Origin of the sequence: Streptomyces sp. NPDC005438 (assembly GCF_040606315.1) — a bacterium.
Lineage (GTDB): Bacteria > Actinomycetota > Actinomycetes > Streptomycetales > Streptomycetaceae > Streptomyces.
In genome coordinates, this window is record NZ_JBEXEP010000016.1 from 1 (window position 1) to 57,671 (window position 57,671).

Annotated in this window: 45 protein-coding genes (1 of these 45 running past the window's edge); 30 read left to right on the forward strand and 15 right to left on the reverse strand. The window is 70.7% G+C overall.

What is annotated here, in order from left to right:
- Window positions 1-104 precede the first annotated feature (104 nt).
- Window positions 105-2,729 carry a SpoIIE family protein phosphatase gene (locus tag ABZT14_RS24555; RefSeq protein WP_356306387.1) on the reverse strand — a complete coding sequence of 875 codons (2,625 nt, stop codon included), beginning with the start codon at window positions 2,727-2,729 and terminating at the stop codon, window positions 105-107.
- 444 nt (window positions 2,730-3,173) lie between these two features.
- Between ABZT14_RS24555 and ABZT14_RS24560 the strand changes: the two genes are divergently transcribed.
- The 9 genes from ABZT14_RS24560 (at window position 3,174) to ABZT14_RS24600 (ending at window position 17,179) form a co-directional block, all read left to right on the forward strand.
- A complete protein-coding gene (locus tag ABZT14_RS24560; RefSeq protein ID WP_356306389.1) occupies window positions 3,174-8,741 on the forward strand; it encodes a HAMP domain-containing protein in 5,568 nt (1,855 codons plus the stop codon).
- Window positions 8,742-8,982: 241 nt separating this feature from the next.
- Entirely contained in the window at window positions 8,983-9,663 is a 681-nt protein-coding gene (locus ABZT14_RS24565) for a response regulator (protein WP_356306391.1), read from the forward strand.
- A gap of 114 nt (window positions 9,664-9,777) precedes the next feature.
- Entirely contained in the window at window positions 9,778-12,420 is a 2,643-nt protein-coding gene (locus tag ABZT14_RS24570; RefSeq protein WP_356306393.1) for a DNA translocase FtsK, read from the forward strand.
- Window positions 12,421-12,609: 189 nt separating this feature from the next.
- Window positions 12,610-13,422 (forward strand): RodZ domain-containing protein, encoded by an 813-nt coding sequence (locus tag ABZT14_RS24575; protein ID WP_356306395.1) that lies wholly within the window; start codon window positions 12,610-12,612, stop codon window positions 13,420-13,422.
- A 76-nt stretch (window positions 13,423-13,498) separates the two neighbouring features.
- Window positions 13,499-14,995: a 30S ribosomal protein S12 methylthiotransferase RimO gene (gene rimO / locus ABZT14_RS24580; protein WP_356306397.1), complete on the forward strand. Its 1,497-nt coding sequence runs from the start codon at window positions 13,499-13,501 to the stop codon at window positions 14,993-14,995.
- A complete protein-coding gene (gene pgsA, locus ABZT14_RS24585; RefSeq protein WP_356306399.1) occupies window positions 14,992-15,771 on the forward strand; it encodes a CDP-diacylglycerol--glycerol-3-phosphate 3-phosphatidyltransferase in 780 nt (259 codons plus the stop codon). The genes rimO and pgsA overlap by 4 nt, the downstream gene beginning before the upstream one ends.
- Window positions 15,761-16,312 carry a CinA family protein gene (locus ABZT14_RS24590; protein WP_356306401.1) on the forward strand — a complete coding sequence of 184 codons (552 nt, stop codon included), beginning with the start codon at window positions 15,761-15,763 and terminating at the stop codon, window positions 16,310-16,312. Before pgsA ends, ABZT14_RS24590 begins: the two co-directional genes overlap by 11 nt.
- Window positions 16,313-16,402: 90 nt before the next feature.
- Window positions 16,403-16,783, forward strand: a complete 381-nt coding sequence (locus ABZT14_RS24595; RefSeq protein ID WP_356306403.1) for a helix-turn-helix transcriptional regulator — start codon at window positions 16,403-16,405, stop codon at window positions 16,781-16,783.
- 156 nt (window positions 16,784-16,939) lie between these two features.
- Window positions 16,940-17,179, forward strand: coding sequence for a hypothetical protein (locus ABZT14_RS24600; RefSeq protein ID WP_356306405.1), 240 nt, complete (start codon window positions 16,940-16,942; stop codon window positions 17,177-17,179).
- Here the strand turns inward: ABZT14_RS24600 and ABZT14_RS24605 are convergent.
- Together ABZT14_RS24605 and ABZT14_RS24610 are read right to left on the reverse strand one after the other, a co-directional pair.
- Window positions 17,152-17,955 carry a DNA-formamidopyrimidine glycosylase family protein gene (locus ABZT14_RS24605; protein ID WP_356306407.1) on the reverse strand — a complete coding sequence of 268 codons (804 nt, stop codon included), beginning with the start codon at window positions 17,953-17,955 and terminating at the stop codon, window positions 17,152-17,154. The two genes, ABZT14_RS24600 and ABZT14_RS24605, sit on opposite strands and share 28 nt — an antisense overlap.
- Before the next feature lie 53 nt (window positions 17,956-18,008).
- Complete coding sequence (locus ABZT14_RS24610) at window positions 18,009-22,748, reverse strand: ATP-dependent helicase (protein ID WP_356306409.1); 4,740 nt, start codon at window positions 22,746-22,748, stop codon at window positions 18,009-18,011.
- Window positions 22,749-22,897: 149 nt separating this feature from the next.
- On the opposite strand from ABZT14_RS24610, the gene ABZT14_RS24615 reads away from it, so the two are divergent.
- The 6 genes from ABZT14_RS24615 to ABZT14_RS24640 all read left to right on the forward strand — a co-directional run bounded on the left by ABZT14_RS24615 (window position 22,898) and on the right by ABZT14_RS24640 (window position 27,306).
- Entirely contained in the window at window positions 22,898-23,743 is an 846-nt protein-coding gene (locus ABZT14_RS24615) for an AraC family transcriptional regulator (RefSeq protein WP_356306411.1), read from the forward strand.
- Between the two features lie 151 nt (window positions 23,744-23,894).
- Window positions 23,895-24,614, forward strand: coding sequence for an AzlC family ABC transporter permease (locus ABZT14_RS24620; RefSeq protein ID WP_356306538.1), 720 nt, complete (start codon window positions 23,895-23,897; stop codon window positions 24,612-24,614).
- Entirely contained in the window at window positions 24,611-24,928 is a 318-nt protein-coding gene (locus tag ABZT14_RS24625; RefSeq protein WP_356306413.1) for an AzlD domain-containing protein, read from the forward strand. The genes ABZT14_RS24620 and ABZT14_RS24625 overlap by 4 nt, the downstream gene beginning before the upstream one ends.
- A 24-nt stretch (window positions 24,929-24,952) precedes the next feature.
- On the forward strand, window positions 24,953-25,147 hold the full coding sequence (locus tag ABZT14_RS24630) for a DUF3046 domain-containing protein (protein ID WP_356306415.1): 195 nt from the start codon (window positions 24,953-24,955) through the stop codon (window positions 25,145-25,147).
- Window positions 25,148-25,467: 320 nt separating this feature from the next.
- Entirely contained in the window at window positions 25,468-26,586 is a 1,119-nt protein-coding gene (gene recA / locus ABZT14_RS24635; RefSeq protein WP_356306417.1) for a recombinase RecA, read from the forward strand.
- Window positions 26,587-26,589: 3 nt separating this feature from the next.
- Complete coding sequence (locus ABZT14_RS24640; RefSeq protein WP_356306419.1) at window positions 26,590-27,306, forward strand: regulatory protein RecX; 717 nt, start codon at window positions 26,590-26,592, stop codon at window positions 27,304-27,306.
- On the opposite strand, the gene ABZT14_RS24645 is transcribed toward ABZT14_RS24640, so the two are convergent.
- The 8 genes from ABZT14_RS24645 to ABZT14_RS24680 form a co-directional block, all read right to left on the reverse strand.
- Window positions 27,303-27,719 carry a rhodanese-like domain-containing protein gene (locus ABZT14_RS24645; protein ID WP_356306421.1) on the reverse strand — a complete coding sequence of 139 codons (417 nt, stop codon included), beginning with the start codon at window positions 27,717-27,719 and terminating at the stop codon, window positions 27,303-27,305. The two genes, ABZT14_RS24640 and ABZT14_RS24645, sit on opposite strands and share 4 nt — an antisense overlap.
- A complete protein-coding gene (locus tag ABZT14_RS24650; RefSeq protein ID WP_356306541.1) occupies window positions 27,716-28,249 on the reverse strand; it encodes a cysteine dioxygenase in 534 nt (177 codons plus the stop codon). The genes ABZT14_RS24645 and ABZT14_RS24650 overlap by 4 nt, the downstream gene beginning before the upstream one ends.
- A gap of 256 nt (window positions 28,250-28,505) precedes the next feature.
- The gene (locus ABZT14_RS24655; RefSeq protein ID WP_356306544.1) at window positions 28,506-28,592 is read right to left on the reverse strand and encodes a putative leader peptide; all 87 of its coding nucleotides are present in this window, start codon (window positions 28,590-28,592) and stop codon (window positions 28,506-28,508) included.
- Between the two features lie 1,130 nt (window positions 28,593-29,722).
- Window positions 29,723-31,348: an FAD-dependent monooxygenase gene (locus tag ABZT14_RS24660; RefSeq protein ID WP_356306423.1), complete on the reverse strand. Its 1,626-nt coding sequence runs from the start codon at window positions 31,346-31,348 to the stop codon at window positions 29,723-29,725.
- Between the two features lie 225 nt (window positions 31,349-31,573).
- On the reverse strand, window positions 31,574-32,449 hold the full coding sequence (locus ABZT14_RS24665) for an amino acid ABC transporter permease (protein WP_356306425.1): 876 nt from the start codon (window positions 32,447-32,449) through the stop codon (window positions 31,574-31,576).
- The gene (locus ABZT14_RS24670; RefSeq protein WP_356306427.1) at window positions 32,446-33,093 is read right to left on the reverse strand and encodes an amino acid ABC transporter permease; all 648 of its coding nucleotides are present in this window, start codon (window positions 33,091-33,093) and stop codon (window positions 32,446-32,448) included. The genes ABZT14_RS24665 and ABZT14_RS24670 overlap by 4 nt, the downstream gene beginning before the upstream one ends.
- A gap of 197 nt (window positions 33,094-33,290) precedes the next feature.
- Entirely contained in the window at window positions 33,291-34,199 is a 909-nt protein-coding gene (locus ABZT14_RS24675) for a glutamate ABC transporter substrate-binding protein (protein ID WP_356306429.1), read from the reverse strand.
- Window positions 34,200-34,314: 115 nt separating this feature from the next.
- Window positions 34,315-35,091 (reverse strand): amino acid ABC transporter ATP-binding protein, encoded by a 777-nt coding sequence (locus tag ABZT14_RS24680; protein ID WP_356306431.1) that lies wholly within the window; start codon window positions 35,089-35,091, stop codon window positions 34,315-34,317.
- A gap of 273 nt (window positions 35,092-35,364) precedes the next feature.
- Here ABZT14_RS24680 and ABZT14_RS24685 point away from each other — a divergent pair, with 273 nt between their 5' ends.
- Together ABZT14_RS24685 and ABZT14_RS24690 are read left to right on the forward strand one after the other, a co-directional pair.
- Window positions 35,365-36,069 (forward strand): response regulator transcription factor, encoded by a 705-nt coding sequence (locus tag ABZT14_RS24685; RefSeq protein WP_356306433.1) that lies wholly within the window; start codon window positions 35,365-35,367, stop codon window positions 36,067-36,069.
- A gap of 18 nt (window positions 36,070-36,087) precedes the next feature.
- Complete coding sequence (locus ABZT14_RS24690; RefSeq protein ID WP_356306435.1) at window positions 36,088-37,536, forward strand: HAMP domain-containing sensor histidine kinase; 1,449 nt, start codon at window positions 36,088-36,090, stop codon at window positions 37,534-37,536.
- 333 nt (window positions 37,537-37,869) lie between these two features.
- On the opposite strand, the gene ABZT14_RS24695 is transcribed toward ABZT14_RS24690, so the two are convergent.
- A complete protein-coding gene (locus ABZT14_RS24695) occupies window positions 37,870-38,868 on the reverse strand; it encodes a TAXI family TRAP transporter solute-binding subunit (protein ID WP_356306437.1) in 999 nt (332 codons plus the stop codon).
- Between the two features lie 260 nt (window positions 38,869-39,128).
- Here ABZT14_RS24695 and ABZT14_RS24700 point away from each other — a divergent pair, with 260 nt between their 5' ends.
- From ABZT14_RS24700 to ABZT14_RS24730, 7 genes are all read left to right on the forward strand, one after another.
- Entirely contained in the window at window positions 39,129-40,772 is a 1,644-nt protein-coding gene (locus ABZT14_RS24700) for a GAF domain-containing SpoIIE family protein phosphatase (RefSeq protein ID WP_356306439.1), read from the forward strand.
- A gap of 5 nt (window positions 40,773-40,777) precedes the next feature.
- A complete protein-coding gene (locus ABZT14_RS24705; RefSeq protein WP_356306547.1) occupies window positions 40,778-41,833 on the forward strand; it encodes a cobalamin-dependent protein in 1,056 nt (351 codons plus the stop codon).
- Between the two features lie 297 nt (window positions 41,834-42,130).
- Entirely contained in the window at window positions 42,131-42,505 is a 375-nt protein-coding gene (locus ABZT14_RS24710; protein WP_356306442.1) for an STAS domain-containing protein, read from the forward strand.
- Between the two features lie 38 nt (window positions 42,506-42,543).
- On the forward strand, window positions 42,544-42,984 hold the full coding sequence (locus tag ABZT14_RS24715) for an ATP-binding protein (protein WP_356306444.1): 441 nt from the start codon (window positions 42,544-42,546) through the stop codon (window positions 42,982-42,984).
- Between the two features lie 181 nt (window positions 42,985-43,165).
- Entirely contained in the window at window positions 43,166-43,714 is a 549-nt protein-coding gene (locus tag ABZT14_RS24720; protein WP_356306446.1) for a DUF892 family protein, read from the forward strand.
- Window positions 43,715-43,971: 257 nt separating this feature from the next.
- Window positions 43,972-45,489, forward strand: a complete 1,518-nt coding sequence (miaB, locus tag ABZT14_RS24725; protein WP_356306448.1) for a tRNA (N6-isopentenyl adenosine(37)-C2)-methylthiotransferase MiaB — start codon at window positions 43,972-43,974, stop codon at window positions 45,487-45,489.
- A 214-nt stretch (window positions 45,490-45,703) separates the two neighbouring features.
- Window positions 45,704-46,438 (forward strand): class III extradiol dioxygenase subunit B-like domain-containing protein, encoded by a 735-nt coding sequence (locus ABZT14_RS24730; protein WP_356306450.1) that lies wholly within the window; start codon window positions 45,704-45,706, stop codon window positions 46,436-46,438.
- 48 nt (window positions 46,439-46,486) lie between these two features.
- Here ABZT14_RS24730 and ABZT14_RS24735 read toward each other — a convergent pair whose 3' ends face one another.
- The gene (locus tag ABZT14_RS24735; protein WP_356306452.1) at window positions 46,487-46,693 is read right to left on the reverse strand and encodes an antitoxin; all 207 of its coding nucleotides are present in this window, start codon (window positions 46,691-46,693) and stop codon (window positions 46,487-46,489) included.
- A gap of 256 nt (window positions 46,694-46,949) precedes the next feature.
- On the opposite strand from ABZT14_RS24735, the gene miaA reads away from it, so the two are divergent.
- The 5 genes from miaA (at window position 46,950) to hflX (ending at window position 53,486) form a co-directional block, all read left to right on the forward strand.
- Window positions 46,950-47,888: a tRNA (adenosine(37)-N6)-dimethylallyltransferase MiaA gene (gene miaA, locus ABZT14_RS24740; RefSeq protein ID WP_356306454.1), complete on the forward strand. Its 939-nt coding sequence runs from the start codon at window positions 46,950-46,952 to the stop codon at window positions 47,886-47,888.
- 108 nt (window positions 47,889-47,996) lie between these two features.
- Complete coding sequence (locus ABZT14_RS24745; protein ID WP_356306456.1) at window positions 47,997-48,509, forward strand: hypothetical protein; 513 nt, start codon at window positions 47,997-47,999, stop codon at window positions 48,507-48,509.
- Window positions 48,510-48,569: 60 nt separating this feature from the next.
- On the forward strand, window positions 48,570-49,457 hold the full coding sequence (dapF, locus tag ABZT14_RS24750) for a diaminopimelate epimerase (RefSeq protein ID WP_356306458.1): 888 nt from the start codon (window positions 48,570-48,572) through the stop codon (window positions 49,455-49,457).
- A gap of 227 nt (window positions 49,458-49,684) precedes the next feature.
- Complete coding sequence (locus tag ABZT14_RS24755) at window positions 49,685-51,784, forward strand: HD domain-containing protein (protein WP_356306460.1); 2,100 nt, start codon at window positions 49,685-49,687, stop codon at window positions 51,782-51,784.
- 205 nt (window positions 51,785-51,989) lie between these two features.
- Window positions 51,990-53,486 (forward strand): GTPase HflX, encoded by a 1,497-nt coding sequence (gene hflX, locus ABZT14_RS24760; RefSeq protein ID WP_356306462.1) that lies wholly within the window; start codon window positions 51,990-51,992, stop codon window positions 53,484-53,486.
- Between the two features lie 84 nt (window positions 53,487-53,570).
- On the opposite strand, the gene ABZT14_RS24765 is transcribed toward hflX, so the two are convergent.
- Both ABZT14_RS24765 and ABZT14_RS24770 read right to left on the reverse strand, forming a co-directional pair.
- Window positions 53,571-54,749, reverse strand: a complete 1,179-nt coding sequence (locus tag ABZT14_RS24765; protein ID WP_356306464.1) for a hypothetical protein — start codon at window positions 54,747-54,749, stop codon at window positions 53,571-53,573.
- Between the two features lie 145 nt (window positions 54,750-54,894).
- The gene (locus ABZT14_RS24770) at window positions 54,895-56,109 is read right to left on the reverse strand and encodes a hypothetical protein (protein ID WP_356306466.1); all 1,215 of its coding nucleotides are present in this window, start codon (window positions 56,107-56,109) and stop codon (window positions 54,895-54,897) included.
- Between the two features lie 428 nt (window positions 56,110-56,537).
- On the opposite strand from ABZT14_RS24770, the gene ABZT14_RS24775 reads away from it, so the two are divergent.
- Window positions 56,538-57,671: the 5' portion of an IucA/IucC family siderophore biosynthesis protein gene (locus tag ABZT14_RS24775; protein WP_356306468.1), read on the forward strand. Its footprint extends 660 nt past the window's final position; the window shows 1,134 of its 1,794 coding nt (coding positions 1-1,134); its start codon is at window positions 56,538-56,540; the stop codon falls past the right edge of the window.

Sequence of the window (57,671 nt, forward strand, 5' to 3'; positions counted from 1 at the left end):
AGAGCGTCTCCATGGTAAGGAGAAGGTCAACGGTTCGATTCCGTTTTGGGGCTCTTACAAGTGGGGCGGTAGCAACGTAAGTTGCTACCGCCCCACTTCTGTTGTTACGCCGCCTGTTCCTCTTCGGGGATGCGCATGGTCAGAATGGCCATGTCGTCCGAGGGGGCCGCGCTGGCGAAGCGCTCTACCGCACGCAGAATGCGTGAGGCGACCGCTCCCGCGTTGAGACCGGTACAGCTGGTGAGCACCTCGGCCAAGCCGTCGTCGCCCAACATGCGCATACCTTCGCGGCGTTCGGTGACCCCGTCGGTGACACAGAGCAGAACATCACCGGGATCGAGCTGGATGTGCTGCTGGTGCAGTTCCAGGTCGTCGATGACACCCAGCAGAGGCTGGGGTTCGGCCGCCGGCTCCACCCTGCCGTCCTGGCGGAGTCGCAACGGAAGCGGGTGGCCCGCGCAGACCACCTGGAGATCGGCCCCTCCGTCCGAACGGGGTCGCAGTTCACCGTAGAGAAGGGTGAGGAAGCGACTTCGTGTTCCCTCGTCCAGGATGGCCGCGTTGAGGCGTTCCAGGACGGCGGGTCCACCGAGCCCCTCGCGCGCGAGGAGGCGTAGCGCGTGGCGGGCCAGCCCGGTGACGGCGGCGGCCTCCGGTCCCGTACCGCACACATCCCCGATGGCGAACCCGTAGGTGTGGTCGTTGATGCGGAACAGGTCGTAGAAGTCGCCCCCGACCTCGTTGCCCTCGCCGGCGGCACGGTAGATGACCTCTACCTCCACGTTCTCCACCTCGGGCAACTCCGGTGGCAGCAGGCTCTTCTGGAGGGACTGGCTGATGGCCGTCCGCTCGCTGTAGAGGCGGGAGTTGTCCAGGGCGAGCGCGGCTCGGCGGGACAGGTCCTCGGCCAGTTCGAGGATCTCCTGCCGGAACCGCTCGTCGGTCGGTTTGCCCAGGGTGAGCATCCCGATCACCCGGTTCCGGGCGACAAGGGGCAGTACGACGGTCTCCCCGCCGACGGCGGCGGCGGTCGCCAGCGTGGCGCCGGGGCTTGAGGCGCGACCGTAGTCGCCGAGCACCACGTCCCGGAGCGAGGCCCGGAGGGCCGCCGAGTGGGCCGCCTCGTTGGGTGCCGTCCAGAGCCTGGCGCCCGGGGTGGGCACCGGGTCCGGGGGGTCCACCCGGGAGAGGAGGGCCTTGAGCCCGTCGATGCGGTCCTCGTCCTCGTGGAGCACGTACGACAGCGCGGGGTCGGAGCCTTGGTCGGCGATGGTGTAGACGGCGCACCAGGTGGCCAGGGTGGGCACCGTCATCTGGGCCATCAGGGCCAGCGTCTGGTCACGGTCGAGGGTGCCGGCCAGCAGGTCGGAGGCCTCGACCAGGAACGACAGCGAGCCCCTGCGCAGGCGTTCCATCTCGCCGAGGCGCGCGGACTCCACGGCCAGGGCGATGCGGTCGGCGGCGAACTGGAGCCGTAGCGCTTCTTCGTTGGTGTACCGCCCAGGGGTTTCCGCAGCGACACCGAGCGAGCCGGTGAGCCTGCCCTCGACCTTGAGGGGGACGGTCACCACGGACCGCATACCGGTACCGGACAGCAGGGGGACCGCTCCGGGGACGGCGGTGAGGTCCTCGTGGACGGAGGGCATCCGGGCGGAGCCGTACCGTCCGCTGCCGGTTTCCACCGGCACGCGTGCGAACCGTTGCCGGGCCGAGGGGAGGCCGGCTGACGCCCTGACTTCCAGTTCGGTTTCGTCGTCGGTGGCCAGGAGGAGGTAGGCGGCGTCGCCGTCGAGCATGTCGCGTGCCCGCTCCACGGTGCGCTGGAGGAGCCCGTCTAGGTCGTCGGGGCGCGGTGAGCCGATGAACGCCTCGAACTGGTCGCTGTTGGAGGTGCCCTCCGACGCGTTCTGGTCGGAGTTGTTGGTGGAGCGCTGTGGTGTCTGGAGCACGGCGCGTTCCTGGTCGCGGACGAGCAGGCAGACGGTGGACGGTTCGCCGTCGCTGCCGCGCACCCGCAGGTGCGCCGCGTAGACCGGTACGGTGCGGCCGTGGGCGTCGCGTACTCCGTAGGAGCCCTCCCAGCGGGAGAGTTGCAGGGCCTCGGCGATGCCGGTGCCGGTGCCGGGGGTGTGCGGCCAGGCGGCGAGGTCGTTGAGGGGCTTTCCGATGACCTGGTCGGCGGGGAAGCCGAACAGGGCCCGGGCGTCGTCGTTCCACGAGGAGATGGCGCCCTCGCGGTCCACCTGGACGACGGCGACGTGTACGCGGGACTCGGTGACCGGCAACTGGTCGTCGGGGAGCCGGGGGCCGGCGCTGCGGGTGCCGACGGGGCGGTCGGGGGCGTCCAGGCGGAACCAGACGCGCTTGTCGGCAGCCGTGTAGTCGACGCCCCAGCGGGTCGCCAGGGCCGCGCATAGCAGGAGTCCCCGGCCTCCCTCGCGGTCGGGGTTGCTCATGGTGAACGAGGTGTCGCGGACGGGGAGTTCGCGTTCTGGATAGCGGTCGACGACCTCGACCCGGACACCGTTGTCGTCTCGTAGGCAGAGGACCTCGGTGGAGGTGCCGGCGTGGACGACGGCGTTGGTGACCAGTTCGCTGGTGAGGACCACGGCGTCGTCGATGATCTCGGTGAGCCCCCAGCCCTGGAGGGCGTCACGCACGAAGCCGCGTGCGGTCGCTACCGATCTGCCGACCGGTTCGAAGGTGGCCGCAGCCCGCGCGGTGATCACTGATCTCCCCAAGAATTCGTCGTCGTCCAGCGGGGTGCTCCACGGGTGCGCGCCGCGTTGCGAGCCGATCGTGGAGGATCGACCGCTGCCGCGAGCCGGTGTGGCGTCCCGCCCCCTGTCCCGTGCGGAGGGCTTCCCCAATTCGGAGCCCTGCTCTCGCGTCACCGCCGCGCCCCTCCGTAAAACATCGTGCTCACACTGCCACCCCCCACCTCGTCCGGTGAATCCGCCCACGAGATCGGGCGCGGATGGACAGCCGGATGCCAGGTTACTTACGTTCGCTGTGTGCGCGGGCGCCGGATGCGGGTGATTTCCGACCGGTTGGACCGTGAGCGCTTGTGCCATGCTGCCGAACTGTTATCGCCTGGTTCGGGCAGGGTGAAACACTGGGAAGGCTCGTAGGCGATGCCTGGGCGTGACGGTCGAACTGACGGGAGGAACACGGTGGAGTCTGGCGCGGCAGCGCGTGGCACCCGCACACGCGCGAAGGGCGGACGCTCCCGGAAGAGCGGCACGGTCGAGGTCGAGGCGGCTGAGCTGAACAAGCTGCTGACAGCCTTGGAGTCGATGCGCGACGGGAACTTCCGCAAGCGACTGACGGTCACCGGTGACGGCCCGATGGCGGAGATCTCCGCGGTGTTCAACGACGTCGCGGAGCGCAACCTGCACCTGACCAACGAGCTGACCCGGGTACGTCGGGTGGTGGGCCGTGACGGCAAGCTCACCGAGCGCTTGGAGTCCGGCGCCAGTGAGGGATCCTGGGCCACGGCGATCCAGGCCTCGAACGAGTTGGTGGACGACCTGGTGCGCCCGGTCTCGGAGGTCGGGCGGGTGCTGTCGGCGGTCGCGGATGGTGACCTGGAACAGCGGATGGACCTGCGTTCCCAGGGGAACAACGGAGCGGGTCAGCCCCTGAGGGGGGAATTCCTGAAGGTCGGCCGTACGGTCAACGGCCTGGTGGACCAGCTCTCGGCGTTCACCGACGAGGTGACCCGGGTGGCCAGCGAGGTGGGCACCGAGGGGAAGCTCGGCGGTCAGGCCCGGGTGCGGGGGATGTCGGGGTCCTGGAAGGACCTCACCGACTCGGTCAACACCATGGCTTCCCGGCTCACCGCGCAGGTGCGGGACATCGCCCTGGTGACCACGGCGGTCGCCAAGGGCGACCTGTCACGCAAGGTGACCGTGCATGTCGCCGGTGAGATGTTGGAGCTGAAGAACACCGTCAACACGATGGTGGACCAGCTCTCCTCCTTCCAGTCGGAGGTGACGCGGGTAGCGCGGGAGGTGGGCACCGAGGGGCAGCTGGGTGGCCAGGCCCAGGTCGAGGGTGTCGCCGGGGTGTGGAAGGACCTCACCGACTCGGTCAATCTGATGGCCGGAAACCTCACTTCACAGGTCCGTGAGATCGCCCAGGTGACGACGGCCGTGGCCCACGGTGACCTGTCCCAGAAGATCACCGTGAGCGCGCACGGTGAGGTGGCGCAGCTCGCGGAGACCATCAACGCGATGACCGAGACGTTGCGTACCTTCGCGGACGAGGTGACGCGGGCGGCCAGCGAGGTCGGTACCGAGGGTGTTCTGGGCGGTCAGGCGCAGGTGCCGGGAGCGGCGGGCATCTGGAAGGACCTCACGGACTCGGTGAACAGCGCCTTCCGCAACCTCACGGCCCAGGTGCGGGACATCGCTCAGGTGACGACGGCGGTGGCGAACGGTGACTTGTCGCAGAAGGTCACCGTGGACGTGTCCGGTGAGATGTTGGAGTTGAAGAACACCGTCAACACGATGGTGGACCAGCTCTCCTCCTTCGGGGCCGAGGTCACCCGGGTCGCCCGGGAGATCGGTGTGGAGGGTGAACTCGGCGGTCAGGCACAGGTGCCCGGGGCCGCCGGTACCTGGAAGGACCTCACGGACTCGGTGAACACCGCCTTCCGTAACCTCACCGGGCAGGTGCGGAACATCGCTCAGGTGACGACGGCGGTGGCGAACGGTGACTTGTCGCAGAAGGTCACCGTGGACGTGTCCGGTGAGATGTTGGAGTTGAAGAACACCGTCAACACGATGGTGGACCAGCTCTCCTCCTTCGCCGACCAGGTCACCAGGATGGCGCGGGACGTGGGCACCGAGGGCCGGCTGGGCGGTCAGGCCCGGGTGGACGGGGTGTCGGGTACGTGGAAGGACCTCACCGACTCCGTCAACTTCATGGCGAACAACCTGACTTCGCAGGTGCGGAACATCGCGGAGGTCACCACTGCGGTGGCGCGGGGTGATCTGTCGCAGAAGATCGAGGTCGACGCTCGGGGGGAGATTCTTGAGCTGAAGAACACGATCAACACGATGGTGGACCAGCTGTCTTCGTTCGCGGAGCAGGTGACCAGGGTCGCGCGTGAGGTGGGTACGGACGGCCGGCTGGGCGGTCAGGCCCAGGTTCCCGGAGTGGCGGGCGTCTGGCGTGACCTCACCGACTCGGTGAACGGCATGGCCGGCAACCTCACGGCCCAGGTGCGGAACATCGCCCAGGTCGCGACTGCAGTGGCGCGGGGTGATCTGTCGCAGAAGATCGACGTGGACGCTCGGGGGGAGATCCTTGAGCTGAAGAACACGATCAACACGATGGTGGATCAGCTGTCTTCGTTCGCGGAGCAGGTGACCAGGGTCGCGCGTGAGGTGGGTACGGAGGGCATCCTCGGCGGTCAGGCCGAAGTGCAGGGGGTGTCGGGTACGTGGAAGGACCTGACCCAGTCCGTCAACTTCATGGCGAACAACCTGACTTCGCAGGTGCGGAACATCGCCGAGGTCACCACCGCGGTGGCGCAGGGCGACCTGTCCAAGAAGATCACCGTGGACGCCAAGGGCGAGATCCTGGCCCTGGTCACCACCGTGAACACGATGGTGGACCAGTTGTCTTCGTTCGCGGAGCAGGTGACCAGGGTCGCGCGTGAGGTGGGTACGGAGGGCATCCTCGGCGGTCAGGCCCGGGTGCGCGACGTGTCGGGGATCTGGAAGGACCTCACGGACAACGTCAACCTGATGGCGAACAACCTGACCTCGCAGGTGCGGAACATCTCCCAGGTGGCCGGCGCGGTCGCCAACGGCGACCTCACCAAGAAGGTCACGGTCGAGGCCAGCGGTGAGGTGGCTCAGCTGGCCGACACGGTGAACACCATGGTCACGACGCTCTCCTCGTTCGCGGAGCAGGTGACCAGGGTGGCCCGTGAGGTGGGTACGGACGGTGTGCTGGGGGGTCAGGCCAGGGTGCCGGGGGTGGCGGGCACCTGGAAGGACCTCACCGAGTCGGTGAACTCCATGGCGTCCAACCTGACCTCGCAGGTGCGGAACATCGCGCAGGTGACCACGGCGATCGCCAAGGGTGACCTGTCCAAGAAGATCGACATCGAGGCCAGCGGCGAGATCCTCGAACTGAAGACCACCATCAACACGATGGTGGACCAGTTGTCGTCGTTCGCGGAGCAGGTGACCAGGGTGGCCCGCGAAGTGGGTACCGAGGGCATCCTCGGCGGCCAGGCCCGGGTCCGGGACGTCGCCGGCACGTGGAAGGACCTCACCGAGTCGGTGAACGAGATGGCCGGCAACCTGACCCGGCAGGTACGGGCGATCGCGGAGGTCGCCACCGCGGTGACCCGGGGCGACCTCAACCTCAAGATCGACGTGGACGCGGCGGGCGAGATCCTGGAGCTCCAGGACAACATCAACACCATGATCAGCAACCTCCGTGAGACCACGCTGGCCAACAAGGAGCAGGACTGGCTCAAGGGCAACCTGGCCCGTATCTCCGCTCTGATGCAGGGCCGGCGTGACCTGCAGGACGTGGCCGGGCTGATCATGAGCGAGCTGACCCCGGTGGTCTCCGCCCAGCACGGCGCGTTCTTCCTGGTGGTGCCGCCCGGGGACGGCAAGGAGGGCGTCGGGGTCGGATCGGGCGAGGACAGCCTGTACGAGCTGCGGCTGATGGGCAGCTACGGCTACTCCAGCGGTTCCATGCCCACGGTGTTCGCCCCCGGGGAGTCACTGATCGGTACGGCGGCCGAGGAGAGGCGCACGATACTGGTGGAGAACGCCCCACCGGGCTACCTCAAGATCTCCTCGGGCCTCGGCGAGGCCCCGCCGGCCAACGTGATCGTGCTGCCTGTGGTGTTCGAGGACACCGTGCTCGGGGTGGTGGAGCTGGCGTCCTTCCAGCCGTTCACGCAGATCCAGAAGGACTTCCTCAACCAGATAGCGGAGATGATCGCGACCAGCGTCAACACCATCAGCGTCAACACGCGCACCGAGGTGTTGCTGGCGCAGTCGCAGGAGTTGACCGAGCAGTTGCAGGAGCGGTCCGGCGAGTTGGAGAGCCGCCAGAAGGCGTTGCAGGAGTCCAACGCGCAGTTGGAGGACAAGGCGGCCCAACTGGCGCGTACCAACAGTGACATCGAAATCAAGAACCGGGAGATCGAGGAGGCGCGCCAGGTCCTGGAGGAGCGGGCCGAGCAGCTGTCGCTGTCCATGCGGTACAAGTCCGAGTTCCTCGCCAACATGTCGCACGAGCTGCGGACCCCGCTCAACTCGTTGCTGATCCTGGCGAAGCTGCTGGCGGACAACGCGGAGGGCAACCTGTCGCCGAAGCAGGTGGAGTTCGCCGAGACCATCCACGGCGCTGGGTCCGACCTGCTGCAGCTGATCAACGACATCCTGGACTTGTCCAAGGTCGAGGCCGGCAAGATGGACGTCAGCCCCACCAGGATCGCCCTGGTCCAGCTGGTGGACTACGTCGAGGCCACTTTCCGTCCGCTCACGGCCGAGAAGGGGCTGGACTTCTCCGTACGGGTCTCGCCGGAACTGCCGGCGACCCTGCACACCGACGAGCAGCGCCTGCTCCAGGTGCTGCGGAACCTGTTGTCCAACGCGGTGAAGTTCACCGACAGCGGGGCCGTGGAGCTGGTGATCCGCTCCGCGGGGGCCGACGTGCCGAACGCGATCCGGGAGCAGATGCTGGAGTACGGTTCGCTGCGCGCGGCCGACGCCGACCTGATCGCCTTCTCGGTGACCGACACCGGCATCGGGATCGCCGCGAGCAAGATGCTGGTGATCTTCGAGGCCTTCAAGCAGGCCGACGGTACGACCAGCCGCAAGTACGGCGGTACCGGGCTGGGGTTGTCCATCAGCCGTGAGATCGCCCGGCTCCTCGGGGGCGAGATCCACGCGGTGAGCGAGCCCGGACGCGGCTCCACCTTCACCCTCTATTTGCCCCTGCACCCCACCGAGCTGCCGCCGCAGGGCTTCTCCGAGCTGGCTTCGGACGCGCCCCTGGCTCTTCCCGCGCCGCAGAGCACGGGCGGGAACGCGAAGGGGCGGAGCGCGCCGGCGGAGGGAGAGGCCGCGTCGGAGGAGCAGCGCGACGCCGTTCGGACGTCGACCCCGGTCGTCGAACCCCCTGAGACGCGGGAGCCGGAGGCGCCGGTCGAGGAGTTGTCCTCGGCCGAGCTGGAGCCGGCGCCCCGGCCGCGTGACGGTCGGGGGCGCGGCGGGAGGCGCCAGGAGGCCGGCCGAACCTCCGCCAACGGAGCCGAGGGCTCCGACGAGCGGTGGCTCCACAACGGGCAGGACCTGGTTCCCGTGCCGCCGCCAGGGCGGTTCGCTGGTGAGAAGGTGCTGATCGTGGATGACGACATCCGTAACGTCTTCGCGTTGACCAGCGTGCTGGAGCAGCACGGCCTGCAGGTGCTCTACGCGGAGAACGGCCGCGAGGGCATCGAACTGCTGGAACAGCACGAGGACGCGGCCGTGGTGCTGATGGACATCATGATGCCGGAGATGGACGGCTACGCCACGACGGCGGCGATCCGGCGGATGCCGCAGTTCGCGGGGCTGCCGATCATCGCGCTGACCGCCAAGGCGATGCAGGGGGACCGGGAGAAGAGCATCGAGGCGGGAGCCTCGGACTACGTGACCAAGCCGGTGGACACCGATCACCTGTTGTCCGTCATGCAGGAGTGGATGCGTGCGCGCTGATGTGACACCGTGCTCTAGACGGACGATTGTTGACTGAGTGTCGCAGGGCCCATCTGTGGGCAAGTGAGGGGAACCTTCCCGGTTCTCCCCGCGTTTCCGATGTGTGCGCGGTGACATCTCGGTGACAGGATGTGGCGGGCCGCAGGGTGCGGCTACGATGACCGGCACCGGAGTGGGCGACGCGGCCACGTCGCCTCCAGGGGCGATGTCCGGTAGGCAAGCGGTGCGAGGAGGACGGGCCATGGTGCAGAAGGCCAAGATCCTCCTGGTCGATGACCGGCCGGAGAATCTGCTGGCGCTGGAAGCGATCCTTTCGGCGCTCGATCAGACCCTGGTCCGGGCATCGTCAGGGGAGGAAGCGCTCAAGGCGCTGTTGACGGACGACTTCGCGGTCATTCTGCTGGACGTGCAGATGCCGGGGATGGACGGTTTCGAGACGGCGGCGCACATCAAGCGGCGGGAGCGCACCCGGGACATCCCGATCATCTTCCTCACCGCGATCAACCACGGCCCGCACCACACCTTCCGTGGGTACGCGGCCGGAGCCGTCGACTACATCTCCAAGCCCTTCGACCCGTGGGTGCTGCGCGCCAAGGTCTCGGTCTTCGTGGATCTCTACATGAAGAACGTCCAACTCCAGGACCAGGCGGCCCTGTTGAGGTTGCAGCTGGAGGGCGGTCAGGAGCTCGCCGAGGCGACGCCCTCGGGCCGGGAGTCCTCCGGCCTGTTGGCGGAGCTGTCGGCCCGGCTGGCGGCCGTGGAGGAGCAGGCGGAGACGCTCTCCAAGCAGCTGGGCGACTCGGCGGACACCGCCGCGGTGGCCACCGCGGCCCACCTGGAGCGTCGACTCACCGGGTTGCGGAAGGCGCTGGACGCACTGGACCCGGGAGCCGGTACGGACAAGGCCGAGGAATCCTCCTGAGCCGCTGCGCGTCGGCCCGGGATCGTCCCTTTCCGGGAACTGACGGAAGGTCATCTCCCGCCATCCGCTGAGCCGTCCGTGCCGTGATCCGAGGACTTGGGTAATCTCGTGCGCATGGCCTCACGTACGCCCGGCAAGGCCGCCAAGAAGGCGCCCGCGAAGAAGGCCGCTGCCAGGAAGGCTCCGGCGAAGAAGGCCACGCCCGCGAAGAAGACCGCGGCCAAGAGGGCGCCGGCCAAGCCCGCACCCTCACCCACCGGCGGCATCTACCGTCTGATCCGGGGGTGTTGGGTGGGTACCGCGCGCCTGGTGGGCGCCGGATTCCGTGGAATGGGCCGTGGCGCCAAGGGACTTGACCCCGCACATCGGAAGGACGGCTTGGCACTCCTCCTACTGGGCATCGCCCTGGTCGTCGCGGCCGGCACCTGGTCCAACCTCCAGGGGCCGGTGGGCGGCCTCGTCGAGATACTGGTCACCGGCGCCTTCGGCCGCCTCGACCTGGTGGTGCCGCTGCTGCTGGGCGCGATCTCCGTACGACTGATGCGGCACCCCGAGAAGCCGGAGGCCAACGGGCGCATCGTGGTGGGGCTTTCGGCCCTCACCCTGGGCGTTCTCGGACTGGTGCACCTCGCCTGTGGGGCACCCGGCCGTGGTGAGGGCACCACGGCGATCCGCGAGGCCGGGGGACTGATCGGCTGGGCCGTGTCCCGGCCGCTGATCTTCACCGTGGGCGACGTGCTGGCGGTGCCCCTGCTGGTGCTGGTCACCGTCTTCGGCCTGCTCGTGGTCACCGCCACACCGGTCAACCGCATCCCGCAGCGGGTTCACGAACTGTGGGTGCGCCTCGGACTGGTCCCGCCCGACTACGAGGAGGAGCAGGGCTCCGGCTCCCTCGACCTGATCAAGGACGTCAGCACCTCCCAGGCGGAGAAGGAGGCCCTCGACCGGCGTCGCAAGGGCGGGAGCCGTCGTGCGGGGCGTCGGCGCACCTCCGAAGAGGAGGCGCAGGGCGAGGGGGACCGGGACCCGGTGGACGTCGCGACGGAGGCGGCGACCGCCTTCGACGGGACGGTGTTCCACGGTGTTCCCTCGTCCCCGGCTGACGAGTACGAGCGTGGGGGAGCCGGGCGTGCTCCGTCGAAGGCTGACGCGGCGGTTCCGGGGGCCCGTACGGAGAACTCGACGGGCGGCGTGCCCGACCTGACCAAGGCGGAACAGCAGGCCCCGGCCCCTGACTCCCTGCCGCCCCGGGCCGAGCAGCTCCAGCTGGCCGGGGACATCACGTACTCCCTGCCCTCGCTGGACCTGCTGGAGCGGGGTGGGCCGGGCCGTACCCGTAGTGCCGCCAACGACGCCGTGGTGGCCGCGCTGAGCAACGTCTTCACCGAGTTCAAGGTGGACGCCCACGTCACGGGTTTCACCCGGGGGCCGACGGTCACCCGGTACGAGATCGAGCTGGGGCCGGCGGTGAAGGTGGAGAAGATCACCGCGCTGGCCAAGAACATCGCCTACGCGGTCGCCAGCCCGGACGTGCGGATCATCAGCCCCATCCCGGGGAAGTCGGCGGTGGGCATCGAGATCCCCAACAGCGACCGGGAGATGGTGAAGCTCGGGGACGTGCTGCGTTCGGCGGAGGCGACCGGCGAGGATCACCCGCTGCTGGTCGGCCTGGGCAAGGACGTGGAGGGCGGCTACGTGTCGGCCAACCTCGCGCGGATGCCGCACGTCCTGGTGGCGGGTGCCACCGGGTCCGGTAAGTCCTCCTGCATCAACTGTCTGATCACCTCCGTGATGGCGCGGGCCACCCCGGAGGACGTGCGCATGGTGCTGATCGACCCCAAGCGGGTGGAGCTGACCGCCTACGAGGGCATCCCCCACCTGATCACCCCGATCATCACCAACCCCAAGAAGGCCGCCGAGGCGCTCCAGTGGGTCGTCCGCGAGATGGACCTGCGCTACGACGACCTGGCGGCCTTCGGCTACCGGCACATCGACGACTTCAACGCGGCCGTGCGCAGCGGCAAGGCGCAGGCACCGCTGGGCAGTGAACGGGAGCTGGCCCCGTACCCGTACCTGCTGGTGATCGTCGACGAGCTGGCGGACCTGATGATGGTCGCCCCTCGGGACGTCGAGGACGCCATCGTGCGGATCACCCAGCTCGCCCGTGCCGCCGGCATCCACCTGGTGCTGGCCACCCAGCGCCCCTCGGTCGACGTGGTGACCGGTCTGATCAAGGCGAACGTGCCCTCGCGGCTGGCGTTCGCCACGTCGTCCCTGGCGGACAGCAGGGTCATCCTCGACCAGCCGGGTGCGGAGAAGCTGATCGGCAAGGGCGACGGGCTCTTCCTGCCGATGGGGGCGAACAAGCCCACGCGGATGCAGGGGGCCTTCGTCCTGGAGTCCGAGATCGAAGTGATCGTGGAGCACTGCAAGGCGCAGATGGCTCCCGTGTTCCGCGAGGACGTCGTGGTCGGACAGGGCCAGAAGAAGGAGATCGACGAGGAGATCGGCGACGACATGGACCTGCTGTGTCAGGCTGCCGAACTGGTGGTCTCCACGCAGTTCGGGTCGACGTCGATGCTCCAGCGCAAGCTGCGCGTCGGTTTCGCCAAGGCCGGTCGGTTGATGGACCTGATGGAATCTCGTGGCGTGGTGGGTCCGAGTGAGGGTTCCAAAGCACGAGATGTCCTAGTCAAGGCGGATGAGTTGGACGGAGTGCTCGCCGTGATCCGTGGGGAGACTTCCTCTCAGGGATAGGTGGGGAACCGATGAAGACCTCGTTACGTCAGACCAGCAAGGCATCGGTCTTTCCGCAGGTCTGTCCGCCGTCGGGTGGTACCCGGCTCCTGATGGCGGACAAAAACGGTCGGCCCGCTTGCTCCACCCTTTTGCACGCCCCCTAAACTGAACATCCAGCAGGTGGCTACACGCTCGAAAGGCGCCCTCGTGTCCATCGGCAACTCCCCCGAAGAGGACCGGCCTTCGGTCGGTCAGGCCCTCCAACAAGCTCGACGCGACGCCGAGATGTCCGTCGATGACGTCAGCGCGACCACGCGGGTCCGCGTGCCGATCGTGCAGGCCATCGAGCAGGACGACTTCTCCAGATGTGGCGGCGACGTCTACGCCCGTGGGCACGTGCGCTCCCTCGCGCGCGCCGTCGGGCTGGACGGTGACGAGTTGGTCGCCCAGTTCGACGAGGAGCACGGCGGACGTCCGGCCCCCACGCCCCCCGCCGCGCTCTTCGAAGCCGAGGAGATCCGGCCCGAGTCCCGCCGTCCCAACTGGACGGCCGCCATGGTCGCCGCCATCGTGGCGGTGGTGGGCTTCGTCGGCTTCACCCTCTTCAACGGGGGTGACGACGGCGGTTCCTCGGTGGCGGACTCGGAGAAGAGCACCACCGCGACCCCCTCTCCCAGCAAGAGCGGCAACAAGCCGTCGCCCTCCAGGCCCTCGGACCCCAAGCCGGACCCCAGTGACAGCGCCGTCGCCGGCGCGCCCGCCGACAAGGTCACGGTGCGCCTGACGGCGGTGAAGGGGTCCAGCTGGATCTCGGCCCTGGACCACAACGGGCGTCAGGTGTACGAGGGCGTGCTCAAGCAGGGGGACTCCAAGACGGTGACCGACGACGAGCGGCTGAAGCTCGTGGTGGGTAACGCCGGTGGGGTACAGGCGCACGTCAACGGCAAGGAAGTGAAGTTGGGCGAGGCCGGTGAGGTCGCCCACGTCACCTACACCAAGGGTGACCCGCAGGAGGGCTGACCTGGTGCTCACTCCCGCTCTTCGTTCCCGGGACGCGTGAGAAACCCGCGACCCGGGACGAAGTATGGTGAGCCCCATGCCCCAACGCCGTACCGTCGCCCTTGTCACGCTGGGATGCGCCCGCAACGAGGTGGACTCCGAGGAACTCGCCGGCCGTCTCTCCGAGGACGGTTGGGACCTGGTGGAGGACGCCACCGACGCTGATGTCGCGGTGGTGAACACCTGCGGCTTCGTCGAGGCCGCCAAGAAGGACTCGGTCGACGCGCTGCTGGAAGCCAACGACCTCAAGGGGCAGGGCAGAACGCAGGCGGTGGTGGCCGTCGGCTGTATGGCCGAGCGGTACGGCAAGGAGCTGGCCGACGCCCTGCCGGAAGCTGACGGGGTGTTGGGCTTCGACGACTACGGCTCCATCTCCGACCGTCTGCAGACCATCCTTTCCGGTGGCGTGCACGCCTCCCACACCCCCCGCGACCGCCGTAAGCTGCTGCCCATCTCGCCGGCGGACCGCCAGTCGGCCACCGATGTCGCCCTGCCGGGCCACGGTGATCCCGCCCTGAGTGTTCCCGAGGACCTGCCCCAGGGGGTGGCTCCGGCCTCCGGCCCCCGGGCGCCGCTACGGCGACGGTTGGGGAGCAGCCCCGTGGCCTCGGTGAAGCTGGCCTCCGGCTGCGACCGCCGCTGCTCGTTCTGCGCGATTCCCTCGTTCCGGGGCTCCTTCGTGTCCCGAAGGCCCGCCGACGTGCTCACCGAGACCCGGTGGCTCGCGGAACAGGGCGTCAAGGAGATCATGCTGGTCTCGGAGAACAACACCTCCTACGGCAAGGACCTCGGCGACATCCGCCTGCTGGAGACCCTGCTGCCGGAGCTGGCCGGTGTCCCGGGTATCGAACGCGTCAGGGTGAGCTACCTCCAGCCGGCCGAGATGCGGCCCGGACTGATCGACGTGCTGACCAGCACGGAGAAGGTGGCCCCGTACTTCGACCTGTCCTTCCAGCACTCCGCCCCGGGAGTGCTGCGGGCGATGCGTCGCTTCGGTGACACCGAACGTTTCCTCGAACTGCTGGAGACGGTGCGGGGCAAGGCCCCCCTGGCCGGAGCCCGGTCCAACTTCATCGTGGGTTTCCCCGGGGAGACCGAAGCCGACCTGGAGGAGCTGGAACGCTTCCTGTGTGCCGCCGACCTGGACGCCATCGGGGTGTTCGGCTACTCCGACGAGGACGGCACCGAAGCGGCCACGTACACCGAGAAGACCGACCCGGAGGTGGTCGCCGAGCGGCTGGCCCGGGTGAGCCGGCTGGCGGAGGAACTCACCTCCCAGCGGGCCGAGGAACGGGTCGGTGAGACCGTGCACGTGCTGGTGGAGTCGGTGGACGCCGAGGAGGGCGCGGTGGGGCGGGCCGCCCACCAGGCCCCGGAGACGGACGGCGTGGTCCTACTGGGACACTCGGACTCCCCGGACCTGCCCATCGGACGTATGGTCGAAGCACGGGTGGTGGCGGCCCAAGGAGTTGATCTCATCGCCGAACCTGTGACTCCGGCAACCGAACATCCCGGTAAGGAGGCGGCCAGATGACAGAAGTGCCGGCCTCCGCTCCAAGCGGTGGCCCACTGGTCCGACCGAGCGCTCTGGCGACCCGCCAGGTGAGCCTGTGGAACCCGGCCAACCTCCTCACCATGCTCAGGCTGGTACTGGTGCCGGGGTTCGTGGTGTTGATGCTCGCCGAAGGGGGCCACGACCCGGCCTGGCGTTCAGTGGCCTGGGCCGCGTTCACCGTGGCCATGATCACCGACCTGTTCGACGGGGAGATCGCCCGGCGCTACGACCTGGTCACCGACTTCGGCAAGATCGCCGACCCCATCGCCGACAAGGCGATCATGGGGGCCGCCCTCCTCTGTCTCTCCGCCCTGTCCGACCTCAGCTGGTGGGTCACCGGTGTGATCCTTCTGCGGGAGCTGGGGATCACCGTGATGCGGTTCTGGGTGATCAAGCACGGGGTGATCCCGGCCAGCCGTGGGGGCAAGCTCAAGACCCTCACCCAGGGTGTGGCCGTGGGCATGTACGTGCTGGCGCTCACCGGGCCGCTCGCCAGCCTGCGCTGGTGGGTGATGGCCCTGGCGGTGGTGCTGACCGTCGGCACGGGGTTGGACTACATACGACAGGCGGTGCTGTTGCGCAGGGCCGGGCTGGCCGCCGCAGCCGAGGCCGCCGCCTCCAGCGCCAGTGTCAGTGGTCACGTCGCCCCCCGTGGTGCCACCACCGGCCGGCAGGAGTGGAGCGGCGGGGGCGTCCCGGAGGCTCCCGCGTCAGTGCCCCAGACCACAGCGCCGGAGCGTGCTCGTGAACACTGAACGTCCGAGCGCGGCGGATGTTCTACGGTGTCTACGGGAACGGGGCGAGACCCTGGCGGCGGCGGAGTCCCTGACCGGAGGTCTGCTGGCAGCCGCCCTGACCGGGCCACCGGGGGCGTCCCAGGTCTTTCGCGGTTCGGTCACCGCCTACGCCACCGACGTGAAGCACCATGTCCTGGGTGTCGACGGGGCGCTCCTCGACGAGCGGGGCGCGGTGGACCCGGATGTGGCGCGGGCCATGGCCCGTGGAGTCCGCGAACTGCTGGGCGCCGACTGGGGAGTGGCGACCACGGGGGTCGCCGGTCCCGACCCTCAGGACGGCCAACCCGTGGGGACCGTGTTCGTGGCCGTCGCCGGACCGGACGACCGGTCTCAGGTGGTGAGACTGGCCACCCGTTGGGGGAACCCACCCAGCCGGGAGCACGTCAGAAGCGGCAGTGTGGAAGCGGCGTTGGAGTTGCTCGATAAGGAACTGATCACGAATGTTTCGGAAAGGGTACGGAACAGAGCGGGGGGATGGCATGTTTGCAGCCCTGAGTGAACACGACACCGTGCCCCAGACGGCCGAAGCACAAGGCGGTACGGTGGTGCGTGAAGGATGCGGGTCTACGGTCCGAGGAGGGAGCCACCGATGATTCTGCTTCGTCGCCTACTGGGTGACGTGCTGCGTCGGCAGCGCCAGCGTCAGGGCCGGACCCTGCGCGAAGTCTCTTCGTCCGCTCGGGTTTCGCTCGGCTACCTCTCCGAGGTCGAGCGGGGGCAGAAGGAAGCCTCGTCCGAGCTGCTGACATCGATCTGTGACGCACTGGACGTTCGGATGTCCGAGGTCATGCGTGAGGTCAGCGACGAACTGGCACTTGCCGAACTCGCCCAGTCGGCAGCCAGCGAGACGGTGCCAGCGCCGATGCGCCCCGTTCTCAACCCCCTCTCCGTGGGTGCGGTCACCGGGGTTCCCGAAGAGCGCGTCACCATCAAGGCACCATCCGAAGCTGTCGACGTGGTGGCCGCCTAGACACCTCCACAGCGTCAGTCAGAGCGCGTCCGAAAGGGCCGGCGAACAGCGGTTTCGCCGGCCCTTTCGCTGTGTGGTCGCGCGCTTGCCCGAGGTGAGGGAGCATGGGACGGCATCGCTGACATCCGTCGGTACGGATCTGGGAGGTGGCCGTTCGTGGATGCCTTCGGGCTGGTGCGGCTGCTGTTCGGCCTCGCCGTCGCCGTCGTCTGGAGCGTGGCCCTGTGGCGGGTGGTGGTCTGGCCCGCCGAGTGTGGGCCGCTGGAGGCTTCGGTGGTGGCCGGAGGTTGGGGCGTCAGCGTCCTTCCGGTGCACTGTGCCTCGCGGCCACCGCGCGCCGCACGGGGGCGTACCTCCGGGCCCGCTGGTCACGGACCGCCCGGTGGTGAGGGCTGACAACGCGGGCAGGTGTACCGCACTCGCTCCCGCCCGGGTGAGCCGTCCTGGTGGCGCCGGATGGTGGTTCCGCAACGTCGGCAGGGGAGTTGGTCTCGGCCGTACACCCACAGTGACTCGATGGGGCGCTGTTCTCTGGTGGTCCGGCGAAGGGGGCGGTCCTTGTTGGCTTCCAACAGCTTCGGGGCCACGGTGAGCAGACGGCGCAGCCGTTCCTCCGGGAGGTCGCCAACCGGGGTCTGCGGTGAGGCGCCGGCGAGGTAGCACAGTTCGTTGGCGTAGATGTTGCCGATGCCGGCCAGGTTGTGTTGGTCCAACAGGGCTTCGGCCAGCGGGCGTTGGGGTTCGGCGGTGACCCGGTCGTACGCCTCGGACGCGTCCCAGTCGGGCCCCAGGAGGTCAGGGCCCAGGTGGCCGAGTCGGCTCAACTCCTCACCGGTGCGCAGCACTTCGAGGAGGGGGAGGCGGAAGCCGATGGCCAGCCGTTCGCGGGTGCCCAGCAGGACCCGCATCTGGTGGGCCGGCCCGCCCCGGGGAGTGGTGCCGGTCACGGTCCGCCAGGTGCCGTCCATGCCTAGGTGCGAGTGCACGGTGACGTCTCCGTCGACCCGGATCAGCAGGTGCTTTCCGCGTGCGGCGACCTCCCGTACCGACCGGCCGACCAGGTCCACGGTGGCCAGCCGTGGGGTGCGGAAGTCGCTGCGGACCAGGGTCTGGCCGGCCAGCGCCTGGTGGAGCCGGCTCGCCGCGTACCAGACGGTGTCGCCTTCGGGCATGGCATCCATGATGCCGTCCGCCACGCTGTGGGGGCACCGACGGCTCCGTGGGGCTATGCCGTTCCGCGCAGTCGCAGGCCCTTGGGGGTGGGATGGAACCCCACGGACTCCAGGAGGGGGCTCAGCTCGGAGGTCAGGGCGGGCAGACCGTTGACGCGTTCCACGGTCAGCGTGCCGAGTGACCCCGCCCGTACGGCCTTCACCAGCGCCTCGGCCGCCGCCCGCAGACCGGCTTCGCCCTGGTCCGTACGCGCCGAGGTGCCTGCCGGCCAGGCCAGCAGGGTCTTGCCCCCTCGCTCCAGGTAGAGCAGCAACTCCCCGGCGGCCAGCACCACCACCGCCCCCGCCTTGCGGCCGGGCTTGTGGGTGCTCCCCTGCGGTGACTCCGGCCAGGACAGCGCGGCCCCGTAGGCGTTGGCGGGGTCGGCGGCGGCCAGCACGACCGCGGGCGGACCCTCTCCGTAGCCCGCTTCGAACGGGTGCTCCTCCGCGCTCCGCTCGCGGGCGGAGTGGATCGCCCGCAGCCGGTCCACCGCTCCGTCGACGGCGAACTGTGCCGCCCCGAGGCTCTCCACCACATACCCCCGCCTCGCCTGTCCGCTGTCCTCGAAGGCGGAGAGCACCCGGTACGCGGCGGCGAAGCCGCCCTCCACGCCCTCGGCCGCCACCGCGCCACGGGTCACCACCCCGTGCCGGTCCAACAGGGACCTGGCCAGGGCGTGGGCCCGGTGGGTGGGGTCGCTCTCCCGCTCGGGCAGCAGGGACCAGCGTCCGGCGACCGTGGCGGGGCCGCGCCCCGGGCCGGTGGAGGTCGGGCCGGCCGCCGCCCGCAGTGCCCCGTATCGCCCTCGCGGGGTGGGCCGTCGGGCCCGGTGGGCCGTGGAGCCCCTGGTGCGGCCCGAGCCGAGCATGGCCCGCAGGGGGTGCAGGGTGTCGTTGGTGATCCGCCCCGACCAGGCCAGGTCCCACAGGGTCTGGACCAGCTGGGACTCGGTCAGGTCGGGATGGTGGGGGCGCAGCCGCTCGCCGAGCTGGCGGAAGAACAGTCCGAACCCGCCTCGCAGCGCGTCCAGCACGGCCTCGTGCCGCTCGGTCAGCTCCAGGGGCAGCGGGTCGGGAAGCAACAGAGGTGCCGCCTCGGTGAGATACAGCGACACCCAGCCGTCCTTGCCGGGCAGTGCTCCGGCCCCCGCCCAGACCACCTCGCCACTGGCGGTCAGCTCGTCCAGCAGGGTCGGCGCGTACCCCCTGACCCGGCTCGGCAGCACCAACCGCTCCAGGGCCGAGGCGGGCACCGCGGCTCCCTGGAGCTGTTCGATCACATGGGCCAGTCCGTCCACCCCGCGCACCTCGGCGCCGTCCAGCTGCTGCCAGCGGGGGAGGAAGGTGGCGAGGGCGGCCGGTGGTACGGGTTCGAGTTCCTGGCGGAGGGCGGCCAGGGAGCGGCGTCGCAGCCGGCGGAGCATCGTGGCGTCGCACCACTCCGGGCCCAGGTGCCCCGGCTCGGCCGACCGCGTCGGGGGGCGGAATTCCCCGTGCACCACACGGTTGTGGGCGGCCAGTCGTCGCAGTGTGCCCTCCACGACGGCCGAGCCCAGGCCGAACCGTGCCGCCGCCTCCTGTGTGGTGAACGGGCCGTGGGTGCGGGCGTACCGGCTCAGCAGGTCGCCCAGGGGGTCGGGAACCGGCTCGGTGAACGCCTCCGGTACGCCCACCGGGAGGGCGACGCCCAGGGCGTCCCGCAGTCGGCCGGCGTCCTCCACCGCGCACCAGTGCTCCTGGCCGGCGACCCGGACCCGTAGGGCGCGGCGGGTGCCCTCCAGCTCGGTCAACCACTCGGGCTCGGCGCCGCGCCGGGTCAGCTCCTCGATCGTGAGGGGGCCCAGGACCCGCAGGACGTCGGCGGCCCCCTCCAGGTCCTTGACCCGGCGGTCGTCGGTGAGCCACTGGGCCTCGCGCTCCAGCAGGTCCAGCACCTCGGGGTCGAGCAGCTCGCGCAGTTCGGACTGCCCCAGCAGCTCGCCCAGCAACCGGGAGTCCAGGGACAGGGCGGCGGCACGGCGTTCGGCGAGGGGGGAGTCGCCCTCGTAGAGGTACTGGGCGACGTAGCCGAACAGCAGGGAACGGGCGAAGGGCGAGGGTTCGGGAGTGGTGACCTCCACCAGGCGGACCTTCCGCGAGGCGATGTCCCCCATCAGCTCGGTGAGGCCCGGCACGTCGAACACGTCCTGCAGACACTCGCGGACCGCCTCCAGCACCATCGGGAAGGAGCCGAACTCGCTGGCCACCTGGAGGAGTTGGGAGGCGCGCTGTCTCTGCTGCCACAGCGGGGTGCGCTTGCCGGGGTTGCGGCGGGGCAGCAGCAGGGCGCGGGCGGCGCACTCCCGGAACCGGGCGGCGAACAGGGCCGATCCCCCCACCTGGTCGGTGACCAGGCGTTCGACGTCCCCCTGGTCGAAGACCACGTCGTCGGCGGCGACCGGCGCCTGCTCCGGGTCGAGGTCGCCGGTGGGCGGCGGACCGGTGAGCGGGTCGTCCAGCAGGTCCAGGCCCAGCAGGTCGGCGTCCGGCAGCCGCAGCACCAGCCCGTCGTCCGCGTGCATCACCTGGGCGTCCACCCCGAGCCGCTCGGTCAGCCGGGCGGCCAGCGCCAGTGCCCAGGGCGCGTGGACCTGCGCGCCGAAGGGGGAGTGGACCACCACCCGCCAGTCGCCCAGCTCGTCCCGGAAGCGCTCCACCACGATCGTCCGGTCGTCGGGTACGTGTCCACACGCGGCGCGCTGCTCGTCCACGTACGCCAACAGGTTGCGGCAGGCCAGCTCGTCCAGCCCGGCGTCCACGAGGCGTCGGGTGGCGGCTTCCGGGGAGAGGCCGGAGACCTCGCGGAGGAAGGCGCCGACGGCCCGGCCCAACTCCAGTGGCCGGCCCAGCTGGTCGCCCTTCCAGAACGGCAGCCGTCCGGGGACCCCGGGGGCCGGGGTCACCAGCACCTGGTCGCGGGTGATGTCCTCGATCCGCCAGGAACTGGTGCCCAGGGTGAACACGTCGCCCACCCGCGACTCGTACACCATCTCCTCGTCCAGCTCGCCCACCCTGCGGCCCCCCGAAGCGCCGGAGGAGGAGCCGGCGAGGAACACCCCGAAAAGCCCCCGGTCGGGGATGGTGCCCCCCGAGGTCACGGCCAGTCGCTGCGCGCCGGGCCGCCCGGTGACGGTGTTCGCCGTACGGTCCCACACCACCCGGGGGCGCAACTCGGCGAAGGCGTCGGACGGATACCGCCCCGCGAGCATGTCCAGCACCCCGTGGAAGGCGGACTCCGGGAGGGAGGAGAACGGTGCGGCGCGGCGCACCAGCAGCAGGAGTTCGTCCACGTCCCAGGTGTTCATGGCGGTGACCGCGATCAGCTGCTGGGCGAGCACGTCCAGGGGGTTGGAGGGCACGCGCAGCGCCTCGATCGCCCCGTCCCGCATACGTTCGGTCACCACGGCGGACTGGACCAGGTCACCGCGGTACTTGGGGAAGACCACACCCGTGGAGACCGCCCCCACCTGGTGGCCCGCCCTGCCCACCCGTTGCAGCCCGGAGGCGACCGAGGGCGGCGACTCCACCTGCACGACCAGGTCGACGGCTCCCATGTCGATACCCAGCTCCAGGCTGGAGGTGGCCACCACGGCGGGCAGCCGACCGGCCTTGAGGTCCTCCTCGACCTGGGCGCGCTGCTCCTTGGAGACCGAACCGTGGTGGGCGCGCGCCAGCACCGGCGGTGCCCCGCGTGCCGCGCCCGCCTCCGCCATCAGCTCGGCGGGGCTGTGGGACTCGGGCAGGGGTTCGCCGGTGGCGCGTTCGTAGGCGATCTCGTTGAGTCTGTTGCACAGTCGCTCGGCCAGGCGCCGCGAGTTGGCGAAGACGATGGTGGAGCGGTGCTCCTGCACCAGGTCGGCGATCCGTTCCTCCACCGAGGGCCAGATGGACGGGCGGTCCCCCTCGTCGGACTCCGACGCCGGGGCGCCGCCCAGCTCGCCCATGTCCTCGACGGGCACCACCACCGACAGCTCGAAGCGCTTGCCGGAGGGCGGCTGCACCACGCTCACCCGCCGTCCCGGGGACAGGAAGCGGGCCACCTCGTCCACCGGGCGGACCGTGGCCGACAACCCGATACGTCGGGCCGGGCCACGGTTCCCGGCGCCCAGCATCCAGTCCAGCCGCTCCAGGGAGAGCGCCAGATGGGCGCCCCGTTTGGTGCCGGCGACGGCGTGCACCTCGTCCAGGATCACCGTCTCCACCCCGGACAGTGCTTCCCGGGCGGAGGAGGTGAGCATCAGGAACAGCGACTCGGGGGTGGTGATGAGGATGTCCGGGGGGCGGCGGCTCAGGGAACGGCGCTCGCTGGCCGGGGTGTCCCCGGAGCGGATGCCGACCTCGATGTGGGGCTCCTCCAGGCCCAGGCGCAGGCACTCCTGACGGATGCCCGTCAGGGGGCTGCGGAGGTTGCGTTCCACGTCCACCGCGAGCGCCTTGAGCGGGGAGACGTACAGCACCCGGCAGCGGGCGACCGGGTCGGCGGGGGGTGGTGTGGAGGCGAGACGGTCGAGGGCGGCCAGAAAGGCAGCCAGGGTCTTGCCGGACCCGGTGGGGGCGACGACCAGGGCGTCCGTGTCCTCGGCGATGGCCCGCCAGGCGCCCTCCTGGGCGGCGGTGGGTGCGTGGAAGGCCCCCGAGAACCAGGCGCGGGTCGCGGGGGAGAAGCCCTCCAGCGCCGTGGACACCGGAGAGGGACCTGTCGAACGAGCCATGGCACCCATCGTGCACCCGGCCACTGACAGACGGCCGCCGGCCGCCCGGCGGCGGGCTCGGCCACCGTCCCGGCCCGTTCGGCCAAGTGCCCTGGTCGAGGGGCGAGACACGGTGGTCGCCCTCTTCCGCCACCGCGCAGAATGGGGCCATGGAGACCGGGTCGTCGTGTTCGGGCCCCGAGGAGTGGGCGCGTCACTGGCGGCATCCCGAACTGCCGGGAGTCGACCTGCTGCGTGCCCGGTACCTGCGGCACACCTTCCCCCGCCACGCCCACCAGGGGTACGTCATCGGGGCGATCGTGCACGGGGTGGAGCGGGTCGGGATGCCGCACGGTGTCGAGCGGGTGGGTGTCGGTCAGATCGTGCTGATCAACCCCGAGGTCGCGCACAGCGCCCGCGCGGAGACCGCCCAGGGCTGGGCCTACTACACGCTCTATCCCACCGAGCGGCTGGTGCGGGAGTTGGCTTCGGAGTTCTCGACCGTCACCGGCACCCTGGGTTTCGACCAGTCCGTGATCACCGACTCCGTCTCGGTACGTCTGGTCACCGCCGTGCACCGTGCGGCGGAGGAGGGGCACGGACTGGCCGCCGACAGCCTGCTGCGGATGACGGTGGCGCGGCTGGTCACCCGCTACGCCCGGGGGACGGGTACCCGCGAGGTACCCGGTGCGGGGGCGCGAAGCGCGGCGCGGGCACGGGAGATCCTCGGGTCACGGATGCAGCGGCCACCCACCCTGGAGGTCCTGGCCCGGGAGCTGTCGGTGAGTCCGTACGCGCTGCTGCGGGCGTTCCGGGAACGCTACGGAATGCCTCCGCACTCCTGGCTCACCAGTGAGCGGGTGCGCCGGGCCCGTGCGTTGCTGGAGTCCGGGGTGCCGCCGGCCGAGGTCGCGCCGACGGTGGGGTTCACCGACCAGGCACACCTGGGTCGGCACTTCTCCCGCATCGTCGGGGTGCCTCCGGGGGCCTACCAACGCGAACGCGCGACGCGCTGAACCCGCGTCGACGGGGCCGGGGCGTGCACCGGTACGCCGCTCCGTCGGCGCACGGCCGCCGCGCGCCGACGGAGCGCAAGAACGTACAAGACCACCCAGCACGCGCCGACCTAGCGTGGCGGCCGTGTCAGAACCGACGGAGACCACAGCCATCAACAGCCCGAACCCACCACCCGCCTCCCGCGACGACGGAGCCGTCATCCGTGACGCCCTGGGCGTGGGCATCGCCGTGGGACTGTCGGGGTTCGCCTTCGGGGTGACCTCGGCCGGCGCGGGGCTCAGCCTCGCCCAGACCTGCGCCCTCAGCCTCCTGGTGTTCACCGGTGCCTCACAGTTCGCCCTGGTGGGAGCACTGGCCGCCGGCGGCAACCCGTTGACCGCCGCGGCCGGGGCCTTCTTCCTCGGAGTGCGGAACGCCTTCTACGGGCTGCGGCTGTCCACCCTGCTGCGCCTGCCGCGCGGGGTACGACCGCTGGCCGCCCACTGGGTCATCGACGAGACCTCGGTGGTGGCCCTGTCGCAGGAGGGACGCCGGGCCGCCCGCCTGGGCTTCACGGTCACCGGGGCCACCCTGTACGTGCTGTGGAACCTCACCACCCTGCTGGGCGCCGTCGGCGCGGGTGCCCTGGGGGACACCGACGCCTGGGGCCTGGACGCGGCCGGCCCCGCCGTGTTCCTCGCCCTGCTGGCCCCGATGCTGCGGTCCACCGTGGAACGGGCCACCGCCGTCGTCGCGGTGGTGCTGGGGCTGACGGCGTTGCCCCTGCTCCCGGCTGGGGTACCGGTGCTGGTGGCGGCGTTGGCCGCTCCCCTGGTGCTGGCCGTGCACGGCCGCGTCGTCGCCGCGCGCCGTGAGGGGGAGTCGTCGTGAGTGGTGCGGCGGTGTGGACGGCCATCCTGCTCACGGCTGTGGGGTGTTATCTGGCCAAGTGGTCGGGGCTGGTGGTGCCGGCGGGCTTCCTGGAACGGCCCCTGGTACGACGGCTCGCGGCACTCGTTCCGGTGGCGCTGCTCGCGGCGCTCACCGCTCAGCAGACCTTCGGCGGCGACGGCGCCCTGGCGGTGGACGCCCGCGCCGCCGGGGTGGGCGCCGCCGGGGTGGCACTGTTGGTGAGAGCGCCGTTCCTGGTGGTGATCGGCGTGGCCGTGGCGGTGACCGCGGGGGTGCGGTGGTTGGGCGGGTGACTTCCCCGGGGGAGACTGGGACTCATGCGGTTGACGGTTTTCTGGCAGCGGATGGCGGACCACTTCGGCGAGAGCTACGCCGACTCCTTCGCGCGTGACCATGTGATGTCCGAGCTGGGAGGGCGGACGGTCCACGAGGCGCTGGCCGCCGGGTGGGAGGCGAAACGGGTCTGGCGCGCGGTGTGTGTGGCGATGGAGATCCCGGCCGACAAGCGGTGAGGGCCGGCGGAAGGTCGACGGAGGAGAGCCTGGCAGGGGTGATCGTTGGGCGTGACGGTCGTTCTGACGTGTCGTCGGACGGGCTTCCCCCTCTCAAATCGACTGCTGGAAAGGCCAGTTGACCTGCTGTTTCGGGAGTTATCCACAGGCAGGGTGGGTGACTTGACGCAAAAATCGAACATCGATTCTCATGGGAAAACCGGCGAGCTTCTCCGTGCGGTGGGCCCCTGTGAGGCTGCTTTCGGAGGGATTGTCAGTGGCAGCCGCTAGCGTCTTGCGACGTGAAGCGATCGACTCAAACGAACAACCGGGTGGCACCGATGGCAGGAAACGACCGCGAGAAGGCGCTGGACGCCGCACTCGCGCAGATTGAGCGGCAGTTCGGCAAGGGCGCGGTGATGCGCCTTGGCGAGCGGCCGAACGAGCCGGTCGAGGTGATCCCGACCGGGTCGACCGCACTGGACGTGGCTCTCGGCGTGGGAGGGCTGCCCCGGGGGCGCGTGGTGGAGGTGTACGGCCCGGAGTCCTCCGGTAAGACGACGTTGACGCTGCACGCCGTGGCCAACGCGCAGAAGGCCGGCGGCACCGTGGCCTTCGTGGACGCCGAGCACGCCCTTGACCCGGAGTACGCCAAGAAGCTGGGCGTGGACGTGGACTCCCTGATCCTCTCCCAGCCGGACAACGGCGAGCAGGCTCTGGAGATCACCGACATGCTGATTAGGTCCGGTGCCCTGGATCTGATCGTGGTCGACTCGGTGGCCGCTCTGGTGCCCCGGGCGGAGATCGAGGGCGAGATGGGTGACTCCCACGTCGGCCTGCAGGCCCGGCTGATGAGCCAGGCTCTGCGGAAGATCACCGGTGCACTGAGCCAGTCGAAGACCACCGCCATCTTCATCAACCAGCTGCGCGAGAAGGTGGGCGTGATGTTCGGCTCGCCGGAGACCACCACCGGTGGGCGGGCCCTGAAGTTCTACTCCTCGGTCCGGCTGGACATCCGTCGTATCGAGACGCTCAAGGACGGCACCGACGCGGTGGGCAACCGCACCCGCGTCAAGGTCGTCAAGAACAAGGTCGCCCCGCCGTTCAAGCAGGCGGAGTTCGACATCCTCTACGGGATGGGCATCAGCCGCGAGGGCGGCCTGATCGACATGGGCGTGGAGAACGGCTTCATCCGCAAGTCCGGCGCCTGGTACACCTACGAGGGCGACCAGCTGGGACAGGGCAAGGAGAACGCCCGTAACTTCCTGCGGGACAACCCCGACCTGGCCAACGAGATCGAGAAGAAGATCAAGGAGAAGCTGGGCATCGGCGTGAAGCCGCCAGCCGCCGGGGAACCCGGCACGGACGCGGCGACCGGGACGGACAGCGCTCCCGTGGCACCAGCTCCAGCTCCCGCGGTCAAGGCGACCAAGGCCACCAAGGCCGCTGCCAAGGGCTAGGGGATGACACGTCGCAGCACCTGGCCCGGCCCGGAGGCGGCCGGGGCGGATGAGGACGGCGGTGACCCCGCCTCGTCGAGGGCCGGGGTGGGGTCACCGCGCATCAAAGGCGGACGGAGGGCGCCCAACTCACGCAGTTCCGGGACGGGTTCGGCCCCCTTCGGTGACGGCACCGACGAGATGGGTCAGGCCTCCACGGCCAGCCCAGAGCAACGGGCCAGGGCGCTGTGCCTGCGGTTGTTGACCGGCAGCCCCAAGACACGCGCCCAACTCGCTGAGGCGATGCGCCGCAAGGAGATCCCCGACGAGGTCGCCGAGACCGTGCTGGCCCGCTTCGAGGAAGCCGGCATGATCGACGACGACGCCTTCGCCGACGCGTGGGTGGAGTCCCGCCACCACAGCAAGGGGCTGGCCCGACGGGCGCTCGCACGTGAGCTGCGAACCAAGGGGTTGGAGTCCGAGGTCATCGAGGCGGCGGTGTCACAGCTGGACACCGACCAGGAGGTCCGTACGGCGAGGGCTCTGGTGGAACGCAAACTGCGCTCCACCAGAGGGCTCGACAGACAGCGGCGGATACGGCGCCTTGCGGGCCTGCTGGCCCGCAAGGGGTACGGGGAGGACCTGTCCCGGCGAGTGATCCGGGAGGCGATGGAGGCGGAGGCGGCCGAGGACCCGGAAGCCTCCTCGGGGCAACAGGCCGAGGAGGACTGGGAGCTCTAGTCGGCGACCACCGGAGGGGCCACCCGGCCCGGGCCAGCTGTGACAGGGAGTCCCGCCGCTCGCCACGCCTGAAAACCACCGACCAGGTCGGTGGCGTACCGCAGACCGAGCCGACGTAGGGAGAGTGCGGCCAGGCTGGAGGCGTAGCCCTCGTTGCACAGCACGACCACGGCCACCTCGTGGTCGACCGCCTGGGCCACCCGGTGGGAGCCCAACGGATCGAGCCGCCACTCCAGTTCGTTGCGCTCCACGATCAGTGCCTCCGGCACCACACCGTCCCGTTCCCGAAGAGAGGCGTAGCGGATGTCCACCAGTAACCCGCCCTCACGGGACAGCGCGTGGGCCTCGTGGGGGTGCAGACGGCGCCCCAGCTCCGACCGGGCGGAGGCCAACAGCTCCTCGATCCCGCTCACTCCCACTCCCCGGGAAGCTCCACCTCTTCCAGGCGGAGGGTGGCACCGTCGCGGCTGTAGCGACGCATACTCGGCAGCGGGGGGTAGTAGGCGTGCACGGAGATCGCGTGGTCCTGGGGCGAGTTGTTGAGGACCTGGTGGACGTGGTGGGCGCCGAACGCACGGCCACGACCGTCCGCCAACTCCCGTACCCGGTCAACGCCTTCGGCCAGCTCCAGGGTCTTCCACCCCTCGGTCGGAAGGCGCACCGCCAGGGAGTCCTCGGTGAGCCCGCCCCGCGCCACGGCGAAGGCACCGTGGGAGCCTCCGTGGTCGTGCCACCCGGTGCCGGTTCCCGGCGGCCAGGCGATCAACCACGCCTCGCTCCCCTCGGGTCCCTCCAGCCGTAGCCAGGTGCGCTCCTCGGGGTCGAGTGGCAGGGAGGCGATCAGCTCCGCGTCCAGCACACCGCGCTGGACGAACTCCAACAGTTGGGTGGGGGTGGGGCCCTCACCGCGCGTACGACGGCCTGGCGTCGACGCGGTCTCCAGCGCCTCGGTGTCGCTGTGCGGGGGCGTCAACTCTCCCTTGCCGCCCCGTTGTTGGTGCTGTTGCCCTTCGGGGGCTGGGCGAGGAGCGACGACCGTCGCGGCGTTCGGCGTGGGGGAGGGCGAAGTGGTGCGACCGGCATCGGTAGCGACGTCGGCAACAGGCGCGGGGGTGTCGGGAAGGAGGGGCATGGGAGTCCGTTCTGAGTCAGAAGATGAACGACCCATTGCGCTGGTCGGGGCGCGATGGGGTGGAAGCTCAGTACGAACGCCGACACACGCAGCCGGCATAGCGGAGCAGGTCCACGTGGACCCTCCGCCAGCGGTACAGCTGTGTGCCGTTCATAGCCGCCGAGTACAGCAAGTCGCGTCGGACCGGTCAAGTGCCGCCCAACAGTTGGGCACTTCCGTTCACACATCCGTCGTGGACGCGTACGTGTCCGTGCCGGCGCCACCGCGCCGGGCCGTGGACCGTGGGGTCGGGGAACGGCGCCGGCACCGTCGACGCCCGGTCGTGGGGAACCTCCATCGGTCGCGGCCCACCTCGCCGACCCACGGGTACGCCCACTCGCCGAGCACGGCCGGACACTCGCTCGTGTTCGCGCAGGTCACGCGTACCCCGACATCCTGCCCCGAGCACTCCGCGGCCGGCCCCGAGGGGCGCCACATCACCTCGCCCTGTTCGTCACCGACCCCGACGAGCCGGCCCCGTACCGGCCCCCTCCGACGGGCACCGGGGGCGGGGAGAAGCGGCGGGACATGCGCCAGCCCTGCCGGCCGGCGAGCGGACTCGGGGCGGACACGGTCCGGCCGCCAGCCGACCGTGTCCCCGCCCACTGCCCGGGGCCCGAGGCCGCGACCGGGGACAGACCGGGGACAGCGCCGACAGGGAACCACCGAGGACCCCACCGGCCAGGGGAGGGCGCCCCTCGTACTCCGCGAGCCGAACCACCGCCCCGAGCCACTGTCGGTGACCCAGTCCCCGTCCAGCCCCCATCGACGGAGCGCACCCACGGACAGAGAGGAGCCCCGGCTCGATGCCACCCGAAGACCAGCGCACCACCACAGGGGCTCCGCGGGGTGTACCCCGGGACGGAGCTGGGGGACGGAACCCGGGGAGGCCGGTCCCGGACAGGGCCGGTGCCCCTCGCACGGCAGGGGCACCCACCCGGGAGCCGTACCCACTCCGTTCCCCTTGCCTACCCGGCAGGGGAACGTACTCGGCCACGGCCGACCGACGACCACGGGCCGAGGGGACCGCGCCCCCACGAACCCCGGGTTGCCGCGTGCGCCAGCGGGCTGGACGCCGAGTCCGCGCACGACGCGAGCCCGAGCGCTGTCTCGCGACCGAGCGGACGCCGAGAGGTGCGCGAGGACACTGGCCACAGCAGGGCGCGTGGGCACCCGCCGAAAGGTCACGGACCGGCCGAAGGGACTCAACTCCCCGTCGCCAGGCGGCAGTCGGGGGTGGAGTGGTCACCCGCTGCCGACGGCCCGGTGCTCCTCACGTAACGACTCACCCCGGAGGGCGACGACACAGTCCCGCAGGGCCTCCGCCTGGACCCCGGCGGTCGCCGCCACCAGGTGGCCGTCGGCTCGTATCACCAGTACGGAGTGTGCCGGAGCGCCCGGGTACTCCTCGGTCACCAGCAGACCGGTACGCAGCGGGAGGGAGGAGACCACCGAGACCAGCTCGGGCATCAACCCGGCCGACAGCCAGTGCCTGCTGTCCCAGACCCCGGTGCCGGGGGCCGTGAACAGCACCAGCAGCTCGCCCCCCGGGCCCCCGCACCAGTCCCGCAGGCGCCCCCGGGCACCGTTCGCGGCGACCACCGGCACGTCCACCACCGGGGCGCCGACCTGGGTCTCCACCGGGACCGACTGGGCCAGCACGTGCTTGCCGGCCGCCAGGGGGGAGCGGTCGTAGAGGGCGGGCGCACCCATGGGGCCGCGTCCCAGGTGGCCGTCGGTCAGCAGGCTCAGGTGGTGGCGGGTGGTCTTGCCCGGCAGTCTGACGCGGAGCCCCCGTTCGGAACGCACCAGCGGCAGCGACTGGTCCACGGCGCGGAGGCGGGCGCCCACCGTGGTCCTGCGCTCGCGCTCGTAGCTGTCCAGCAGGGTGTCCAGGGCCTCCTCGTCGCGTGCGGAACGTGGTTCGCGCAGGGCGACGGACAGCTTCCACGCCAGGTTGGCCGCGTCCTGGATCCCCTCGTCGACCGACTGCACCCCCAGGGCGCCGACCAGGTGCGCGGCGTCTCCGGCGAGGAACACCCGCCCTGAACGCCACCGTTGAGCCAGACGTTGGTGGCACACGTGCACCCCGGTGTCCAGCAGCTCGTACGGAGGCAGCTCCGACTCGTCGACACCGTGCCAGGTGGACAGGGAGTCCCGTACCCGCTCCAACAGGGCCTCGGGGGTGACCAGTTCGCCCTGTGGCGGCAGCAGCCAGTCCAGCCGCCACAGTCCGCGCGGAAGAGGGCGGGCCAGCACCTCCTCGCCACTGCCGGGCATCTCCCGATGGAGGAGTGCCTCCTCCTCCCAGGGCAGTCGCACCCGCAGGGTGGCCACCGCGTGCCGTTCCACCGAGGTGCGGCCGGCGAACCGCACTCCGATCAGTTTGCGCACGGTGGATCTGGCGCCGTCGCAGCCCACCAGGTACGCGCCCCGCCACCATCGACCGTCGCCACCCCGGGTGTGCGCACGCACTCCCTCGTCGTCCTGTTCCACCTGGTCCACGTGGCTGTGCGGCACCACCCGCGCCAGGTGCTCCCGGGACAGCGCCTCCCGGAGCGCGGCCTCCAGACTGTGTTGGGACAGGTGAACGGGGGAGTGGTCGGAGTCCAGGTCGAGTGACTGCATCGTCTGCCGCCGGCGTTCGGTGCGCCAGCGGTGCCATCGGGCGCTCTGGAGGACCAGCCCGGAGGGCAGGAACGCGGCGGTCTCGGGGCGCAGGACACAGCTGCGGGACTCCCGGCGTACGGGCTCGCCCGAGGAGGCGTCGAGCACGGTCGAGCGCACCCCGTACCGCGCCAGGAGAAGGGCCAGGGTCAGCCCCACCGGACCGGCGCCGACGATCAGCACTCCGGGGTGATCGCCCGTCACCGTGCCGCCTCGGCACCCGGGTCGTTGGCCGCCGTGGTGGGTGGCTCGCCCGCCCTCCCGCGTTCAGCGGCCGTGTGGGGGGCGGGAGTTGGCGGGCTGCCGGGCGGATGAGCGATCACAACGGTATGCAACCGACTGCATGTGCGGGCGTCAAGTGAGGGGCGGCGGAGCCTGATGCTCCACCGCCCCTCTGGCGTGCTCACCCGGTGTGGGTCCGTCGCCTTCTCAGCCGTCGGCCTTGCGGATCTGTTCCGCCTCCAGCGGGTCGTCCATCGCCTCGGCCGGGGCCACCGCGATCCCGGACTTGGCGCGACGGCCGCGCTTCTCGATCCAGGTGGCGAACGCGGACAGCAACATGCACAGGGCGATGTAGAGGCTGCCGAGGACGATCACCACGGGGACGTAGGGGTCCTCGCCGTTGACGACCGTGGTGCTGGCGATCTGTCGGGCCGCGTACAGCAGCTCCTCGTAGGTGACGATGAAGCCCAGCGAGGTGTCCTTCAGGGTCACCACCAGCTGGCTGATGATGGTCGGCAGCATGGAGCGGACCGCCTGGGGGATCAGCACCGTCACCATGACCTGGGTCTTGCTCATGCCCAGGGCGTAGGCCGCTTCCGACTGGCCCTTCGGCACGGCCAGGATGCCGGCGCGCAGCACCTCGGCCTGCACACAGCCGTTGTAGATCGTCAGGCCGAACACCACGGCCCACAGCGGGTCCTTGGAGAACACCCCCACCCACAGCACGTAGATGGTGATCAGCAGGGGGAGTGAGCGGAACAGCTCGATGAAGACGGTGGCCAGCCAGCTCAGCGGCTTGTGGTCGGAGAGCCTGGCCACGGCGAGCAGGACACCCAGCAACAGGGACAGCACCGCCGCCAGCACGAAGGCCTTGAGGGTGCTGACGATGCCCTCGGCGATGGTGCTCCGCACGTTGGAGTAGTTGAAGATGTCCCACATCTCCGGGGCGAACTGGCCCTTGTCCGCCAGCCGGTAGACCGCGAAGGCCACCAGCCCGGCCACGAACAGCGACCCGACCACACTGAGGATCAGGTTGCGTGCCCTGGCGCGGGGGCCCGGGGCGTCGTAGAGGACGGAACTCATCGGGCCACCTCCATCTGGCGCTCCAGCAGCCGGAAGACGCCACTGATGAAGAAGGTGATGATCAGGTAGCCGAGGGCCACCCAGATGAAGATCACCATGACGTTGAAGCCCTTGTCGCTGAGGGTCTTCTGCACGCTGAACAGCTCGGGGTTGTTGAACGCGCCGGCGATGGCGGAGTTCTTGGTGAGCGCGATCAGGATGCTGCTCAGCGGGGGCAGCACGGTACGGGTCGCCTGGGGCAGCACGATGATCCGCAGCGTCTGGAAGAAGGTCATGCCGATGCTGCGGGCCGCCTCGGCCTGGCCCACCGGAACGGTGCTGATGCCGGAGCGGACCGCCTCGCACACGAACGAGGAGGTGTAGCAGCCCAGCGCCAGGGTGGCCAGGACGAAGTAGTTCCAGTCGGGGAAGAGGATCTGGGGCAGTACGAACACGGCCACCATGAACACCACGGTCAGCGGCGTGTTCCGCAGTACGTTCACCCAGGCGGTGCCGAACCAGCGTAGGGGGGGTACGGGGGAGACCCGGAAACCGGCGATGATCAGGCCCAGCACCAGCGCGAGCAGTGCGCTGGCACCGGTCAGGGAGACCGTCTTGACGAATCCCTCGCGGAACAGGTCGAAGTGATCAAGCAACACATTCATGAGGAGGTACCTCGTGGTGCGTACGCGGTTCAGCGTGAACTTCGGCTGGGAGTCACGGACTTGTCCCGAAAGCCGCTGCACAGTGCCTACGCGGGGCGGTCAGGGAAGACCGCGCCCCGTACGCCCACCCGCGAGCGGGCGTACGGGGCGCGGGCGGTGGGTGGGCCGAGCCGGGGGCCGGCCTCACCCGGTGGTGATCAGTAACGCTCCAGGGCCGGCGGCTTGGTGTAGTCGGAGCCGGACTTGCCCAGGGTCTCCTCGTAGACCTTCTTGTAGTCGCCGTTCTTCTGGTGCGCCTCGATGGCGTCGCTGACGGCGTCCCGCAGGGCCTTGTCGTTCTTCTTCATGCCGATGCCGTAGGGCTCCTCGCTGAAGGTCTTGCCGACCACCTTCAGCTTCTTGGGCCGCTGGGCGGCGTAGCCCTTGAGGATCGCGTCATCGGTGGTCATGGCGTCCACCTGGCCGTCGATGACCTGCTTCACGCAGTCCGAGTACTTGCCGAACTCGGAGGTCGTGGCGCCGTACTTGGCCTTGTTGTCCTTGAGGTTCTGCAACGGGGTGGAACCCTGGATGGAGCAGACCTTCTTGCCCTTGATGCTGTCGGGACCCTTGATGGAGTCGTCGTCCTGGCGCACCAGCAGGTCCTGGCCGGCCATGTAGTACGGGCCCGCGAAGCTGACCTGCTTCTTGCGCTCGTCGTTGATGGTGTAGGTGCCGACCATCAGGTCCACCTGACCCTTGCTGATCGCGGTTTCCCGGATCGAGGAGTCGATGGTCTTGAACTGGATCTGCTTCTCGGAGAAGCCGAGGTCGGCGGCGACCATCTTGGCGATCTCGATGTCGAAGCCGGTGTACTTGCCGTCGGCGTCCTTGATGCCCAGGTAGGGCTGGTCGGACTTGGCGCCGATGATCAGCTTGCCGCGCTTCTGGGCGGCCTTGAGGGTCGGGGAGTCGACGTCGACGTCCTTGGCGACCTTGTAGGTCGGAAGCTTCGACTCGTCGGTGTCCTCGTTGTCGCCGGCCGAGCCCGACTTGCCACCACAGGCCGCGGTGGCGGCGAGGCTCAGAACGACGGCCGTCACCGCGGCGGTCTTACGGAGGTTCATGGTGTTACATCCCTTTGCTTTTTTCGTGTTCGCGTCGTCTGTGACGTCGAGGTGACGTCGGTGGCGACGTCGGGCGTCGTGACCTCACCGGGAGCACAAGCCCGGCGAGCCGGCGTCAATGGTGCAGGATCTTGGACAGGAAGTCCTTCGCCCTTTCACTTCGCGGGTTGCTGAAGAACTGGTCCGGCGTCGCCTGCTCCACGATCCGTCCGTCAGCCATGAAGACCACACGGTTCGCGGCCGAGCGCGCGAAACCCATCTCGTGGGTGACCACGACCATCGTCATGCCCTCACGGGCCAACTGCTGCATGACCTCCAGGACCTCGTTGATCATCTCCGGGTCGAGCGCCGAGGTGGGCTCGTCGAAGAGCATCACCTTCGGCTCCATCGCCAGGGCCCTGGCGATGGCGACCCGCTGTTGCTGACCGCCGGACAACTGCGCGGGGTACTTGTCGGCCTGGTTGCCCACTCCCACCCGGTCCAGCAGTTCCCGGGCCCGCTCGGTCGCCTGGGCCTTGGGCCTCTTGCGGACCTTCAACTGCCCCAGCAGCACGTTCTCCAGCACGGTCTTGTGCGCGAAGAGGTTGAAGGACTGGAAGACCATGCCGACGTCGGCGCGCAGCTTGGCCAGTTCCTTGCCTTCCTGGGGCAGGGGCTTGCCGTCGATGGAGATGTGACCGGAGTCAACCGTCTCCAGGCGGTTGATGGTGCGGCACAGGGTTGACTTCCCTGAGCCGGAGGGTCCGATCACGACGACGACCTCGCCGCGAGCGATGGTCAGGTCGATGTCCTGGAGGACGTGCAACGAGCCGAAGTGCTTGTTGACGTTGTCCAGTACGACCAGGTCCTCCGTCCCGCCAGCGGTGTCCTTGGTCACCGATACTTCGCTCATCGGCGTCTCGCTCCGTCCTCGTCGGTTCCGAGGACCTTATTAACAGCCCGCCACCAGCGTCATTACTTCTGAGGGGAAATTGAGCATAACGATCTGGCCGCATTCGACTACACGGAGTGCGAGGTCGTGGCGCCCCGTGGTCAAGCTCACCTGAACTTCGATGCCGTTCGGATAACGGTAGGCGCACCGACACCGCCGGTTGTTGACGTGTCGGTGATGATTCGGTGTGCAAGCCCCACGAGCCATCGGTCGTCAAGGAAGAGAGGCCGGCGGGTGAGACTGCTACTGGTCGAGGACGACGAGCGGGTCGCCTCCGCGCTGAGCGCGGTGCTCGGCCGCCACGGCTTCGAGGTCGTGCATACCCGCAACGGCGAGGAGACCCTCGCCCGTCTGCTGCCCGACGGCGGGAGCGGCCCCTTCGACGTGGTGCTGCTCGACCTGGGCCTGCCGGACCAGGACGGCTTCGAGGTCTGCGGCCGTATCCGCAAACTCACCGCCACACCGGTGATCATGGTCACCGCCCGGGCGGACGTGCGCTCCCGCATCCACGGGCTCAACCTCGGGGCTGACGACTACGTGGTCAAGCCGTACGACACCGGGGAACTGCTGGCCCGGATCCACGCCGTCAGCCGGCGCAGCCAGGCCGAGGAGGCGGTCGCGGCGGAGGACCAGCAGCCCGAGGGGGCGCTGGAGCTGGGCTCGTTGACCATCGAGCTGCCCACCCGCCGGGTCACCGTCCAGGACGCCGTGGTCACCCTGACCCGCAAGGAGTTCGACCTGCTGGCCCTGCTCGCCCAGCGGCCGGGAGTGGTCTTCCGGCGGGAGCAGATCATCAGCGAGGTCTGGCGCACCAGTTGGGAGGGCACCGGCCGCACCCTGGAGGTGCACGTGGCCTCGCTCCGCTCCAAGCTGGGGCTGCCGGCCCTGATACAGACCGTACGGGGAGTGGGCTACCGCCTGGTCCCGCCCGCGAACTGATCCGGCTACCGTCACCCCGTGCGTACTCGCCTCCTCCCGCTGCTGATCTTCCTGCTCTCCGGGGTGCTGCTCGCCCTGGGGTTCCCCCTGGCGGCCAGCATCGCGGCGGCCGAGCAGCAGCGGGTCCTGGTGGACCGGATCGACGACACCGCGCGGTTCTCCGCACTCGCCCAGTCCGTCACCACCGGGCCCACCTCCACCTCGCAGCGAGCCGACGAGCGACTCAAACTGGACATCCTCCGGGACGAGTTGAAGCGCTACCACGAGCTGTACGGCATCCGGGCCGGCGTCTTCTACCGGGACGGCCGGGCCATAGCCTCCGCCCCCGAGGGACTGCGGATCCCCGAGGGGCAGGGGGCCGACGCCTTCGCCGAGGCCCTCGCCGGCCGGCGCAGCCACGACCCCGACCAGGTGTGGCCCTGGCAGGACCGACGTATCGCGGTCGCCTCCCCGGTGATCCGGGACGGGGACGTGGTGGCCGTCGTCCTCACCGACTCGCCCACGGGCCAGCTGCGGTCCCGCATCCTGCACGGCTGGCTGCCCATCGCCCTGGGCGAGGGACTGGCGATGCTGCTGGCGGTGGTCGCCGCGTTCCGGCTGACCAGCTGGGTGCTGCGTCCGGTGGGCAACCTGGACCGGGCGGCGCACGACATCGCCACCGGCAAGATGCAGTCCCGGGTGGCCGGACTCGGCGGTCCGCCCGAACTCCGCAGGCTGGCCCGCTCCTTCAACGAGATGGCGGACCACGTGGAGGAGGTGCTGGAACAGCAGCGGGCCTTCGTGGCCGACGCCTCGCACCAGCTGCGCAACCCCCTGTCCGCCCTGCTGCTGCGTATCGAACTGCTGGGCCTGGAACTGCCCGAGGGCAACGAGGAGTTCCCGGCGGTCCAGGCCGAGGGACGGCGGCTGGCCCAGGTACTGGACGACCTGCTGGACCTGGCCCTGGCCGAACACGCCCCGGCCAACCTCCAGTTGCTGGACGTGGCAAGGCTGGTCGACGAGCGGGTGACGTCCTGGCGCCCGGTCGCCGAACGGAAGGGCGTCACCCTGTGCAACACCGGCCCCAGGGCGGTCACCGCCTGGGGCGACCCGGTCGCCGCCTCCAGCGCCCTGGACGCGGTGGTGGACAACGCCCTCAAGTTCACGCCCACCGGCGGTGCGGTGACGGTGGCCGTCGAGGTCGACGGAGACCGGGTGCTGGTGGTCGTCGCCGACGAGGGCCCGGGACTGGCCGAGGAGGAACTGAGCCGGGTCGGCGACCGCTTCTGGCGCAGCGGCCGTCACCAGAACATCCCGGGCTCGGGCCTGGGGCTCTCCATCTGCCGTGCGCTGCTCGCGGCCGGCGGGGGGCACCTGTCGTACGGCCACAACGATCCGACCGGACTGCGGGTGACGCTCTCCCTGCCGCGTACCGAACCCGAGCCCTGCACGGTCACCCCGGGGGTGCGGGTGGCGAACGTCGACTAGGGCGCGTCGTTCGGGTCGCCGCGAGGGGTGCGTGCGGCGTCACCTCGCGTGGCCGGGTCCTCCCGCGTTGTCGCCATGGCGGTCGGGGCCGCCGACGGGCCGCGTCGTACTCCTTCTCCGCCTGCGACCCACCACACCAGAACGCGCTCACCGATCTCCCGGGAGCCACCCGCCAGTCCCTGGGTCGCCCTGGGGAGCGGCCTCCTCGCGCCGGTGTCGCCGGTACCGCGCGGTGTCCCTGGTGCCCCGGCCCGCCGCGTACGGCACCAGCGCGCGTTCACCGGTCTCCCCGGCCCACGGCGACACGGTCCCCGGGCGGGCGCAGGATCGGCGTCAGGACTTGACCGAGCGGTAGTAGCGGGCGGCTCCGGCGTGCAGCCGCAGCGGGTCGGTGTAGATCGCGGTACGCAGGTCCACCAGCTGCGCCGCGTGCACCTGACGCCCTATGTGGTCACGGTTGTTGATCACGGTGCGGGTCAGCCCCTCGGTGAGGGCGGCGTCGGCCCGGTCCGTGGTGATCAGCAGGTTGGCCACGGCCACCGTCTCCACCGGCTTGTCCTGCTCGATGTGGGGATAGGCGTCGTTGGGGATCATCGCCGAGCGGTACTGGTCCGCGCTGCGGCCCTGGCGCTGGAGGGCGGGCAGCAGGTTCCCGAGGGGCACCAGGGAGATCCGCTCCCGTCGGGCGAGCTTCTCGATGGCTCCGGTCGGCATCCCCCCGGACCAGAAGAACGCGTCGATCTGCCCCCGGCGCAGCATGTCCGGCATCTGGTCGATGCCGGCCCGCACCGGTGTGATGTCGCGGGCCACGCTCAACCCGGCGGCCTTGAGCAGGCGTTCGGCGATCAGGCTGACCCCGGACCGGGGCTGGCCCATGCCGATCCGCCGTCCGCGCAGGTCACGGGTGCTGCGGATCGAGGAGCCCTGGGGCACGATCAGCTGCATGTAGTCGTCGTACAGGCGGGCGCAGGCGCGTAGACGGCTGGCCTCGGCGGGGTGCGAGGTCTGGTAGGCGTTGACCGCGTCGGCGGCGGCGATGGTGAAGTCGGCGCCGCCGCTCACCACCTTCTGGATGTTCTGCACCGAGCCCTCGGTGGAGTGCACCGTCACGTCCACCTTGGGAAGCTCCTCGGCCAGGTACTCCTTGAGCAGGTTCCCGTACCGGGCGTACACCCCGGTGCTCACCCCGGTGGCCAGGTCGACGCTTCCCCGGGGCTCCTGCTTGCCGCCGGGCACCAGCCACCAGGTCAGCAGGCCCAGGGTCACCAGTACGGCCAGGCCGGCGCGCAGGAGCTGCCGCCGGGAGGGGCGTCGGAGCGGGAGCTTCACCATAGGGGGCGATCCTGCCAGGCCCGCGCCCCCTGGGGGAGCCGTCTGCCCGGCCTTTGCCGGGCCCTGTGCGGGGGCGGACGGCGGGACGTGGCTGATGGGGGCGCATCGCACGGTGTGACACAGTGGCCCGTCAGGACCGGGGAGTAACCCACTCCTCGTACTCCCGCCCGCGGAGGTCCTCGGGGCGGTGCCGGTCGGCCGGGCGCACGGTGGCCGGTGGCCCGCCCCCGATCGGGGCCCCGGGACGACGAGGAGGTCGGATGGGCCCGCTGAGCGACGGCACCGCCGAGGGAAGCTCCCTCCTCTCCCCGGGTATCGGGGACGCCTGGCAGCAGGCCCCCTGTCCGGTACTCGTCGCCGACGGTACGGGCACGCTGACCCGACTGAACTCCATGGCCCGCCGGCTGTTCCCGGACGCGGCGCCCGGCCGACGGTTGGAGGGGTTCGCCCCGCCGTGGCTGACCGACGCCCACCGGGAGCTGGTCGAGGCCCCCGGCACCGCGACCGCCGCTCGGGGTCCCCTCGGCGAGCGGCTCTACGAGGCCCACCCCACACCGGGTGAACAGGGCGAGTTCGTCTGGTGGTTGCTGGACGACACCGAACGCCAGCTGGCGGACCGCAGCCTCGGCGACGAGCGGGACCGCATCGCCTTCCTGGCCGAGGTCTCGGACGAGCTGTTGTCCTCCCTCAACGTCAACCGCTCCATGGAGACCATCGCCCGCCACGCGGTCCAGCACCTCGCCGACGCCGCCGTGGTGGTCGCGGGGGATCCCGCCGCCCACCTGGTCCTCACCCGCTGCGCCCCTGACGGCGAGGTCTCCCGGGTGCGACGCCGGGCGCGGGCGGCGACCATGCCCGGACTCGCCGAGGCCCTGCGGGGTTTCCCGCCCGTGGCCTCCCGCTGGATCGACCCGGCCAGCGTGCCGGAGTGGGTGCTGCCCCCGGGCTTCGAGGGCCCGCTCGGTTCGGTGGTGGTCACCCCGCTGCCCGGTCACGGTGTGCCCGCCGGCGCGTTGGTACTGCTGCGCCGTACCGACCACACGGCGTTCACCCAGGGCGAGGAGCTGTTCGCCCAACTCTTCGCCGCCCGCGCCGGCATCGCCCTGTCGGCGGCCCGGATGTACACCGAGCAGGCCGCCATCACCCAGACCCTGATGCGGGAGCTGCTGCCGCCCAGGCTGCACCGGGTCCACGGCATCGAGTTCGCCGGCGGCTACCGCGCCTCGGGGGTGAGCGAACGGGTCGGCGGCGACTTCTACGACGTCCACCCGGGGGCGGACGAGAACGAGGAGTCGCTGGTGGTGCTCGGCGACGTGTGCGGCAAGGGACTGGAGGCCGCCGTCCTCACCGGCAAGATCCGCAACACCCTGCACGCCCTGCTTCCGATGGCGCGCGACCACGACCGGGTGCTCAACCTGCTGAACGGGGCGCTGCTCACCACCCGCCACACCCGGTTCGCCACCCTGGTGCTGGCCTCCGCCGTACGCCGGGGCCCGGACGTGCGGCTGCGGCTGACCAGCGCCGGACACCTGCCTCCGCTGGTGGTACGGCGTGACGGGTCGGTGGAGACGGTGCCCACCAGCGGCAACCTGGTCGGCGTCATGCCCTCGGTGGACGCCACCACGGTGGAGACCGTGGTCGCTCCGGGAGAGGTGTGCCTGCTGTACACCGACGGGATCACCGAGGCGCGCGGCGGCCCCTTCGGCGGCGAACTGTTCGGCGAGCGGCGCCTGAGGGACGCCCTGGCCGAGTGCGCCGGCCTCCCGGGGGAGGCGGTGGTCGAACGCGTACAGATGCTGGCCAGCGAGTGGGTGGGCGACGCGCGCAAGGACGACATGGCCCTGGTGGCGGTGGGCGCGCCCGCCTTCGACGGCCCCTTCGTCCCACCGTGGGGCGAAGGGTGACCAGGCTGGAGGAGGGCCGGCCGGCCGACGACCTCACCGCCAGGACGGTCGACGACCTGTGGGGCTCGGTCCTCGGCAGGGACGAACCGGGCGCGGTCGGCGCGGTGTTCGCCTCCCTGGAAGCGGGCCTCGACCCCGAGTCGCTGCTGCTGGACGTGATCGCGACGGTCCAACGGCGGGTGGGTACGGAGTGGGCGGCCAACCGGATGAGCGTGGCCGCCGAGCACGCCGCGACGGCCATCTGCGACCGGACGATCGCGGCCATGGCCTGGCACCCCCTGGTCCGCCGCCCCGAGCGGGCCGGCGCCACGAGGGTCACCGTGGCCTGTGTGGACGGTGAGTGGCACGCCCTGCCCGCCCGGCTGCTGTCGGAGGTGCTCAGGTTGCGCGGCTGGGCGGTGGACTTCCTGGGCGCCCAGGTGCCCTCGCCCCACCTGGTGGAGCACCTGCACCGGTCCGGGGCCCAGGTGGTGGCGCTCTCCTCCTCGTTGGCCCCGAGGCTGCCGACCGCCCACGCCGCGCTCGCCGCCTGCCAGGCGGTGGGGGTGCCGGTACTGGTCGGAGGCGCCGCCTTCGGCCCCGACGGCCGGTACGCGCGGGTACTGGGGGCCAACGCCTGGGCCTCGCACGCCCGCGACGCCGCCGAGGTGCTGGAGCGCGGGGTACCGGACAAACCCCTGGGCGGGTTCCTGGTCGACCGGCTGCCCCACCTGGCCGACCAGGAGTACACGATGGTCGGTACCACCAGATCGCGGCTGGTCAGCGAGGTGATGGCCGACCTGGAGTCCCGTTTCCCGGCGATGGCCGCCTACGACGCCCGGCAACGCCAGCACACCGCCGAGGACCTGTCGCACATCCTGGACTTCCTCGCGGCCGGCCTCTACGTGGACGACGCCCGACTGTTCGTGGACTTCCTGCGGTGGACGGCGGGCGTGCTGGAGGCCCGGGGTGTTCCGGCCGCCTCCCTGACACCCGCCCTCGCGCTGCTGTCGGAGCGGCTCCGGGACTTCCCCCGGGCCGCCGGCATCCTGCGTGCCGGACGGGAGTCGCTGGTTCGGTAGGCCGCGACCCCGGTGCATCGTGGGCGGCCCAAGTCCCCGACGAGGGAGCGGAGTTGGCCTCCGGTACCCGCGCGGTTCCCGGTTGCCGTGCCGGCTGGTCGACCGTTGTGCCTGGTCGTGGGGTTGCCGTCGGGATGGCGGGGAACTCCGGCTGTTAGGCTCGGGCGGCCCGCCTCCCGTGAGGGTGCCCTCGTGGCCAGGACGGCGTTCCGCCGTCGACAGGCACCACGAGGCCGCCGTGCCCCGTACCGGCGTCAGCCACGATCGTCGTGGGCGCCACCACCAGGGGAAGGGACCATGAGAGACGAAGCCGAGATCACCCGCAGGACCCTGACCGGAGCGCGCGGTCAACGGGCCACCGTGGTGCGGGTGGTGGGCGACGTCGACTACGACAGCGGCCCTCTTCTGGCGGACTTCCTCCGGGAGGGCGAGGACGGGACCGAGCGCACCGTCGTCGACCTGTCCGGGCTGGACTTCGCCGACTCCACGATCCTGCACGTGTTGCTGGACGCGCAGCGGGTCCGTCGTGCCCGGAACGGTTCGCTGGTGCTGGCCGGAACCTTCTCCGAGACGGTGGACCGGCTGTTCGAGGTCACCGGGTCGCTGTCGTTCTTCGTCACCGCGCCGACCGTCGAGGCGGCGCTGGACGTCCCCCTGGAGCGGGAAGCGTGAAGGCATGTCCCTCGGAATGTGGGGCACGGGTCCCTGAGATGACGGTGGACGAAGACAAGGTGCGGAAGGACGGCCGACAGGGCGACGTCCTCGGGGAGGCCGTGGCCGTGCCCGGCCCCTCGGACGCCAGGCGTCAGGTGCGACACCTGATCGACCAGCACCTGCGGGAGGGCGGGGCGAACCGTCACGCCACCTTCGTGGCCGACGCCCTGCTGGTCACCTCGGAACTGGTCACCAACGCCGTACGGCACGGCGGGGGGCTGGTGGACTTCCGCGCGCGCTGGACGGCCGAGGGGCTCTGGCTGTGTGCCGTGGACCGCAGCCACCACCTGCCCGACACCACCCGCGCGGTGCCCACCGAGGTCCATGGACGCGGCTGGCCGCTGATCTGTCGGCTCGCCCGTGACCTGACCATCGCGCTGCTGCCGGAGGGCGGCAAGCGCATCAGCATGACGGTGGCCCTCGCCCCCCGGCCGTGACTCCGGGCGACTCCGGGCGTCCCCGGGCGCCGTTCCCGAGGTCGCCCAAGCGCGCTCCGGCCGCCGCGTTTCCGCTCCATGATCGCGGGAAACCGGGCGAACACCCCTCGCCCGGGCAGGCGGTGAGCGCTGCTTCCCCCGGGGTTGAGGGCGACCGAAGTCATCGAGGACGGAGCAGGTCGTGGCCGAGTTTCTGACCGACATCCAGACCATTCGCGAACGTGCCCGGCAGGAGATCGACAAGGGCCCGGTGACCGGCGCCTACGGCGCGGACATCGAACGGGTACTGCGTGTGCTGAACGAGGCGCTCGCCACCGAGATCGTCTGTGTGCTGCGCTACAAGCGCCACTACTACACGGCTTCCGGGATGTACTCCGAGCCGGTGGCCGCCGAGTTCCTGGAGCACGCGCGGGAGGAGCAGGAGCACGCCGACCGACTGGCCGAGCGCATCGCGCAGTTGGGCGGGGACCCGGACTTCAACCCGGACACCCTCAGCTCCCGGGCCCACGCCGAGTACGACGCCAGTGACAGCCTGGTCGAGATGATCAAGGAGGACCTGGTCGCCGAACGGATCGCCATCGCCTCGTACACCGAGATCGCCCAGTGGCTGGGGGACGACGACCCCACCACCCGGCGGCTGATCGAGGACCTGCTGGCGCAGGAGGAGGAGCATGCGGACGATCTGCGCGGGCTGCTGGAGCGTATCCCCCAGGACAGGCCCGGAACCTGAGGGCGTGTCCTGGAGGGGGAAGTCAGGCCCGGTACCTGAGGGGTCTGTCCTGGAGGTGGGGGTCAGGCCCGGTACCTGAGGGCGTGTCCTGGAGGGGGAAGTCAGGCCCGGTACCGGTACCCGAGGACCGGCCCGGAGGGGCCGTCCTCAGGAGTCCGTCCTGGTGGGACGGGTGACCGGTTGGGCGCCCGAGGGCTCCTCCGGTGGCGGGGGTGAGCGGGTCGGGAGGTGTCCCCGGCACCGCCTACCCTTGTGCCATGAGCACGAGCGACCGCAACACGACCATGGGCGTTGATCGAAGCTACGAGATCCGCACCCATGGGTGCCAGATGAACGTCCATGACTCGGAGCGGCTCGCCGGGCTGCTGGAGGACGCGGGATACGTCCGCGCCGCCAAGGACGGTGAGGCCGCCGACGTGGTGGTGTTCAACACCTGCGCGGTCCGGGAGAACGCCGACAACCGTCTGTACGGCAACCTCGGCCAACTCGCGCCCAAGAAGGCCTCCCGGCCTGGGATGCAGATCGCCGTCGGCGGCTGTCTGGCCCAGAAGGACCGGGACACCATCGTCCGGCGCGCTCCGTGGGTGGACGTGGTCTTCGGCACCCACAACATCGGCCAGCTGCCGGCGCTGCTGGACCGGGCCCGGGTCCAGCAGGAGGCCCAGGTGGAGATCGCCGAGTCCCTGGAGGCGTTCCCCTCCACCCTGCCCACCCGCCGGGAGAGCGCCTACGCGGCCTGGGTCTCGATCTCGGTGGGCTGCAACAACACCTGCACCTTCTGCATCGTGCCCGCGCTGCGAGGCAAGGAGAAGGACCGTCGGCCGGGGGACATCCTGGCCGAGGTGGAGGCCCTGGTGGCCGAGGGCGTCATCGAGATCACCCTGCTGGGACAGAACGTCAACGCCTACGGCTCCGACATCGGCGACCGCCAGGCGTTCTCCCAACTGCTGCGCGCCTGCGGGCGGGTGGAGGGACTGGAGCGGGTGCGCTTCACCTCGCCGCACCCCCGGGACTTCACCGACGACGTGATCGCCGCCATGGCCGAGACCCCCAACGTGATGCCCCAGCTCCACATGCCGTTGCAGTCCGGGTCCTCCCGCGTGCTGAAGGCGATGCGCCGTTCCTACCGGCAGGAGCGCTTCCTCGGCATCATCGAGAAGGTGCGCGCGGCCATGCCCCACGCCGCGATCTCCACCGACATCATCGTCGGGTTCCCCGGGGAGACCGACGAGGACTTCGAGGAGACGCTGCACGTGGTGCGGGAGGCGCGGTTCGCCCAGGCCTTCACCTTCCAGTACTCCAAGCGCCCCGGCACCCCGGCCGCCGAGATGGACGGTCAACTGCCCAAGGCGGTGGTGCAGGAGCGGTACGAACGGCTGGTCGCGCTCCAGGAGGAGATCTCCTGGGAGGAGAACAAGAAGCAGGTGGGCCGCACCCTGGAGGTGCTGGTCGCCGAGGGCGAGGGGCGCAAGGACGACGCGACCCGCCGCCTGTCCGGCCGCGCCCCCGACAACCGGCTGGTGCACTTCACGCGCCCCGAGGAGCCGGTGCGCCCGGGGGACACCGTGACCGTGGAGATCAGCTACGCCGCTCCCCATCACCTGCTGGCCGAGGGGCCCACCCTCGGGGTGCGGCGGACCCGGGCCGGCGACGCCTGGGAGCGCCGTAACAGCGAGCCGGAGGCCGACGCCGGGGGCGGAGTGATGCTGGGGCTGCCCACGGTGGGCGTTCCCGAGCCGCTGCCGGCCAACTCCGGTGGCTGCACGGCCTGTTGAGCGGCGTTGTCCCGCCCACGGGCCGCGCGCCCCTCTGGTGATGGGTGGCCACGGTGGGCGTGGGCTGACCCGTGGGCTCGGTGCGGAGCCGCGTCGGGGCATCCCCCTGTCGAGCCGGTCGGGGTGTCCGTGACCCCGGTGGTCCGACGTACGGCACGAGGTGGTCCTGGCACCGTTCGCGGGGTGCGACGACGGGCGTACTAGGGTTCCGGCCATGCTCGTCGCCGCCGCCGTCTGCCCCTGTCCTCCGCTGCTCGTTCCCGAGGTGGCGGCCGGCGCCGCCGGGGAACTGGACGAGTTGCGGCGCGCCTGCCGTGACGCGCTGCGCACCGTGGCCGAGGCCCGGCCCGACCAGTTGTGGGTGGTGGGCCCGGCGCGGGGGTCGGAACCCGGCCCGTACCCCACGGGGAGTACGGGTTCCTTCGCCGGCTTCGGGGTGGACCTCGACGTACGCCTGGGGGCGCTGTCGGAGAGTCCCCGCCGGACGGCGCCGTTGCCCGCGTCCCTGTCCGTGGGGGCCTGGTTGCTGTCGGAAGCCGGCTGGTCCGGTGCGCCCCCGCAGGGGTACGCCCTGGACCCCGGGCTCACGCCCGAACGGTGCGCCGCCCTGGGCCGGGAGTGGGGCGACCCCTCACCCGAGGCGCCTCGGGTGGGGCTGTTGGTGATGGGGGACGGCAGTTCCTGCCGCAGCCTCAAGGCGCCCGGTTACCTCGACGACCGGGCCGCCGACTTCGACGCCCGGGTGGCCGAGGCCCTCGCTACGGTGGACCTGGGCGAGTTGGAGGCCCTGAGCCCGGACCTGGCGGCCGAGCTGGGGTGTGTGGGCCGGGCCGGCTGGCAGGTGTTGGCCGCCGCCGCCCGTCAGGCCCCGCCGCTGCGGGGCCGGTTGCGCCACGACGAGGCGCCGTACGGGGTGGGCTACCTGGTGGCCGACTGGCGACTGTCCTGAGCCTTCCGTGTGGGGCGTGACCTCAACGGGCCCCGTCCGCCGGGGAGTTCAGGAACCGTGGTGCCCGTGGTGCCCGTCGCCCTTCTCGCCGCCGGGGGGACGCCGGTCCATTGCCTCCCTGGCTTTGTCGGCCCCGCCACGGATCGTGTCGTGGTGCTTCCCGCCGGTCTTCTCGTCGGCCGTGCCGGCCGCCTTGTCCACTCCCGAGCTGGCCTTGTCGCCGTGCTGGCCGAGCATTTCCTTGACCTTGTCCATGAATCCCACGGTGGTCACCCTTCTCCGGTGGGCGCGCCCGCCCACCGTCCTGTCGACGGTGCTTGCGGGTGGGGGCTGGCGCGGTCGCGATCCCGGGCGGTGCCCGGTCGTGGGGCAGCTTCAGTCCCGCACCCTGTGTGGCGTTATGTGGCATAACGACCGTTTCCACTCTCGACCATACTCGTCCGCCCGCCCTACCGCGTTCCGTACCCGACGGGGTGGGATCGGCCGGACCCGGGTTTGCGAGAATGGCCGCGTGACAAGCCCATCTCCCAAGCCCCGGGTCATCGCCGTGGTGGGGCCCACCGCGGCCGGAAAGTCCGACTTGGCGGTGTCCCTCGCCCGTCGGCTGGACGGCGAGATCGTCAACGCCGACTCCATGCAGCTCTACCGGGGCATGGACATCGGCACCGCCAAGCTCACGCCGGAGGAGCGCGGGGGAGTGCCGCACCACCTGCTGGACATCTGGCCGGTGACCGAGACCGCCAGCGTCGCGGAGTACCAGCGGTTGGCCCGCCGGGAGATCGACCGGCTGCTCGACCAGGGGCGTACCCCGGTCCTGGTCGGCGGATCGGGGCTGTACATCCGGGCCGTCATCGACGTGATGGAGTTCCCCGGCACCGACCCCGAGTTGCGCGCCGAGTTGGAAGGGGAACTGGAACGGCTGGGCCCCGGTGCCCTGCACCAGCGGCTGGCCGAACTCGACCCGGAGGCGGCCCGTTCCATCCTGCCGGGCAACGGCCGGCGCATCGTCCGCGCGCTGGAGGTCATCCAGCTCACCGGCCGCCCCTTCGCCGCCAACCTCCCCGCCAACGAGGCCGCTTACCCGACACTCCAGATCGGGGTCGAGGTTCCGCGCGCCGAACTGGATGAGCGCATCGCCCGACGGGTAGAGCGGATGTGGAGTCAGGGCTTGGTCAAGGAGGTGCGGGACTTGGAGCGGCAGGGGTTGCGGGACGGGCTGACGGCATCCCGGGCGCTGGGGTACCAACAGGCGCTGGCGCAGCTGCGCGGAACCTACGACGAGGAGCGGGCCAAGACGGAAACCGTGCGCGCCACCAAGCGGTTCGCGAGGCGGCAGGGTTCCTGGTTCCGACGGGATCCGCGCATCCACTGGCTGGACGCCACGGCCCCCCGACAAGCGGAACTCGCCTCGCGTGCCGAGGCCCTGCTCGAACGACCGGTCACAGCCTGATCACGTGATGGCATCGGGACGCTCCGGCCCGGAGGCAGAGGCGATCTGGCATGTCATCATCGACCATCGTTCGAGCCGTTAAGCCGGAGTTAAGGAGGGCATGTGGCGATGGAGGCCAGCCCTCGACACAACGAGGAGGCGGCGGTCGAGCATCGAGGCAGCACCCAGCGGTTGGGCGACTCCGTGGCCACCGACCCCCCCGAGGACCGGGAGGACGGCGACCCCCTGTCCGCCTCTCCGGTGTCCCCTCAGGGTGGTCCCGCCGAGGCGGGGGACACCCCCGTCGAACCCCACGAACTGCGCCCGCCCCGCCGACTGCGGCCGTGGCAGTTGGCGCCGATCGTCGGACTGGCGGCCCTGGGCTCCCTGATGTTCGCCTTCCCCCTGGCCTTCGAGCCCGGCGGTGGCTCCGGCGCCGTGGTGGCCATGCTCGGTCTGCTGCTGTGCGGGTGCGCGGCCGGCTGGGGTCTGATGGCCGCGAGCCGGGCCGGACTGCGCTGGCCGGGCCTCAACCGCCGTGAGGCGGAGCAGCGCCCTGACTGGCGGGTGGTCGTGGTCTACGCCCTGGTCGTGACCGCGCTGGTGGCGCTGGCCATCTGGCGCGTCGCGATTCTGCGCTGATCCGCGCTGAACCTCCGCCCGGAGTTCGCGTATCGGGCGCGGCCTCGTACGATCGGGAACGTGACCAGCAGCGCGACCGTGCCGTTCCTCAAGGGTCACGGCACCGAGAACGACTTCGTGATCATCCCCGACCACCAGAACACACTGGACCTGCCCCCCGCAGTGGTGGCACGGATCTGCGACCGGCGGGCCGGCGTCGGCGGGGACGGACTGCTGCGCGTGGTGCGCAGCGAGGCGCACCCCGAGGCGCGGGCGATGGCCCCGGACGCCGAGTGGTTCATGGACTACCGCAACAGCGACGGCAGCGTGGCCGAGATGTGCGGCAACGGCGTACGGGTCTTCGCCCGCCACCTGGGGGCGGCCGGGCTCGTCGAGGGCGGCGACCTGAGGATCGCCACCCGTGCCGGGGTGCGCGAGGTGCACCTGCCCAAGGACCCGGCCGAGGGCGTCACAGTGACCATGGGCCGGCCCCGGCTGTCCGGTGCCGAGGTGACCGTGACCGTGGGGGAGCGGTCCTGGCCGGCGGTGCAGGTCGACATGGGCAACCCCCACGCGGTGGTGTTCGTGGACGACCTCGCCGAGGCGGGCCCGCTGCGTGATGCACCCGCGCTGTCCCCGGCCCAGGCCTACCCCGAGGGCGCGAACGTGGAGTTCGTGGTCGTGGGGAAGGACCCCGCGTCACGTCAGGTGGCCCTGCGGGTGCACGAGCGGGGGTCGGGCGAGACCCGTTCCTGCGGTACCGGGGCCTGCGCGGTCATGGTGGCCGCCGCCCGCCGGGCCGGCGCCGAACCGGTCCGGGACGGGACGCCGGTCAGCTACCGGGTGGACGTCCCCGGGGGAACCCTGCGAGTTTCCGAACGGGTCGACGGCCAGATCGAGATGACCGGCCCGGCCGTGATCGTCGCCCAGGGGGTCCTGGACGCGGGATGGCTGGCCGCTGACCAGTGAAAGGACGTCATCCCCTTTGCCAGAGCGCGGAGTTGAGGTAAACATCCCTCGATGGGGTGATCCCGTCTCGTCGGCGTACCAGCCGTTCATGGGCACGTGATGGGGTCGATAGCATCGAGCACCCCGTGCCCCGGGGTATCCACGAGCGGAGGGCCCATGAGCGAGCGCAGCCAGCGACATCTCACGGGGGGCGGCCCTGCGGGCGCGCTCCTGCCCGGAGCTGGTCTATGAGCGCCGTACGCAGCATCCGCAAGCTCAGCAGGGCCGCTCTGCGCGGTCCGCGTCCCGGACTTCCCGACGCCATCGAGCACCTCGCCCAGGCCCACCGGCGGCACCACCCCCACGCCGACCTCGGCGCCCTCAGCCGCGCCTACGTGCTGGCCGAGTCCTCCCACCGTGGACAGACCCGCAAGAGCGGTGAGCCGTACATCACCCACCCCCTGGCCGTCACGCTGATCCTGGCCCAACTCGGCGCCGAGACCACCACCCTGACCGCCTCCCTGCTGCACGACACGGTGGAGGACACCGAGGTCACCCTGGAGCAGGTGCACCGGGAGTTCGGCGAGGAGGTCGGCTACCTGGTCGACGGCGTCACCAAGCTGGAGAAGGTCGACTACGGGGCGGCGGCCGAGCCTGAGACCTTCCGCAAGATGCTGGTGGCCACCGGCGACGACGTACGGGTGATGTCGATCAAGCTGGCCGACCGTCTGCACAACATGCGCACCCTGGGGGTGATGCGTCCCGAGAAGCAGGATCGTATCGCCAGGGTGACCCGCGACGTGCTGATCCCGCTGGCCGAGCGGCTCGGTGTACAGACCCTCAAGAGGGAGCTGGAGGACCTGGTCTTCGCCATCCTCCACCCGCAGGAGCACGCCCGCGCCCAGGAACTGGTGGGTCAACACCCGGTGGGCGAGGGGCCGTTGGTGGGCATCGCCGGCGAGGTCCGGCGGGTCCTGCGGCAGGCGGGGATAGACGCGCGGGTGCTGATCCGCCCGCGCCACCTGGTGTCGGTGCACCGCATTCACCGGAAGCGGGGCGAGCTGGGCCCCTGCGAGATGGGCCGGCTGCTCATCCTGGTCGAGGAGGACGCCGACTGCTATGCGGTCCTCGGTGAGCTGCACACCTGCTTCACCCCGCTGATCTCGGAGTTCAAGGACTTCATCGCCACCCCCAAGTTCAACCTCTACCAGTCCCTGCACACCGCCGTCGCCGACGGCCAGGGCCAGGTCGCCGAGGTGCTGGTGCGCACCGCGCAGATGCACAAGGTCGCCGAGGCCGGGGTGATCGCCCTGGGCAACCCGCACCGGGCCCCCGAACCGGGCGAGGAGGGCGCGGAGGAGGAGCGCGCCGACCCCACCCGGCCCGGCTGGCTCTCCCGGCTGCTGGACTGGCAGAGCCAGGCCCCCGACCCGGACACCTTCTGGAGCGAGCTGAGGGACGACCTCGCCCAGGACGGGGAGATCACCGTCTACTGCCTGGAGACGGACCCCACCCAGACCCTCCACCTGCCGGCCGGTGCCACCTGCGTGGACGCCGCCTACGCCCGGCACGGGCTGGAGGCACACCGCTGTGTCGGCGCCCAGGTCAACGGGCGGTTGACCGCCCTGAGCGCGGTGCTGCACGACGGGGACACCCTGCGGCTGTTCCTCGCCCCGAAGACCGCCCCGGGCAGTTACGGACCCTCGCCCGAGTGGCTGGAGCGGGCCCGTACCCCTCGGGCCCGGATCGCCATCCGCAAGTGGCTGGAGGACAACCACGGGGTGGAGCTGGAGGAGCCGGACGCCTCCTCAAGGACCCCCGCGTCGGCCGCCGCCTCCCCGTCGACCACCGCCCCCGCCCGGCCGGTCAGCCCGTCCGTGGCCGAGGAGGAGTCCGGGGTACGGGTGGAGGAGCGGCCCGAGGCCCCGGTACGTCTGGCCCGGTGTTGCACCCCGGTGCCTCCCGACCCGGTGCTCGGCTTCGCGGTACGCGGGGGCACCGTCACCGTGCACCGGCAGAGCTGCCGTGCGGTGGCGCAGATGTCCGCCGAGGGGCGCAGCACGGTCGCGGTCAGCTGGCAGGACGGTGCGAGCGGTTGCCGGGTCACCCTGCACGCCGAGGCGTTCGGGCGGCCCCGTCTGCTGGCCGACCTCACCGAGACCATCGCCGTGCAGGGCGCGGCCGTGGTGGCCGCCGACGTGGAGCCCCCCAGGGAGCAGCGGGTCCGCCACACCTACACCCTCCGGCTGGCCGACGCCGCCGAGCTGCCGGCGTTGATGCGGGCCATGCGGGACGTGCCCGGGGTGTTCGACGTCTCCCGTGGAGCGGCGGCCTTTCCCGAGCTGTGAGCCGTCAGCGGGCCGGGTGAGGGGCGGACAAGGGGCGCAAATCGAGGTGACCGCCGGGCGGGACCGTGCGACCATCAGGGGCGTCGGCCGGCGTTCTGCGGGTGAGCCCATCCGGTGGGGCGTCCGCCGTGGGGTGCGGCCGGGGAATCAGAACCCACTCCGAGCGTGTTCTCCCAGCGACTGACAGATCTACCAAAGGAATCCATTGACCTTCTCTTCTTCCCTCCCGCAGTACGGCCCGCGCAGCACCGAGTCCACCCGCCGAGCCGACGCCCTGATGGAAGAGGACGTCGCCTGGACCGAGGAGATCGACGAGGAGCGTGACGGGGAACAGCTCGACCGCAGCGAACGCGCGGCCCTACGACGGGTGGCCGGCCTGTCCACCGAGCTGGAGGACGTCACCGAGGTCGAGTACCGGCAGCTCCGACTGGAGCGGGTGGTGCTGGTCGGCGTGTGGACCTCGGGCACCGCGGCGGACGCCGACAACTCGCTGGCGGAACTCGCGGCGTTGGCGGAGACCGCCGGCGCCATGGTGCTGGACGGGGTGATCCAACGACGGGACAAGCCCGACCCCGCGACCTACATCGGCTCCGGCAAGGCGGAAGAACTCCGCGACATCGTGTTGGCCACCGGTGCCGACACCGTGGTGTGCGACGGCGAGCTGTCGCCGGGCCAGCTGATCCACCTGGAGGACGTGGTCAAGGTCAAGGTGGTGGACCGTACCGCCCTGATCCTCGACATCTTCGCCCAGCACGCCAAGTCCCGGGAGGGCAAGGCGCAGGTGGCCCTGGCGCAGATGCAGTACATGCTGCCCAGGCTCCGGGGCTGGGGCCAGTCACTGTCCCGGCAGATGGGCGGTGGCGGTTCCAGCGGCGGTGGCGGCATGGCCACCCGTGGACCCGGTGAGACCAAGATCGAGACCGACCGTCGGCGTATCCGCGAGAAGATGGCCAAGATCAGCCGCCAGATCGCGGACATGAAGACCGGCCGCGAGGTGAAGCGGCAGGAGCGGCGGCGCCACAAGGTGCCCTCGGTGGCCATCGCCGGGTACACCAACGCGGGCAAGTCCTCCCTGCTCAACCGGCTCACCGGAGCCGGTGTGCTGGTGGAGAACGCCCTGTTCGCGACCCTGGACCCGACGGTACGCAAGGCGGAGACGCCCAGTGGCCGGCTCTACACCCTGGTCGACACGGTGGGCTTCGTACGCCACCTGCCGCACCACCTGGTGGAGGCGTTCCGCTCCACCATGGAGGAGGTGGCCGACTCGGACCTGATCCTGCACGTGGTGGACGGAGCGCACCCGGACCCGGAGGAGCAGCTGGCCTCGGTCCGCGCGGTGATCCGCGACGTGGGGGCGGTGGACGTGCCGGAGCTGGTGGTGATCAACAAGGCGGACGCCGCCGACCCCGAGGTGCTCAGCCGACTGCTCCGGGCCGAGCGGGACGCCCTGGTGGTGTCCGCCCGTACCGGCGACGGGGTCGACGAGCTGCTGCAACGGATCGACCAGGAGCTGCCCCGACCGGCGGTGACCGTCGACGTGGTGGTGCCCTACACCCACGGTGGGCTGGTGTCCCGGGTGCACGCCGAGGGGGAGGTGCTGGCCGAGGAGCACGGCGAGGACGGCACCCGTCTCAAGGCGCAGGTGCACGAGGAACTGGCCGCCGAGCTGCGCCGGTTCGGGGCGGTGGCCGAGGCCCACTGAGCCGGCGACGGTCGGACCTGACGGCGGGCCCGGTACTCGGAACCTCTCCGAGTACCGGGCCCGCCGTGGTGTGGACCGCGTGGGTCAGGAGTACTTCTTGCTGATCGCGTCGAACACGCCGCGTTCGGTGGAGCCCAGCTGGGGTCCGGCCATCCAGGAGGCGGGCCGGGAGCCGAGGGAGTTGACCGAGACCAGTTCGGCCTTGCCCGAGCTGCCCTTGACGAACCAGCCGCCGCCGGAGGAGCCGCCGGTCATGGAGCAGCCGATCCAGTGCATGGCCGGGGCCGCCGGGTCGTACCGCAGCTGGCGGGGTCGGTCGGTGCACTGGAACATCCGGGCGCCGTCGTAGGGCGGGGCCTGGGGGTAGCCGTAGGCGCTGACGCCGCTCATCCGGGGCACACTGAAGTTGATCTTGATGGCGTTGCCCACCGTCTCCTCCAGGGACCGCCCGGTGGCGTTCTCCGGCTTCACCTTCAGCACCGCGAAGTCGTGCTGGGCGCCGTAGCCGCCGCTGGAAGTGCCCTTCTGGATCCAGTAGTTGGTGGTCTGGGCCCACTCGGCCCACCACATCCCGTACGGGGCACGGTCCCGTAGCGAGGCGCGTTCCACCTGCTGGGGGCTGAGCCCGCGGTTGTTGTAGGCGGGGGCGAAGGAGATGTTGCGCAGCCAACCCCCGGACCGGCCCTCGTGGACGCAGTGGCCGGCGGTGGCGACCAGGTTGGACTTGCCCGGGTGGCGGGGGTCCTTCACCACGGTCGCGGAACAGACCATCGGGCCCTTGGGGGACTCCATGAACAGCTTGCCCGCCGGGGCCGCGTAGTCGGTGTACGGGGTGGAGACCGCCTTGGCCTCCTTGCGGGGCGGCTCGGTGTCGGTGGTGGCGGACGAGGTCTCCACGTCGCGGGGCGTGGACTTGCGGTTGTCCTCCGCCTTGTTCATCCGTTCGGGCTTCCAGTGGTCCTTGATGATCGGGTTGATGAAGTCCCGGGCCTCGCGGACCTTCTTCGACCAGTCCTTCCAGCCGCCGTCACGCCACTGGTCCAGGTTCTTGATGGAGTCCGGCAGCCCTTCCGGCAGGGTCAGCCGCTCCTTGCCGTCCTTGGTGCCGTCGCTGTCGTCGGTCCGGGACTGTTCGGACTTCTTCTGGTCCGGGGACTGCTGACCCTGGTCCTCGTCGGAGTTGCAGGCGGTGGCGGTGAGGGTGAGCACGGCCACCGCGGCTATCGCGGCGAACGCCGGGTGCCGTCTTCTCGTGGATGACATGGGTGGTTCTTCTCCCGTTACGTGTGAACTGCGGTGCCGGGCCGGGGACTCGGGTGCGTGGGTCACCGCCCGGAGGGGGCACCGGGGTGCCCGTGGTGGGCCCGTGCCGGGTCGTGCCCCGGGCCGGGCCCACCGTCGTCGGTGGTCAGTTCCCGCCGCCGAACTTGGCGCTCACCTGCTGGAGGACCTTCCGCGCGTCCTTGTCCAGTCGGGGACCGGCGAGCCAGCCGCCGGTGGCCGGGCCGATCGAGGTCACGGACAGCAGCTGGACCTTGCCGTTGGGGGTGGGCGCGAGCCAACCGCCGCCGGAGGCGCCGCCGTTCATGGTGCAGCCGACCCGGTACATGGTGGGCTGTCGCGGGTCGATGGTGAGCCGGCTGGCCCGGTCGGTGCACTTGTACATCTTCAGCCCGTCGAAGGGCGGGGCGGCCGGGTAGCCGTGGGGGGAGAGGCTGGTGACGCTCTTCACCCGGGGCATACCGAAGTTGACCGGCACCGCGGGCTTGCCCACGGCCTCCTCCAGGGACCTGCCGCCCTTGTTCTCCGGCCGGACCTTCATGACGGCGAAGTCCTTCTGCGCGCCCTTGCCGCCGCGCTCCGCCCCGTTGTCGATCCAGTGCTGGGTGGTGCCCGCCCAGCTCGCCCACCACTTGCCCTTGGGCGTGATGTCCTGCTGCTGGGCCTGCTTCAGCTCCTGCAACGGCAGGCCCCGGTGGTTGTAGTAGGGCACGAAGATGATGTTGCGCAGCCAGCCGCCCTCGGCGCCGGCGTGGACGCAGTGGCCGGCGGTGGCGACCAGGTTGGACTTGCCGGGGTTCTCGGGGTCCTTGATCACGGTGCCGGAGCAGACCGCCGGCCCCTTCTTGGTGTCCATGAACACCTTGCCGACCGGGGGAGCGGAGTCCTCGTACGGAGTGGACACCGCCTTGGCGGGGACACGGGCCGGGGTCGGGTCGGTGACGCCCTGGTCCTCACCGGCGCCGTTGCCGTCCTGCTCGTCGGGGATGTCGTCCTCGTCGACCTCGCGGTCACCCTCCTCGGCGTCCCGCATCCGCTCCCGGTCCCACAGGTCCTTGATGATCGGGTTGATGAACTCCTTGGCCTCGCGGGCCCAGTGGTCCCAGTCCTTCCAGCCGCCCTTGCGCCACTTCTCCAGGTCGCGGATGGACAGGGAGTCGGGGAGCTTGATGTCCTCGGGAAGCCCCAGTCGTTCCTTGGTCCGGTCGTCGGGTTGGGCGGTGGCCGAGGGTTCGTCGGCGGCACCGTCGTCCTCCGGTCCGCAGGCCGTCGCGGTCACCGCGAGTGCGGCGACGACGGCGGCGGTCACGAGTACCGAACGCCGCCTCCTGATGGCTGACATGAACTCCCCCTGGCATCGCTCTGTTGTGTTGTGTACGGGTCACCCTGACCGGCTGGGACAGCCCCACTATGCCGGTGCTGAGGGGGACGGAGCGACGCGGGGTGCGGTTCCGCGTGGTACCTGAACCCGGATGCTTTCACCATCGGTTCGTGACGTGGAGGTCACCCCCACAACCTCCGCCAGCCGTACACAGTCGGGGACCCGCCCTCTGCTCCGGGAGCCGTTCGGCCGGGCGTCAGCGCAGTTGGGGCGGGGGAACACGTGGAAATCGTCGGGGGATTGGGGCAGGGGTGTTTCCCGTGGCGTCAACAGGTGGAGATTCCTGACAGACACGTGAGTCAGCCGTGTGCCCGCGCCCCGGATCCCCCGGCCCGTCCCCACCCGGGCGCCGGCCCCTCACACGCCACAGAGCCAAGGAGTATGCGCCCATGACCCGAACTTCCGACGCCGTCGGCGAGTGGCCCGGTGCCCTCGCGTTGCCGGTGGGGCTGACCGCCGACACCTGGCGGCGCGTGGCCCGCGAGCTGCTGGCCAAGATGATCGGGGAGTTCGCCTACGAGGAGATCATCACCCCTCGCCCCGAGGGGGAGGGGCGGTACCGCCTTGAGGTCGACGAGTCCCTCACCTACCGCTTCCGGGCCACCCGTCACGCCTACGGCCACTGGAGGGTCGACCCCACCTCCCTGGAGCCGAACGCCGATCCGCTCACCTTCGTCGCCCACGCCCACCAACGGCTGCTCGGACTGGGTGGGGACACCACCGGCCACGTGCTCCGCGAGCTGAACGCCACCCTCAGCGCCGACGCCCTGATAGCCGACGGCGCCCTGGAGGTGGGCGAGTTGGCCGACCTGGACTACGCGGAGCTGGAGGGCCACCAGACCGGTCACCCCTGGCTGGTGCTGAACAAGGGGCGCCTGGGCTTCTCCGCCTCCGACGCGGGCCGCTGGACCCCCGAGGCCCGGGTGCCCACCCGCCTGCCGTGGATCGCGGTCCACCGTGACCTGGCCGAGTACCGGGGGACCAGCGAACTGGCCGAGCCCCACCGGCTGTACGAGGACGAGCTGGACGAGGAGACCCGGCACCGCTTCCGCCAGGTGCTGACCGAACGGGGCGAGGACCCCGCCGACTTCCACCTGCTGCCGGTGCACCCCTGGCAGTGGGACCAGACGGTGGCCACACTGTTCGCCCCGCACCTGGCCTCCGGGCAGATCGTGCCGCTGCCGGCCGACCCCGACCACCGGATCGCCCAGCAGTCGATCCGTACCTTCCTCAACGCGGACCACCCCGGCAAGCTCACCGTGAAGTTGCCGTTGTCCATCCTCAACACCCTGGTGTGGCGGGGGCTGCCCACCGAGCGCACCGTCGCGGCGCCGGCGGTCACCTCGTGGATGCGCGACCTGTGGCGGGCCGACCCCTTCCTGTCCGAGGAGACCCGGGTGATCCTGCTGGGGGAGGTCGCCTCGGTCACCGTGACCCACCCGGTGTACGACCGGTTGCCCGAAGTGCCGTACCAGTACAAGGAGTTGCTCGGCTGCGTCTGGCGCGAGCCACTGGCGGAGCGG

Coding starts and splice junctions, on each gene's coding strand:
- ABZT14_RS24565 (WP_356306391.1), top strand. CDS start 8,983: ATGGTGCAGAAGGCCAAGATCCTCCTGGTCGATGACCGGCCGGAGAAT.
- ABZT14_RS24715 (WP_356306444.1), top strand. CDS start 42,544: ATGACGGTGGACGAAGACAAGGTGCGGAAGGACGGCCGACAGGGCGAC.
- ABZT14_RS24605 (WP_356306407.1), bottom strand. CDS start 17,955: ATGCCCGAAGGCGACACCGTCTGGTACGCGGCGAGCCGGCTCCACCAG.
- ABZT14_RS24700 (WP_356306439.1), top strand. CDS start 39,129: ATGGGCCCGCTGAGCGACGGCACCGCCGAGGGAAGCTCCCTCCTCTCC.
- ABZT14_RS24770 (WP_356306466.1), bottom strand. CDS start 56,109: ATGTCAGCCATCAGGAGGCGGCGTTCGGTACTCGTGACCGCCGCCGTC.
- ABZT14_RS24655 (WP_356306544.1), bottom strand. CDS start 28,592: ATGAACGGCACACAGCTGTACCGCTGGCGGAGGGTCCACGTGGACCTG.
- ABZT14_RS24735 (WP_356306452.1), bottom strand. CDS start 46,693: ATGGACAAGGTCAAGGAAATGCTCGGCCAGCACGGCGACAAGGCCAGC.
- ABZT14_RS24755 (WP_356306460.1), top strand. CDS start 49,685: ATGAGCGCCGTACGCAGCATCCGCAAGCTCAGCAGGGCCGCTCTGCGC.
- ABZT14_RS24695 (WP_356306437.1), bottom strand. CDS start 38,868: ATGGTGAAGCTCCCGCTCCGACGCCCCTCCCGGCGGCAGCTCCTGCGC.
- ABZT14_RS24680 (WP_356306431.1), bottom strand. CDS start 35,091: ATGAGCGAAGTATCGGTGACCAAGGACACCGCTGGCGGGACGGAGGAC.
- recA (WP_356306417.1), top strand. CDS start 25,468: ATGGCAGGAAACGACCGCGAGAAGGCGCTGGACGCCGCACTCGCGCAG.
- ABZT14_RS24615 (WP_356306411.1), top strand. CDS start 22,898: ATGGAGACCGGGTCGTCGTGTTCGGGCCCCGAGGAGTGGGCGCGTCAC.
- ABZT14_RS24665 (WP_356306425.1), bottom strand. CDS start 32,449: ATGAGTTCCGTCCTCTACGACGCCCCGGGCCCCCGCGCCAGGGCACGC.
- ABZT14_RS24630 (WP_356306415.1), top strand. CDS start 24,953: ATGCGGTTGACGGTTTTCTGGCAGCGGATGGCGGACCACTTCGGCGAG.
- pgsA (WP_356306399.1), top strand. CDS start 14,992: ATGACAGAAGTGCCGGCCTCCGCTCCAAGCGGTGGCCCACTGGTCCGA.
- ABZT14_RS24675 (WP_356306429.1), bottom strand. CDS start 34,199: ATGAACCTCCGTAAGACCGCCGCGGTGACGGCCGTCGTTCTGAGCCTC.
- miaB (WP_356306448.1), top strand. CDS start 43,972: ATGAGCACGAGCGACCGCAACACGACCATGGGCGTTGATCGAAGCTAC.
- ABZT14_RS24640 (WP_356306419.1), top strand. CDS start 26,590: ATGACACGTCGCAGCACCTGGCCCGGCCCGGAGGCGGCCGGGGCGGAT.
- ABZT14_RS24610 (WP_356306409.1), bottom strand. CDS start 22,748: ATGGCTCGTTCGACAGGTCCCTCTCCGGTGTCCACGGCGCTGGAGGGC.
- ABZT14_RS24670 (WP_356306427.1), bottom strand. CDS start 33,093: ATGAATGTGTTGCTTGATCACTTCGACCTGTTCCGCGAGGGATTCGTC.
- ABZT14_RS24595 (WP_356306403.1), top strand. CDS start 16,403: ATGATTCTGCTTCGTCGCCTACTGGGTGACGTGCTGCGTCGGCAGCGC.
- rimO (WP_356306397.1), top strand. CDS start 13,499: ATGCCCCAACGCCGTACCGTCGCCCTTGTCACGCTGGGATGCGCCCGC.
- ABZT14_RS24710 (WP_356306442.1), top strand. CDS start 42,131: ATGAGAGACGAAGCCGAGATCACCCGCAGGACCCTGACCGGAGCGCGC.
- ABZT14_RS24745 (WP_356306456.1), top strand. CDS start 47,997: ATGGAGGCCAGCCCTCGACACAACGAGGAGGCGGCGGTCGAGCATCGA.
- ABZT14_RS24570 (WP_356306393.1), top strand. CDS start 9,778: ATGGCCTCACGTACGCCCGGCAAGGCCGCCAAGAAGGCGCCCGCGAAG.
- ABZT14_RS24765 (WP_356306464.1), bottom strand. CDS start 54,749: ATGTCATCCACGAGAAGACGGCACCCGGCGTTCGCCGCGATAGCCGCG.
- ABZT14_RS24730 (WP_356306450.1), top strand. CDS start 45,704: ATGCTCGTCGCCGCCGCCGTCTGCCCCTGTCCTCCGCTGCTCGTTCCC.